General features: G+C 43.1%; 60 protein-coding genes (2 of these 60 cut by a window edge). 7 read left to right on the top strand and 53 right to left on the bottom strand.

Features of this window, described 5'->3' with window-relative positions; translation table 11 throughout:
- The 34 genes from fliM to flgB all read right to left on the bottom strand — a co-directional run.
- On the bottom strand, positions 1 to 838 hold the 5' portion of the coding sequence (fliM, locus tag AEQ18_RS14195) for a flagellar motor switch protein FliM (RefSeq protein ID WP_054117004.1). The gene continues 170 nt to the left of window position 1, outside the view; only the first 838 of its 1008 coding nucleotides appear in the window; it begins with the start codon at positions 836 to 838; its stop codon lies off the left edge, out of view.
- Between the two features lie 15 nt (positions 839 to 853).
- Complete coding sequence (locus AEQ18_RS14190; protein WP_054117003.1) at positions 854 to 1243, bottom strand: chemotaxis protein CheW; 390 nt, start codon at positions 1241 to 1243, stop codon at positions 854 to 856.
- Positions 1244 to 1259: 16 nt separating this feature from the next.
- Complete coding sequence (locus AEQ18_RS14185) at positions 1260 to 1622, bottom strand: response regulator (protein ID WP_054117002.1); 363 nt, start codon at positions 1620 to 1622, stop codon at positions 1260 to 1262.
- A gap of 14 nt (positions 1623 to 1636) precedes the next feature.
- Entirely contained in the window at positions 1637 to 2221 is a 585-nt protein-coding gene (locus tag AEQ18_RS14180) for a chemotaxis protein CheC (RefSeq protein WP_054117001.1), read from the bottom strand.
- The gene (locus AEQ18_RS14175; protein ID WP_054117000.1) at positions 2218 to 4239 is read right to left on the bottom strand and encodes a chemotaxis protein CheA; all 2022 of its coding nucleotides are present in this window, start codon (positions 4237 to 4239) and stop codon (positions 2218 to 2220) included. The genes AEQ18_RS14180 and AEQ18_RS14175 overlap by 4 nt, the downstream gene beginning before the upstream one ends.
- A gap of 21 nt (positions 4240 to 4260) precedes the next feature.
- Positions 4261 to 5034, bottom strand: coding sequence for a CheR family methyltransferase (locus tag AEQ18_RS14170; protein ID WP_054117050.1), 774 nt, complete (start codon positions 5032 to 5034; stop codon positions 4261 to 4263).
- Positions 5035 to 5038: 4 nt separating this feature from the next.
- On the bottom strand, positions 5039 to 6043 hold the full coding sequence (cheB, locus tag AEQ18_RS14165) for a chemotaxis-specific protein-glutamate methyltransferase CheB (protein WP_054116999.1): 1005 nt from the start codon (positions 6041 to 6043) through the stop codon (positions 5039 to 5041).
- Positions 6044 to 6058: 15 nt separating this feature from the next.
- Positions 6059 to 6571, bottom strand: a complete 513-nt coding sequence (locus AEQ18_RS14160) for a chemotaxis protein CheD (RefSeq protein ID WP_200908930.1) — start codon at positions 6569 to 6571, stop codon at positions 6059 to 6061.
- Positions 6540 to 7037 (bottom strand): chemotaxis protein CheW, encoded by a 498-nt coding sequence (locus AEQ18_RS14155; RefSeq protein WP_235505554.1) that lies wholly within the window; start codon positions 7035 to 7037, stop codon positions 6540 to 6542. The genes AEQ18_RS14160 and AEQ18_RS14155 overlap by 32 nt, the downstream gene beginning before the upstream one ends.
- An 11-nt stretch (positions 7038 to 7048) precedes the next feature.
- The gene (locus AEQ18_RS14150) at positions 7049 to 8344 is read right to left on the bottom strand and encodes a methyl-accepting chemotaxis protein (protein ID WP_054116997.1); all 1296 of its coding nucleotides are present in this window, start codon (positions 8342 to 8344) and stop codon (positions 7049 to 7051) included.
- A gap of 159 nt (positions 8345 to 8503) precedes the next feature.
- Complete coding sequence (locus tag AEQ18_RS14145) at positions 8504 to 9214, bottom strand: cell division ATP-binding protein FtsE (RefSeq protein ID WP_054116996.1); 711 nt, start codon at positions 9212 to 9214, stop codon at positions 8504 to 8506.
- Between the two features lie 12 nt (positions 9215 to 9226).
- Positions 9227 to 10006: a flagellar hook-basal body protein gene (locus tag AEQ18_RS14140; RefSeq protein WP_054116995.1), complete on the bottom strand. Its 780-nt coding sequence runs from the start codon at positions 10004 to 10006 to the stop codon at positions 9227 to 9229.
- A 10-nt stretch (positions 10007 to 10016) separates the two neighbouring features.
- Positions 10017 to 10718: a flagellar hook-basal body protein gene (locus AEQ18_RS14135; protein ID WP_054116994.1), complete on the bottom strand. Its 702-nt coding sequence runs from the start codon at positions 10716 to 10718 to the stop codon at positions 10017 to 10019.
- Positions 10715 to 11425, bottom strand: a complete 711-nt coding sequence (locus AEQ18_RS14130) for a sigma-70 family RNA polymerase sigma factor (protein ID WP_054116993.1) — start codon at positions 11423 to 11425, stop codon at positions 10715 to 10717. Before AEQ18_RS14130 ends, AEQ18_RS14135 begins: the two co-directional genes overlap by 4 nt.
- A 29-nt stretch (positions 11426 to 11454) precedes the next feature.
- The gene (flhA, locus tag AEQ18_RS14125; RefSeq protein ID WP_054116992.1) at positions 11455 to 13527 is read right to left on the bottom strand and encodes a flagellar biosynthesis protein FlhA; all 2073 of its coding nucleotides are present in this window, start codon (positions 13525 to 13527) and stop codon (positions 11455 to 11457) included.
- 20 nt (positions 13528 to 13547) lie between these two features.
- The gene (locus tag AEQ18_RS14120; RefSeq protein WP_054116991.1) at positions 13548 to 14615 is read right to left on the bottom strand and encodes an EscU/YscU/HrcU family type III secretion system export apparatus switch protein; all 1068 of its coding nucleotides are present in this window, start codon (positions 14613 to 14615) and stop codon (positions 13548 to 13550) included.
- Between the two features lie 41 nt (positions 14616 to 14656).
- On the bottom strand, positions 14657 to 15406 hold the full coding sequence (gene fliR, locus AEQ18_RS14115) for a flagellar biosynthetic protein FliR (RefSeq protein WP_054116990.1): 750 nt from the start codon (positions 15404 to 15406) through the stop codon (positions 14657 to 14659).
- A gap of 14 nt (positions 15407 to 15420) precedes the next feature.
- Positions 15421 to 15684: a flagellar biosynthesis protein FliQ gene (gene fliQ / locus AEQ18_RS14110; RefSeq protein WP_054116989.1), complete on the bottom strand. Its 264-nt coding sequence runs from the start codon at positions 15682 to 15684 to the stop codon at positions 15421 to 15423.
- Between the two features lie 24 nt (positions 15685 to 15708).
- Positions 15709 to 16473, bottom strand: a complete 765-nt coding sequence (gene fliP, locus AEQ18_RS14105; RefSeq protein ID WP_054116988.1) for a flagellar type III secretion system pore protein FliP — start codon at positions 16471 to 16473, stop codon at positions 15709 to 15711.
- Positions 16470 to 16835, bottom strand: coding sequence for a flagellar biosynthetic protein FliO (locus AEQ18_RS14100; RefSeq protein WP_200908929.1), 366 nt, complete (start codon positions 16833 to 16835; stop codon positions 16470 to 16472). Before AEQ18_RS14100 ends, fliP begins: the two co-directional genes overlap by 4 nt.
- A 14-nt stretch (positions 16836 to 16849) precedes the next feature.
- On the bottom strand, positions 16850 to 17344 hold the full coding sequence (locus tag AEQ18_RS14095) for a flagellar basal body-associated FliL family protein (protein WP_054116986.1): 495 nt from the start codon (positions 17342 to 17344) through the stop codon (positions 16850 to 16852).
- Between the two features lie 20 nt (positions 17345 to 17364).
- Entirely contained in the window at positions 17365 to 17550 is a 186-nt protein-coding gene (locus tag AEQ18_RS14090) for a flagellar FlbD family protein (protein WP_054116985.1), read from the bottom strand.
- Between the two features lie 33 nt (positions 17551 to 17583).
- Complete coding sequence (locus AEQ18_RS14085) at positions 17584 to 18480, bottom strand: flagellar hook-basal body complex protein (RefSeq protein WP_054116984.1); 897 nt, start codon at positions 18478 to 18480, stop codon at positions 17584 to 17586.
- A 77-nt stretch (positions 18481 to 18557) separates the two neighbouring features.
- On the bottom strand, positions 18558 to 18929 hold the full coding sequence (locus tag AEQ18_RS14080; protein WP_235505553.1) for a flagellar protein: 372 nt from the start codon (positions 18927 to 18929) through the stop codon (positions 18558 to 18560).
- Positions 18926 to 19354, bottom strand: a complete 429-nt coding sequence (locus tag AEQ18_RS14075; protein ID WP_054116983.1) for a flagellar hook capping FlgD N-terminal domain-containing protein — start codon at positions 19352 to 19354, stop codon at positions 18926 to 18928. Before AEQ18_RS14075 ends, AEQ18_RS14080 begins: the two co-directional genes overlap by 4 nt.
- 14 nt (positions 19355 to 19368) lie before the next feature.
- A complete protein-coding gene (locus tag AEQ18_RS14070; protein WP_054116982.1) occupies positions 19369 to 20934 on the bottom strand; it encodes a flagellar hook-length control protein FliK in 1566 nt (521 codons plus the stop codon).
- A gap of 33 nt (positions 20935 to 20967) precedes the next feature.
- Positions 20968 to 21387: a flagellar export protein FliJ gene (gene fliJ, locus AEQ18_RS14065; protein WP_054116981.1), complete on the bottom strand. Its 420-nt coding sequence runs from the start codon at positions 21385 to 21387 to the stop codon at positions 20968 to 20970.
- A gap of 17 nt (positions 21388 to 21404) precedes the next feature.
- Positions 21405 to 22754, bottom strand: coding sequence for a flagellar protein export ATPase FliI (gene fliI, locus AEQ18_RS14060; protein ID WP_054116980.1), 1350 nt, complete (start codon positions 22752 to 22754; stop codon positions 21405 to 21407).
- Positions 22747 to 23508: a FliH/SctL family protein gene (locus tag AEQ18_RS14055; RefSeq protein ID WP_054116979.1), complete on the bottom strand. Its 762-nt coding sequence runs from the start codon at positions 23506 to 23508 to the stop codon at positions 22747 to 22749. The genes fliI and AEQ18_RS14055 overlap by 8 nt, the downstream gene beginning before the upstream one ends.
- Positions 23492 to 24496: a flagellar motor switch protein FliG gene (fliG, locus tag AEQ18_RS14050; protein ID WP_054116978.1), complete on the bottom strand. Its 1005-nt coding sequence runs from the start codon at positions 24494 to 24496 to the stop codon at positions 23492 to 23494. Before fliG ends, AEQ18_RS14055 begins: the two co-directional genes overlap by 17 nt.
- 12 nt (positions 24497 to 24508) lie before the next feature.
- Positions 24509 to 26137 carry a flagellar basal-body MS-ring/collar protein FliF gene (gene fliF, locus AEQ18_RS14045; protein WP_200908928.1) on the bottom strand — a complete coding sequence of 543 codons (1629 nt, stop codon included), beginning with the start codon at positions 26135 to 26137 and terminating at the stop codon, positions 24509 to 24511.
- Between the two features lie 27 nt (positions 26138 to 26164).
- Complete coding sequence (gene fliE / locus AEQ18_RS14040; protein WP_054116976.1) at positions 26165 to 26491, bottom strand: flagellar hook-basal body complex protein FliE; 327 nt, start codon at positions 26489 to 26491, stop codon at positions 26165 to 26167.
- 6 nt (positions 26492 to 26497) lie between these two features.
- Positions 26498 to 26917 carry a flagellar basal body rod protein FlgC gene (gene flgC / locus AEQ18_RS14035; protein ID WP_054116975.1) on the bottom strand — a complete coding sequence of 140 codons (420 nt, stop codon included), beginning with the start codon at positions 26915 to 26917 and terminating at the stop codon, positions 26498 to 26500.
- A gap of 14 nt (positions 26918 to 26931) precedes the next feature.
- Complete coding sequence (gene flgB, locus AEQ18_RS14030) at positions 26932 to 27276, bottom strand: flagellar basal body rod protein FlgB (protein WP_054116974.1); 345 nt, start codon at positions 27274 to 27276, stop codon at positions 26932 to 26934.
- Positions 27277 to 27902: 626 nt separating this feature from the next.
- On the opposite strand from flgB, the gene motA reads away from it, so the two are divergent.
- Together motA and AEQ18_RS14020 are read left to right on the top strand one after the other, a co-directional pair.
- Positions 27903 to 28664 carry a flagellar motor stator protein MotA gene (motA, locus tag AEQ18_RS14025; RefSeq protein ID WP_054116973.1) on the top strand — a complete coding sequence of 254 codons (762 nt, stop codon included), beginning with the start codon at positions 27903 to 27905 and terminating at the stop codon, positions 28662 to 28664.
- Positions 28665 to 28678: 14 nt separating this feature from the next.
- The gene (locus AEQ18_RS14020) at positions 28679 to 29443 is read left to right on the top strand and encodes an OmpA/MotB family protein (RefSeq protein WP_054116972.1); all 765 of its coding nucleotides are present in this window, start codon (positions 28679 to 28681) and stop codon (positions 29441 to 29443) included.
- A gap of 125 nt (positions 29444 to 29568) precedes the next feature.
- Here AEQ18_RS14020 and AEQ18_RS14015 read toward each other — a convergent pair whose 3' ends face one another.
- Both AEQ18_RS14015 and AEQ18_RS14010 read right to left on the bottom strand, forming a co-directional pair.
- Positions 29569 to 31578 (bottom strand): methyl-accepting chemotaxis protein, encoded by a 2010-nt coding sequence (locus tag AEQ18_RS14015; protein WP_235505552.1) that lies wholly within the window; start codon positions 31576 to 31578, stop codon positions 29569 to 29571.
- Positions 31579 to 31789: 211 nt separating this feature from the next.
- The gene (locus AEQ18_RS14010) at positions 31790 to 32599 is read right to left on the bottom strand and encodes an aldo/keto reductase family protein (RefSeq protein ID WP_054116970.1); all 810 of its coding nucleotides are present in this window, start codon (positions 32597 to 32599) and stop codon (positions 31790 to 31792) included.
- Between the two features lie 184 nt (positions 32600 to 32783).
- Here AEQ18_RS14010 and AEQ18_RS14005 point away from each other — a divergent pair, with 184 nt between their 5' ends.
- Genes AEQ18_RS14005 through AEQ18_RS13995 form a run of 3 tightly spaced genes read left to right on the top strand, consistent with a single transcriptional unit; the run spans position 32784 to position 36117 of the window.
- A complete protein-coding gene (locus AEQ18_RS14005; protein WP_054116969.1) occupies positions 32784 to 33419 on the top strand; it encodes a helix-turn-helix transcriptional regulator in 636 nt (211 codons plus the stop codon).
- Between the two features lie 15 nt (positions 33420 to 33434).
- Positions 33435 to 34250 (top strand): pyruvate, water dikinase regulatory protein, encoded by an 816-nt coding sequence (locus AEQ18_RS14000; RefSeq protein WP_054116968.1) that lies wholly within the window; start codon positions 33435 to 33437, stop codon positions 34248 to 34250.
- Positions 34243 to 36117, top strand: coding sequence for a fructose-1,6-bisphosphatase (locus AEQ18_RS13995; RefSeq protein ID WP_054116967.1), 1875 nt, complete (start codon positions 34243 to 34245; stop codon positions 36115 to 36117). The genes AEQ18_RS14000 and AEQ18_RS13995 overlap by 8 nt, the downstream gene beginning before the upstream one ends.
- Positions 36118 to 36159: 42 nt before the next feature.
- On the opposite strand, the gene AEQ18_RS13990 is transcribed toward AEQ18_RS13995, so the two are convergent.
- The 13 genes from AEQ18_RS13990 to AEQ18_RS13930 all read right to left on the bottom strand — a co-directional run bounded on the left by AEQ18_RS13990 (position 36160) and on the right by AEQ18_RS13930 (position 50972).
- On the bottom strand, positions 36160 to 36573 hold the full coding sequence (locus AEQ18_RS13990) for a phosphate-starvation-inducible PsiE family protein (protein ID WP_054116966.1): 414 nt from the start codon (positions 36571 to 36573) through the stop codon (positions 36160 to 36162).
- A gap of 163 nt (positions 36574 to 36736) precedes the next feature.
- Positions 36737 to 37357, bottom strand: a complete 621-nt coding sequence (locus tag AEQ18_RS13985; protein WP_235505551.1) for a hypothetical protein — start codon at positions 37355 to 37357, stop codon at positions 36737 to 36739.
- A 240-nt stretch (positions 37358 to 37597) separates the two neighbouring features.
- On the bottom strand, positions 37598 to 38092 hold the full coding sequence (locus AEQ18_RS13980; RefSeq protein WP_054116965.1) for a general stress protein: 495 nt from the start codon (positions 38090 to 38092) through the stop codon (positions 37598 to 37600).
- Positions 38093 to 38238: 146 nt separating this feature from the next.
- The gene (locus AEQ18_RS13975) at positions 38239 to 39402 is read right to left on the bottom strand and encodes a glycoside hydrolase family 88/105 protein (RefSeq protein WP_054116964.1); all 1164 of its coding nucleotides are present in this window, start codon (positions 39400 to 39402) and stop codon (positions 38239 to 38241) included.
- Positions 39403 to 39415: 13 nt separating this feature from the next.
- Positions 39416 to 39808, bottom strand: coding sequence for an RDD family protein (locus AEQ18_RS13970; RefSeq protein WP_054116963.1), 393 nt, complete (start codon positions 39806 to 39808; stop codon positions 39416 to 39418).
- Positions 39809 to 39820: 12 nt separating this feature from the next.
- Positions 39821 to 40678, bottom strand: coding sequence for a carbohydrate ABC transporter permease (locus AEQ18_RS13965; protein ID WP_152911927.1), 858 nt, complete (start codon positions 40676 to 40678; stop codon positions 39821 to 39823).
- 11 nt (positions 40679 to 40689) lie between these two features.
- The gene (locus tag AEQ18_RS13960; protein WP_200908927.1) at positions 40690 to 41580 is read right to left on the bottom strand and encodes a carbohydrate ABC transporter permease; all 891 of its coding nucleotides are present in this window, start codon (positions 41578 to 41580) and stop codon (positions 40690 to 40692) included.
- A 113-nt stretch (positions 41581 to 41693) separates the two neighbouring features.
- Complete coding sequence (locus AEQ18_RS13955; RefSeq protein WP_054116962.1) at positions 41694 to 43043, bottom strand: ABC transporter substrate-binding protein; 1350 nt, start codon at positions 43041 to 43043, stop codon at positions 41694 to 41696.
- A gap of 196 nt (positions 43044 to 43239) precedes the next feature.
- Positions 43240 to 44121: a helix-turn-helix transcriptional regulator gene (locus tag AEQ18_RS13950; RefSeq protein WP_054116961.1), complete on the bottom strand. Its 882-nt coding sequence runs from the start codon at positions 44119 to 44121 to the stop codon at positions 43240 to 43242.
- Between the two features lie 142 nt (positions 44122 to 44263).
- Positions 44264 to 46375, bottom strand: coding sequence for an SH3 domain-containing protein (locus AEQ18_RS13945; protein WP_054116960.1), 2112 nt, complete (start codon positions 46373 to 46375; stop codon positions 44264 to 44266).
- Between the two features lie 220 nt (positions 46376 to 46595).
- On the bottom strand, positions 46596 to 47822 hold the full coding sequence (locus tag AEQ18_RS13940; RefSeq protein ID WP_054116959.1) for an L-lactate MFS transporter: 1227 nt from the start codon (positions 47820 to 47822) through the stop codon (positions 46596 to 46598).
- 103 nt (positions 47823 to 47925) lie between these two features.
- Positions 47926 to 50349: a flavocytochrome c gene (locus AEQ18_RS13935; RefSeq protein ID WP_054116958.1), complete on the bottom strand. Its 2424-nt coding sequence runs from the start codon at positions 50347 to 50349 to the stop codon at positions 47926 to 47928.
- A 17-nt stretch (positions 50350 to 50366) separates the two neighbouring features.
- Positions 50367 to 50972: an NADPH-dependent FMN reductase gene (locus AEQ18_RS13930; RefSeq protein WP_054116957.1), complete on the bottom strand. Its 606-nt coding sequence runs from the start codon at positions 50970 to 50972 to the stop codon at positions 50367 to 50369.
- A 260-nt stretch (positions 50973 to 51232) separates the two neighbouring features.
- Between AEQ18_RS13930 and AEQ18_RS13925 the strand changes: the two genes are divergently transcribed.
- The gene (locus tag AEQ18_RS13925; RefSeq protein ID WP_054116956.1) at positions 51233 to 52147 is read left to right on the top strand and encodes a LysR family transcriptional regulator; all 915 of its coding nucleotides are present in this window, start codon (positions 51233 to 51235) and stop codon (positions 52145 to 52147) included.
- Positions 52148 to 52225: 78 nt separating this feature from the next.
- Here AEQ18_RS13925 and AEQ18_RS13920 read toward each other — a convergent pair whose 3' ends face one another.
- From AEQ18_RS13920 to AEQ18_RS13910, 3 genes are all read right to left on the bottom strand, one after another.
- Complete coding sequence (locus tag AEQ18_RS13920; RefSeq protein WP_054116955.1) at positions 52226 to 53164, bottom strand: FAD:protein FMN transferase; 939 nt, start codon at positions 53162 to 53164, stop codon at positions 52226 to 52228.
- Between the two features lie 177 nt (positions 53165 to 53341).
- Positions 53342 to 54550 (bottom strand): NAD(P)/FAD-dependent oxidoreductase, encoded by a 1209-nt coding sequence (locus AEQ18_RS13915; RefSeq protein WP_054116954.1) that lies wholly within the window; start codon positions 54548 to 54550, stop codon positions 53342 to 53344.
- A 31-nt stretch (positions 54551 to 54581) separates the two neighbouring features.
- Positions 54582 to 55484 (bottom strand): prenyltransferase, encoded by a 903-nt coding sequence (locus tag AEQ18_RS13910; RefSeq protein ID WP_054116953.1) that lies wholly within the window; start codon positions 55482 to 55484, stop codon positions 54582 to 54584.
- 93 nt (positions 55485 to 55577) lie between these two features.
- On the opposite strand from AEQ18_RS13910, the gene AEQ18_RS13905 reads away from it, so the two are divergent.
- A complete protein-coding gene (locus AEQ18_RS13905) occupies positions 55578 to 56558 on the top strand; it encodes a polyprenyl synthetase family protein (protein WP_054116952.1) in 981 nt (326 codons plus the stop codon).
- 44 nt (positions 56559 to 56602) lie between these two features.
- Here the strand turns inward: AEQ18_RS13905 and cydC are convergent, their stop codons facing one another.
- Positions 56603 to 57671: the 3' portion of a thiol reductant ABC exporter subunit CydC gene (gene cydC, locus AEQ18_RS13900; protein WP_054116951.1), read on the bottom strand. It continues 683 nt past the right edge of the window; 1069 of the gene's 1752 nt are visible here — the last part of the coding sequence; its start codon lies beyond the right edge, outside the window; its stop codon occupies positions 56603 to 56605.

Below are 57671 nucleotides of genomic sequence, written 5' to 3'. Positions count from 1 at the left end.
ATAAGCGCATCTGGGCATGTCCCAATAACACTTCCACATTCAAGCCTACCCCATTCAAACTCCGCTGCAATTCGAGGCTGTCTTCTTGGCTGACGGGCTGATTGCTGTCAAACCAATTGCGGAAACTCAGCTTGTCGATAATGCCTTCAAAGAACACGTAGGGCACACAAAGATTGATAAAATGTTTGACATCAAAAATTTTCATGGTAAAAGTCACCAGCACAACCGGTTCATTGGGTGACATGTTTTGCAGCAATTGCGGGTTGGTGTCTAATCCGTCCAAAACGGAATCCAACGCGACGATATCATGCCAAACATTTTGATAAACTTGCACAAATTGGGCAACGACTTCTTCTAAAATAGCCGTTTCGATATCGGTAAAACTTTTTTTGTCGCCTAGATCCATCTCAATCGGCTTGTTTTGATAAACATCTAAACCGCCGCAAAGCAATTCTACTAAAAGCATACACAGTTGCGGATTGAGTTCGATCAACTGCAAGCCGCTTAAAGGTTGTGAATGAAACAGCCCTAACAAAGTAAACTTCGGGATCGAATGGATAAATTCGTCATAACTGACTTGTTCGATCGCCGCAAGTTGTAAAGATACGTTCGTCCGTAACTGGGTAGACAACATGCTGCTGCTGAGTTTCGAAAAATCTTCGAAGATCATGTGCAGGGTATTGACGTATTCTTTCGATAATTTCGTTGGCCGCCGAAAATCATAGGCTTTCACTTTTGGCTGTCTATCTTCTATTTCAATGATCTCCTGATCGATCTCGCCGGTGCTCATCGCATTCAACAATAAATCAATCTCTTGCTGCGTCAATACCTGATCCACATTAATCCCCCATTTTTAAAAAATCATCTGATCGATGCTGATGACACTTGCTACAGATTCACCCAATGACACGATGCCAGCTGAATAAGCAGCCTCTTGTTTGCTCAATTGGATGGCTTCTGGTAAGACGTCGATCACTTCGATCACTTCTTCAACTAAAACACCTTTACGTTCATCTGCTTTTTTCATGATCAACACATTTCTTTCATATCTTGGCTTTGTGATTGGTATCAACTCTGCCAAACGGATGACCGTTACAACGGATCCCCGCAGATTGATCAAGCCTTTCACCCATTTTGGTGCCAGCGGCACAGGGGTAAATGTCGGCGCATCGATCACTTCCTCGACAGTATCGGCAGAGATCAAATAATGCTGCTGGTCCATTTTGAACAGGATCATTTGCATGATATACCCTCCTTGGCTACGCGAATGCTTTATCGATGGCTGTGATCACGCGGTCTGTATCAAAAGGTTTAACGATAAAATCGACAGCCCCTGCGCGAATGGCATCCATAACCATGCCTTGTTGCCCCATCGCACTGCACATCACAACTTTCGCGCTGGCATCAAAGGTACGGATCAATTTCAATGCTTCTAAACCATCTACTTCCGGCATCGTGATATCCATCGTCACCAAATCTGGTGCAGTCGCTTGATATTTTTCAAATGCTTCTTGGCCATTTTGGGCTTCTCCCACCACTTCATAGCCGTTCTTTTCTAAGATATCCTTTAATTTCATCCGCATAAAAACTGCGTCATCAACGATCAATACTTTTTTTGACATTGTATGTGCTCCTCTCAAATTCCTAAAGATTGAAAAATTTGTTCTAATACGCCGGTTTCCGGAATGAGAAACAGTGATGCTTCTAATGTTTCTTCGGCATAGATAAATTCATTTCTGATAACCATCACTTGATCATCATATTGATTCATGGCCAGATATAATGAACTGATCACTGAACCAAAGAAGTCATAATGCGCTTGTGGAAGAGACGCTGTCAGTTCCACTTCCAACAATTGACTGACTGCCATCAAGAAAGAATTGGTGATAATGTTGGTCACTTCGTTGATCATGGATTGCTTGACTTCTGGCGTCACGGGACCTTGGATCATCAACTGCTGCAGTTTTGCCACCGCGGCTTCGGACAGAACGAACAATAAGATCCCTTCAAATGCGCCTTCGATTTGGCTGATCCCAACATGGACCTCTTGGTCTTCAGCAATGATCTGCTGATAAAGCGCCTCATAGGACAACACCGTTACTTCCGGCACCCGCATATCGATGGGCTGTTCCACCATTTTAGATAGACTAGTCGCGGCATGTCCGCCGCCAATGTTGATCATTTCTCGCAGCGCATCAACTTGCAGTGCATCGTATCTCATCGTGTGTCCACCACTTTTTCTTGACAAATTGCATGAATATCCAAAATCAATGCAATAGAGCCATCCCCGAGTATCGTTGCCCCTTGGTAACGATTGAGTTTTTGCAGCAGAGGATCGATTTTTTTGATGACAATCTCTTGTTGCCCAATGAGTTCATCCGCTAAAATGCCATGGAATTGCTGCTCATTGTTGACAATGATCGCAAATTTCTTTTCCACTTGATCTCCTTTGATGCCTAACAAACTATCTGTGCGCACGATTGGAATCAGTTCTTCCTGATAACGATAGACTTCATCTGATACAGTATGGATCAGGTCGCTTTCTTGGATCATAACCACTCGCTCGACTAAGTTCAACGGGATCGCAAAGACCTCTTGTCCGACACGAACCATCAATGCTTGAATGATTGACAAGGTCAATGGCAATTTGATCAAAAACTGGGTACCTTGATTCGGTTGGCTCTTCATATCGATCGTGCCGCCTAGTTGTGTGATCTTTGATTGAACGGCATCCATGCCAACACCCCGGCCAGAGATATTCGTGACCGCTTGGGCTGTAGAAAATCCGGGATGAAAAATCAATTGTTGTAGTTCTTCATCTGAAAGACCTGCAGTAGCCAAGCCTTTTTTCTCTGCACTGGCTTTGATCACTTGTGGATCCAAACCTTTCCCGTCATCTTCTAACGTGATCATCACGCGATTGCCTTCCTGAGAAGCTGCCAAGCGGATCGTTCCTTTCCGCGGTTTCCCTAATGCTTCTCGTTCAGCTGGCGATTCGATGCCGTGATCGACGGAATTTCGAAGTAAATGCACCAGTGGTTCGCTTAGTTCAGAAACAACCGTTTTGTCTAGTTCCGTTTCCTCCCCTTCGATCACCAAATCCATTTCTTTTTGCAATTCATTGGACAGATCTCGTACCATGCGCGGGAATCGGCTAAAGACCACATTGACCTGCTGCATGCGGATGCGCAATACCAAATCTTGCAGCTCGGAGGTCAAACGAGATACATGTTCTAGTGGTTCTTTCACAGCTTCCAACTGTTCTCGCTCACTGACATCTTCCAATTGATTCCGATAGACCACCAACTCAGACACCAAATCTAAAAATGAATCTAGTCGATGCAAATCGACCCGAATCGATTGATTGCTGGCTGTTGAATGAGCTGCCGCTGTTGTTCTGCTGGCTTGTGGCGCCACTGCATTCGGCTCAGTCGCTGCGATAGAAACGGCTGTATCTTGCACCTTCTTGGCAGCATAGGGTTCTACCAAGAAAGACGCAATCTCACTGTTGCTGGCGATATTCTTTTCAATCTCAGCTTCAGACAGCTGGGTCAAAAAGATGAGGGAAAAGTCAGAAGCAAAGGCTCCTTCTTCGATTGTTTGCGCATCGGGATTCGTGTAAAGGATATCCCCAGCCTGACCTAATTTTTCCATGATCAAAAAGGCTCTTGGTCCTTTCAACAACGACTGTTCATCTAAGCGTACAGCGATTTGCAATGCGTGGTAGCCATCTGCGGCGGCTTGTTCGATGACATAGCGGTCTGAATCATCGATTCTGTCTAGCTGCGGCTGCAGCATTTGCTGCGATGCTGGTTTAAGATCCTTAGCGCCCGTTACAGCAGTCATTCCGGTTGATCCCTGCTCCACTTGATCCAGCTCTTGCAGCAAATCAGTAATTTGCGCAGGCTGCAGTGTGCGTTCTTCCCGCAAATCTTCTACCAATTCAGATAAGCGATCTAGACACTTGAATATCAGCGATATCCCTTGATTTGTGACAGGCAGCGCACCTGTCTTGAATAAATCGAAAATGTTTTCCATTTTATGCGTCAGCTGTGTCATGACATCATAGCCCATTGTAGCTGCCATCCCTTTTAACGTATGGGCTGAACGAAAAATATCATTTAATAGATCCATATCTTGCGGGTTGCTTTCTAGCAATAGCACATGGTCATTCAACTGAGTCAAATGATCATCGGTTTCTTCAAAAAACAGCGTTCGGTAAACACTATTGTCGTCCAATCAGATCCCTCCTTTTCGAAATTATATTTTCTGGTAAATGAATGAATCGATTTTCTTCAAGCCAAAATTTTCAGCAAAATTGATCGTTTCGGTTGCACCTGTAAACAAGATCCCTCCTGGTACCAATGCATCGCTGAACTTCTGATAGACAGTATCGCGGGCATCACTTTTGAAGTAGATCGTGACATTCCGGCAGACAATGACATCAACATTGCGTTCATAACGGTCTTTCAACAAGTCATGCTGCTTGAAAAGAATCTGCCGCTTTAACGCCGGATTGATTTGAAATTGATTTTTTTCCATGGGGGTAAAATAGCGTGCCAATTCTTCCGCCGGAACATTCCGCAATTCATGCGCCCGATAGATGCCTTGTTTGGCTTTGTTCAAAATCACTGTATCGATATCTGTTGCCAATACATTGGCAGTTGTTACTTGTTTTTTCGCTAAGATCATCGCGATCGTGTAAGGTTCCGCACCGATCGAGCAAGCCGCACTCCAAATTTTTGGACTGCTGTTGGCAGGCAGGATCTGCGTAGTCAAAATCCGCTCGAAAGCATCAAATAAGACTTTATTGCGGTAAAATTCTGTCACGTTGATCGTGATATGGGATAAAAAGGCCGCTTTAACTGTTGGATCTGCGACGATCAACTGCTGATACTCTTGTAAATTGTTGGCGCCGCTATGGGCCATGATCGTCAAGATACGACGCTGCATTTGATTTTCTTTGTAATCCGCCAATCGAATCCCTAATGTCTGTTCGACCCATATATTGAATAAGGCAAATTCAGTATCCATCATTTCACCTAACCATCTGTGCAATTTTTGTTTCAATGCTTGATAAAGGCAAGACCTCATCAACCACCCCTTGTTCTATGGCATACCGGGGCATGCCGAAGACTGTACAGCTCTCTTTGTCTTGAACGATCGTATAGCCGCCTACTTCTTGAATACTGCGCAAGCCTGCTGTGCCGTCTTTTCCCATGCCAGTCAAAACCACTGCCGCCAATTGCTGGGGGTACGCGCGGGCTGCTGAGTGAAACAGATAGTCCACTGCCGGACGCGTACCGTGTAGTTTTGGCTCTTGATTTAGGTATAAACGCCCTTGTTGGATCGTCATGTGATAATCCCCAGGACATAGATAAATGTGATTGGTGATCGGCATGCCATCTACTACCTCATGGACGGGGGTCTGGGTTTCAGTATCTAACCGTTTGGCAAATGATGCAGTGAACCCAGCCGGCATATGCTGAACGATAAAAATCGGACAGCGCAGCCGAGCAGGCAATTGCCGAATGATCCCTAGCAGCGCCCGCGGCCCTCCGGTAGAAGCACCAATCACCAACGCCTGCAAAGCCGTAGGCAGTTGATGCGGTGTCAATTTGGTCATAGCTGTGGTAGATCTGGCTGGTGCCGCAATCAGCGGTTGATCGATCGACGCGATCTTTTGATGAAATTCCTCGATCCATTCCGCTTGGATGGTCGATAAATTGACGGGCTTTTCCACAAAGTCACGGGCACCTAGCGCCAATGCTTCAATCGTCGTTTCTTGATTGCTTGAGGCACTCAGCATGATCACTGGCGTACTTGAACTGGATTTGATCGCCTTCAAGGTATCCAATCCATTCATGACTGGCATTTCTACATCCATGACCACCAAATCGAAGGATTCTTTGGCCAGGAAATCAAGGGCTTGTTTGCCATTTCGGGCAGCCGCCGCTACTTCAACATCTGGCATTTGATGCAATAAATCCGTCACCACTTTGCGCATAAATGCCGAATCATCGACGATCATCACTTTTTTCATTTTGACGTACTCCTTTTATAAATAAACGATTTCCTTGTTTGCTTGACGAACCACCGTCTGGAAATCTTGTAAATCAACGATCATTGTTCTGCCAGCTGAACCACCGACATGTTTTCCGACGATTGGGATACCCAGTTGGGCCAGAATCTCTTCGACAGCGGCAATATTTCTTTCGCCGATCGTTTCTGTTTCTTGGATATGTTTAAAAGCAAACATATTGGCGCCGCCAACAATCTTTGCTTTCAGTTTGGCGTCTGGCAGCAGCCGTTTGAGTTCCGCTACCATCGCCGGCAAGGCTAAATCAGCGAATTTCTCGATTTTGACCGTCTGTCGATGTGCGAAGGGTTGACTATCTGGCAACATGATATGACTTAAGCCGCCAATCTGATTTTGACGGTCATAAATGATCGTGCCGATACAAGAACCTAGACCGACAGTCATGAGCTTTGCTGGTGCGGCGGCAATTTTATACTCAGAGATGCCCACATGGACTTCTTCACTCGTCGTCAGCATTTGCGTCATCGTCATCATCCCGGTAAGCATTGATGCCTGTCAGCAATGCTGCTTCTTCTTCATAGCTGAAGAGAAAATCTAAATCCAAAGCCAGCACTAAGGCCTCTTCTTTTTTTAGAAAAGCTGCGACATAGTCTTGTTTTAACCCAGTCACAGCGAGATCTTGCTGATTCTCTGTTTCTGGCAAAGGCTGGATGCCCACGATTTCCTCGACATAAAGACCAATTGATTTGTCTTTCCACTGACATAAAAGAATGACATTTTGTCCGGAGTCTGCGGTGAAGGAATGGAATAACTTCTTGCGGGCATCAATGATCGGTACCATCGCAGATTCAATTGATTGCACACCCAAGACAAAATCAGCAACTTCTGGCAACGGGGTAAATGTACTTGCTTCAACTACCCGCACCACATGTTGGATCTCAATGGCAAAAAGCTGTTGATGACTTTTAAATATCACATATTGCTCCATCTTAGCCATTACTCCCTTCGTCAAAATGTAAAACTATCTACTTGGAATTTTAGAATTGTCGCAATCGTTTCGATTTCTTGGACGTTTTGTTCAAATTCTTCTACCACCAAATAGAAATCTTCTAAGTTGGCAGTCACTTCTTGCGTACCAGCAGATGTTTCAGAAACAGCTGCCGAGATATTGCTGACGGATACTTGTACCATATCCTTTTTCTCAACGATTCCCGTGATGTGGGCTTCTACTGCTTGAATACTTGACACTAATTTTTCCACAACATCCGATATTTCATTGGCAGATTCGATGGCTTTGTTGATATTATTGGTTTGCTTTTCGCCGCCTTCAAAGGATTCTGTTACAGCAGAAACGACTTTTTCTGATTTCTTGCGAATCGCTTCGATGATACTGCGAATACTCTTTGTCGATTGACTGCTTTGTTCTGCCAAACTCCGTACTTCTTCAGCGACAATGGCAAACCCGCGGCCAGCTTCTCCCGCCCGAGCGGCTTCGATGGACGCATTCAAAGCCAACAAATTGGTTTGATCTGAAATATCGTTGATCAATTGGACGATTTTTCCGATACTTTGGATATCTTCATTCATGTCATTCATGCCTTCAACCAATTCTGCTTGGTTTTGGCGCTCGATTTCCCAGCTTTCAAAGACATGGAACATCATTTCTGAGTTATGGATATTGCTATTTTGTGATTGTCCAACGTAGCCGTTCATCAATTCGATCTCTTTGTGGATCTCTTCGATGCTCAACGCCAAATCATCCATATCGAAAGACGTTTGTTCTGCTTCCGACGCTTGTGAACTGGTGGCATCCGCAATGGCATTCATTGTCTGACGCACATTTTCAATGGAGTTTTTGGCATTTTTTGATGTACTTGTCAAATCCCCCACCATTTTTCCCATTCGGCTGCTTTCTTCATGCATCCCAACGATAACTGCTTTGAACGTATTCAAAACACCTTGAAATCGATTTTGCACTTGGCCAAAGGTCGATGTTTGATCGTCAGTGCCAATATCTTCGATATGCGAAAGATCCCCTGAACTCACAGTTTCTAGTTCGGATAAAAGGGTGTCCATTCCGCTAGTTGCTTGTTTTTTGATGAGATAAGCCATCGCTACCAGCAAGATGATTTCTAATAACAGGACGATAACTGAAAATAGGATGAAACTTCTGGCGATTTGTGCATCTCCATGTCCATGGATGACAAAAAAGTAACAGCCCAGCAACACCAGCAACGTGAATCCGATAGGAATCAGTGCAGCGAGGCGGATTTTTTTGATGGCAGTTTGTATCTTTTTCTTCATGACAGTATCCTTTCCTTTGCAAACTACGCAGTTGTGGTATTGGTTTTATCAAGATTCGCTCTTCACTTGATACCCCATGTTTCACTCCCTCTTGATCCGATTATGAAAACAATCTTCTAGTTCCTTAATCGGATCATTTGCCAGAAAAGTTAAGCTGTCTTACCAGACATATGTATCTTTTGGGTCTGCATATTTTGTATAGCCACCTTGCTGCTCGTCACGGACCAAGCGGCCATTGTTGAATTCCAAGACACGGTTGCGGACTGAATTGACCATTGTACTGTCATGGGTAGCCAATAAAACAGTTGTTCCCAGTTGATTGATGCGTAAAAACAGCTTCATGATCTCGACAGCGGATTTAACATCTAAGTTGCCAGTAGGCTCATCCGCGATCAAAACAGCAGGGTCAGTCACAATCGCACGGGCAATGGCAATTTTTTTGCGCTGTCCGGCAGATAATTCTTCCGGCAGACGGTCTTTATACGGGAGCATGCCCACCAACGCTAGTGCTTTGGTGGTTTTTTCCTGTCTGATTTTTCTTGAAAGGCCCAGAACACGCAACGCGTAGTCGACATTTTGGGCACTCGTCAGATATGGCAGGAGCAAATCTTCCTGTCCAATCACGCCAACTTGACGCCGAATCATATAGAGCTGGCGTTCTTTGACTTGTGATAACAGAACATTGCCAATCTGGATCGCCCCTGTTGATGACTCCTCTTCTTTCAGCAGCAGTTTGAACAATGTCGATTTACCGGCACCGCTCGGGCCAACAACATAGATAAATTCACCTTGTGGGATCGACATTGAAATATCCATCAATCCCCAAGTCCCATTCTTGAATTGTTTGCTGACTTTAGTTAAGCGAATCATCCTTCTTCTCCTTTAATCGGTAAAGCGGTTCACGACCGCCCACATATCATCTGTTGTCTGCATGGCTTTTGTGTTCAAGGCGTAGGCCCGTTGTGTCGTCAATAATTCTGTCATGGAACCAGCCAGATCCACATTGGCGTCCTCCAACTGAAATTGGTTGATCGTACCGAAAATATCTGGTGTCGTCTGAGAGGTCATGAGGGTCTGGCCTGTTGCTTGATACAGTTGATCTCCCATCGGCTGTAACGCATCTGTGTTTTGCGGTTGATATAGCGTCAATTGGCCCAAAACCACCGTTTGGCCATTTTGTTCCGTCGTAAGCTGCCCATTGGTGCTGATTTGGATTTGATCCGCCGATGGCCATTGCCCATTAGCGACCGTCGTTGTCATGGCCACTGGATAACCTTGGCTATTCACCAATTGTTTGGTGTCGCTAAGGTGGAAACTGCCGGCCCGCGTCAACAACAGTTGGCCATTGGCTTGGACACCGAAGAAACCCGACCCTTGAATGGCTACATCTAAGGGTTGTGCACTGCTTGTCAAATTGCCTTGCGCAAAACTGGTCGTAGTGGTGGCTGCTGACCCTATAGAGGTCTGATAGTCGTCAATATTCCCGGTAAACAGTGTTTCTTCAGTGCCCAGTGCATTATCCATCAACCCTTGAAAATGGGTGGTTTGTGCTTGATAACCCGTCGTATTGACATTGGCGATATTGTTGGCCGTATTATCCAAATTGGTTTGTAAGCTTTTAAGTCCTGAACGACTGATTTGTAATGTCCCATTGATCGTCATCGTATCATCCTCAAATCTTTCCTAATTCATTGACTGCTTTTTGCAGCGTTTGATTGGTGGAACTCAATACTTTCTGGTTGGCTTCAAATTCACGAGAGGTCTGGATCATGGCGACCATCTCGTCAGATACTGAGATATTGGCTTGCTCCAAATAGCCTTGTTGGAGGCTTGGTTCAGCCACCAGCGTACCGGCTGTGGTACTCGTCAGATAGTTCTGTCCATCACTGGTCAATGTATCTTGATCAAAGGCCCTGATTTGAAAATTGGCAGCACCCGCTGCATCAATAGCTTGCCCATTGGTGTCTAAGACTGTATAGCCTTCTTGGGTCACCAACTGATTTTGCTGATTGACGGTAAAGTCGCCATTTCTAGTGTACAATTGTTCTCCTGCTTGAGTGCGAACCACAAAATACCCTTCTGATTGAAGCGCAAAATCCGTTTGGTTGCCTGTTTCTTTCAAAGGCCCTTGGCTTTGATCGATGGCGGATCCTGACAATTGGTTGCCTAACGCTAAACCGCCAATATCTTGCCGGGTATCAGCCCCGCTGCCGCCTTGATAATTATGTAAACCGACTTCTGCCAATGTGGATTGAAAAAGTTGTTTGGCTTGGTAGCCGGTTGTGTTGACATTGGCGATATTGCCGCTCGTTGTTTCCTGTCTTTTTTGTAAAATGGCCATATTACGAGAAATAATATCTAGTCCACGGATCATGCCAGTTCCTCCTCGATCAATCCCCTTAATTTGGCGATCGTTTTCCCATGGATCTGTGAGACCCGCGGAACCGATACTTCCAATATTTCGGCGATTTCTTTTAATGTCAGCTCTTCTGTATAATACAGACTGAGAACTAGCTGTTCTCTTTCTCCTAACCGCTTGATGCAAACGACCAATGCTGCCTTTTGTTCGGCTTTTACCAACGTATCTTCAACATGCTCCGCATCTTGATCACTGATCATGTCTTTTAAGGTTAGCCCTTCTTCTTGATACGCAAACAAAGTATCTTCCAAAGATACACTTGCTAAAAAGTGTAGACTCTCATAAATATCCGCCAGTTGGCTGCGATTGATGCCTAATTTTTTGCTGATTTCAGCATCCGTAGCTTCTCGTTTATACTGTTGTTCTAGTTCTTGCCTTGCTTGATAAAACTGATTGACCGCTGCCATTTTATAGCGAGAGATTTTGGCATGTTTGCGGACTTCATCAATGATTGCGCCTTTGATGCGGATCGCAGCATAACTTTCAAAGGGCACTTTTTTGCTGGCATCGAATTTATGCAGTGCATCCATCAAGCCAATCACACCAATATTGTAAAGATCACCTTGCTCGTAATCAGCGGTCTTGATCGACAGTCTTTGAACGACGCGCTCAACTAAGGGCAAGTATTTGATGATCTCTGCTTCACGATCTACTTCGTACACTGGCTACACTCCTTTCTTCGACTAGCGGTCTATATTTCGATACTTCCGACGGTTTCAATTGCCACTTCGTTGGGAATTTCGTTCAACGATAGGACCGCCACATCAGGAAAATTGAAGGCAATCATTTTTTTGAAAGATAATCTGATTTTTGGCGAAGCCAAAATCACAAAACTGATATTTTGCGCAATAGCCGCATGTTGGATCGTATTGATCGAGTCCAAAATCTTAGTCACAGTGTCTGGTTTCAATACCGGGTAGGAACCTGTCGCTGTTTTTTGAATGCTTTGGGCAATCGTTTCTTCCAGTTTTGGTTGAATGACTGCAACTTGAACGACTTGATCTTGGGCATATTTTGCCGCAATCGTCCGCTTCAACGCTTGCCGCACATATTCAGTCAAGATTTCAATATCTTTCGAAACCATCCCATAATCCGCCAAGGTTTCTAAAATGGTTGCTAGATCATTGATTGGGATCTGTTCTTCTAAAAGATTTTGCAACACTTTTTGCACTTCTCCTAAGCGCAAAATATCCGGGATCAATTCATCGATCACCACATTGTATTGCTCTTTGATCCCTTCCAGCAGCTTCTTGACTTCTTGTCTTCCCAATAGTTCTGGTGCGTGGGCATAAATAATTTCTTTCAAATGCGTCGCAATGACCGTTAATGGTTCAATAATCGTAAATCCTTGCAAATCCGCCATTTCCCGATCACGCTCATCGATCCACATAGCATCCAAATGAAAGGCTGGCTCTTTGGTGGCGATCCCTTGGAAAGGAAAAGGCTCTTCGTTGGGGCTGATCACCATGATTTTGTTTGGATAAATATCACCGCGCCCGACTTCATTGCCCCGAATTTTGATGACATAGTCATTGGCATCTAGATACAAATTATCCCTGATCCGAACGGGGCTGACCAAAATACCCAACTCCCGGGCACTTTGTTTGCGGATGGATACGATTCGATTCATCAGACTATTGTCGATGGAACTATCGACGATTGGAATCAACCCATAGCCAATCTCAATCGAAATCGGCTCCACTTGGAAGGAAGCGACAGAATCGTCCTCTTCTTGGGCTTCTTTTTTGCGCTCCAATGCCAGTTTTTGCGCCCATTGCTTTTGTTCGACCCGTTGTTTCTCTTCCTTTTGCGTCACAAAGAAACTTGCGGCAAACAGCAAGACACCAACCAAGGCAAAATAAAAGAATGGGAACCCGGGCACTAGCGCTAAGACGAATAAGATTCCACCAACGATTCTAAACAGTTGCGGATTGCGCATGACGTCTGCTGCAATATCCAAACCGAAAGAACTGTCATTGTCAGAGCGGGTCACAATGACCCCTGATGCAATCGAAATCAATAAGGAAGGAATCGAACTGACCAAACCATCGCCAATCGCCAATTTGCCGAATTGAGCAAAAGCTTCCATAATCGTCAGCTGACCAGCCATTGAAAAGATGATTGCACCGCCAAGCAAATTGATCACTGTGATCAAAATACCTGCAATCGCATCCCCTTTGACAAATTTGCTGGCTCCATCCATTGAACCAAAAAAGTCTGCTTCTCTTTGCAGATCTTTCCGGCGTTTGCGGGCATCTGCTTCCGTGATCAATCCCGCATTCAAATCAGAATCGATGGCCATTTGTTTACCAGGCATCGCATCCAGTGTAAATCGAGCCGTGACTTCAGAGACGCGGCCAGCACCATTGGTCACTACCACCAATTGAACGACCATAATAATGACAAACAAAATGATCCCGACGATATAATTGCTGCCAGCTACTACATTGGCAAAGGCATCAATCACATGTCCGCCATTGCCTTGCGTCAATATCAAACGGGTAGAAGACAAATTCAACCCTAAGCGAAACATGGTTGTGATCAAGAGCAAGGTCGGAAATGTTGCAAACTCCAAGACTGAACGTGTGAATAATGTGATCAGCAAAATATTGATCGCGATCGTTATATTGATAATGATCAATAGATCCAGCAAGGCTGCTGGCAAAGGAATAATGATCAAGCCGATGATGCCCAGTACAATGACTGAAATCAAAATATCGGCGACCCCTAAGCCTTTTTTCGGTTTTTCGGCAACCTCGTTCATCTTACTTCCTCCTGTATACTTTATATCTTCCCTTGTTGTTCTTCTTCTAATTGATAAACTAGCGCAATAATCTCAGCGATCGCTTCATACAATGCCACTGGAATCAAATCTCCTGGTGATACTTGTTTATACAATGCGCGCGCCACAGTCCGATTTTCAATCTGAGGAATATTGGCTTTCCGCGCTTCTTCTTTCATCCGCTGTGCCAATTCATCTGTGCCTTTGGCCAACACCCGCGGCACGGCTTCATTTTCCGCATCGTAGCGAATAGCGATCGCAAAATGGGTCGGATTGGTGATCAGGACAGTCGCTTCCTTGACACTGGCGATACTATTTTGGGTCATTGAGCGATACTTGGCTTTCCGTTGCGCTTTGACTTGCGGATCGCCTTCCATTTGTTTGAATTCTTCTTTGACTTCTTGTTTGGTCATCTTCAACCCTTTGCGATGACTGTACCTTTGATAGGCATAATCTGCTAAAGCCAATACAACTAAAAACAAGGAAATTTGGAAAAACAACGCTTTCGTGCGTAAAATCATAAAATAAATAGTTTTTTGAAGACCGATATCACTCAGCCCCAATAAGACTGGGACCGCTGCAACGAATTGCCGCCAGCAAAGATAAACCACAATACCAAATTTCGCCAATGTTTTTGCCAAATTCGCGAGGGAACGGGTACTAAATTGCTGTTTGATGCCATTCAATGGATTGAGTTTTTTGACATCTGGCTTCAAGGGCTTACCTGAAAACAGCAAACCAACTTGCGCATAATTGGTCACAAGTGCGATACCATACCCCACTAGAAAGACGGGTGCGCATAAAAGCAGCAATAGCAAGATACTCTGAATCCCAATTTTAGACAACTCAGTAAAACTGATTTGATAATTCGCTAATTGTGAGAAACTACGGGAAAAGTAGGGTAAAAAAGTTTCGGCAAAAAATTGCCACAATGACAGCAGCAAAAAAGAAAAAACCAACAAGGACACCGCCGCCGTCAACTCCTGGGTTTTCGGTACCTCACCTCTTTTACGGGCATCCCTCAATCGTTTGGCACTGGGTAGCTCTGTTTTCCCATCCTTGTCTGCCATTTCCTCACCTCAGTTTCATTGAATCCTACATCAATCCACCCTTATTCGAAAGAATGGATAAACTCCTGTACGTAACCCACCGCGTCCGGCAATTGCTTGCCCATAAAAGATACGACATTCGGCAACAGCATCAAGAAAATCACAAAGCTGATGGCTGTCTTCATTGATAAACTCATCAACAAAACGTTGATTTGGGGAATCGATCGAGAGATGACACCTAAGACCAAATCAACCAAAAGCAATGCGACAATCATCGGTGCTGCTAAATTTAAAGCCATCACCATCATCTGACCAAATAATTTTACGACCCCTTCCACAGTTGTTCCTTCGATCACGATCGTCCCTAAAGGAACGACTTGAAAGGACAACAACAAGGCTGAAAGTAATCGATGGTGCAGATTCAAGGCAAAGAAGACAGCGATCGTCAACCAGTAATAGGTTTTGCCATATTGAGAGGAACTCATCTGCATCGTTGGATCATATGCTTGTGCCATTGAAAAACCGACTTGAAAGTCGATCAATTGTCCCGCGATCTCAACCCCTGTAAAGACGAGTTGACTCAAATACCCCATCGCCATCCCGAACAAGACTTCTTTCAGCACAACAATAGCAAAAAGCAAGGACGACAGTTCAGTAATTGCGGCTGTACTTGGCAAGCAAAGGATCGTGAGTGCTGTACCAATCACGATTTTTGCCAATGACGGGAAATTTTGCTGCGAAAAAATCGGACAAAGGACTACAAAAGCCATGATCCGACAAAAGATCAAGATCATTGCTTGGATCGTTGCCATATGTTCTGCCTCCTCTATAACGCAGCAATCATTTTAAAAATCATTTCGGTAAAATTTAACAGTCCATTCAGCATAAAGCTGCCAGCCAAAATCAATGTGATGAAAATCGCCACCAGCTTCGGGACAAAACTCAATGTCTGCTCTTGGATCTGAGTGGTTGCCTGGAAGATACTAATGACCAGACCCACGATCATCCCCACTAGCAAGGCTGGACCCGAAATCGCCAAAATGCGGATAAAGGCTTCCCGTAAGACATCAAGTACCATTTCTACTGTCATGTTGCGCCGCTCCTTTTTACTGAACTATTGAAAACTCTTGATCAGTGATTCTACGATCAAATACCAGCCATCCACCAACACGAACAGCAAAATTTTGAAAGGCAATGAAATCATGATCGGCGACAACATCATCATCCCCATCGACATCAAGATGCTGGATACCACCAGATCGATGATCAGAAAGGGAATAAAAATCAGAAAACCAATACTAAATGCCGTACGCAATTCACTAATAATAAACGCCGGTACCATCACCGTCAGTGGGACATCATCAGATGACGCATACTTTTCTTCCCGACCGTCAGCTTCTGCAAAAAGCGCAATATCTTTCTCCCGCGTCTGGACCATCATAAAAGCTTTGATCCGTTTTTCCGAACGATCAAAAACCTCTGCTTGACTGATTTCCTGCCGATCATACGGCTCGATTGCCTGCTGATAAATATCTGTGTAAACAGGCTTCATAATGAAAAAGGTCAGAAACAGTGCTAGCCCGATCAAGACTTGATTTGGCGGGTTTTGTTGCGTACCTAAAGAACTCCGAACGAAGGAAAGCACCATAATGATCCGGGTAAACGAGGTCATCATGATCAATAAAACCGGCACTAAGGACAACAATGTCAGCAACACAAAGGTATTGATGGTATCATTTGAGCCGGTACCATTCGACAGTAAATTATTCAGTGTGGTACTGACTTCACTGGTATCTAAAGCATAGGCCTCTCGCGGAAACATCAAACCTAGACACACCAGACCACTAACTACTTTGATGTCACGCCCTTTGATACTCATTTCTGTTTGCCCCGTTTCTTTTCCAGTTGACTTTTGGCTTTGCCAACCCATTCTGAGAAGTCAAGGGCTGCTTGCGGTGTGGCTGGATCTGACAGCTGTGCCAATAATTGTGCAGCTTCTTCCGTCGTCAATTCTTTCAGAATTTGATTTTGCTGTTCAGAAAAACTCATCACATAGCAGCGATCCAAGATTTGCACGATACCAATAGAAGACGATTTGCTGACGGCCACTTTTTGCAAAATACGCAATTGGGCATTTTGCTGACTGGTATAACGATTCAAATATTTTAGACTGAGATTGATCAAATACAAAATCAGGATCAAAAACCCAATCAGTTTGACCAGTGAAAAAAATGTGTCCATCAACATGCCTCTTCCTATTGGATCACTAAATCGGTCACATATACTTCTTTGGCGATCGAAGATCCATACTCTTTATTGATTGCTTCTTTTAACGCTTTTTTTAAATTCGGTACACTATCTGCTGCACTTAAAATATCGCTTGCTTTTTGTTGTCGCAGTAAATTCACCACACTGTCGCGGATCACCGCAACATTCTTGGTGGCTTCTGCGCTTTGATCTTCGTCCGCAACGAGAATCGACAAGTTGACCTTCATATATTGCTGTTCTTGGCCATTTTCTTTCACCAGATTGACCAGAAACTCATCTAACGCCACGATCGCTTCTTCAGAAGAAATTTTGCTGCTTTCTTTTTCGGTTTCTGCAGATGCTGTTTTTTCACCTGTCAGAAAATGATTGGTCAAGATCGTTCCGCCGATACTGCCACCCACGGCGATCAATAATAATACCGGGATCAAGATCACCAGATTCAACCCTTTTTTCTCTTTGTCCTTTTGTGCTTCTTTTGCCATCTATCCCACCCTTTGCTGATTTAATGCCGATGAAGCCCTTGATGATAGTCGATCACTTTCTGGGCAACTTCTTCAGCAGATTCAGTGACGACCAACGTTTTGCCATCGGTCAATGTGATCAAGGTATCTGGCATTTCTTCGATCCGATAAATCAATACCGGATTCAAATAAAATGCCCGCCCATTCAACGCCGTTACTAAGATCATCTGCATGCGCCTCTTTCTAAAAAAATATCGCTTTTATCGTTTCAAGTTCAATAATTCTTGCAGCATTTCATCCGAGGTCGTAATACTTCTAGAGTTCGCTTGATACGCTCGACTGGCAATGATCATCTCAGTAAATTCAGTCGATAGATCCACGTTTGACATCTCTAACGATCCTGATTGCAAGGTACCCGCACCATTGTTGCCTGCACCGGCAACGATCGCGGTACCTGAATTGCTGGTTTCGATATAGTTATTGCCGCCAACTTTTTCTAGCCCTTCAGGATTGTTGAAGGTAGCTAAAGCAACTTTTCCCATGACAAAGGTTTGGTTGCCATATTTGGCAGTCACCAACCCATTGGCATCGACAGCCATAGAATTGTAACTCAATGTTTCACCATTCACTGTTAATGTACTTGGAATCGTTAATGGAGAAACATCTCCTTCAGCACTCAGCGTTGTATTTTCATTGTAATTGTCATCGTAGACCACCGGTGCTGTGCCATTTACACTGCGGCCCAACACTTGCATGCCATCGCTATTGGTCAAAGTGCCATTGCTGTCACGAACAAAAGCGCCATCACGGGTATAATATGTTTCACCATTGGCACCGGGACCTTGAACCATGAAATAGCCTTGTCCGCTGATATAGAAATCCATGCTGCGGCCAGTTGATTGCGGTGCGCCGACCGTATTGATGGTATCGATCGATCCGGTTTGTACCCCTAAACCTATCTGCGTCGCATTGATACCGCCTAACCCGTTTCCTGGCGCCGTTGCATTGCTGGTTGTTTGGCTCATCATATCTTGGAACAGTACCCGACTCGATTTAAAGCCGACTGTATTGACATTGGCAATATTATTGGACACCACATCCATTTTTGTTTGTAAGTTTTTCATTCCACTAACACCTGAGTATAATGATCGTAACATTTTATTTTTCCTCCTTTTGTTTGGTGTATTTTCATCAGTCAGTCAGAAAATACGACAGCCCCTTTTCAGTCCAGCTGTTATTTGATAAATGTCGCACTGTCGATATTGGTCACTGTGTGCAATTCATTCATGCCCATCGCTGTGATAATCGTGCGAGAGTGCACGTCTGCGATCAGACCCATATCTTTATAAACCAATAATGATTCTTTGCTTCCTTTTTCTTCCAATTCAGTCAAAGCCGTAGCAATCGACTGATAGTCATCTTCTTGCAGTGATAATTCCCGGTCTGTCAAACGCTTCTGTGCATGATTCGATACATTGATCGCAGTTTGCTTTTGTTGGATCAGCGCTGCGAAATGTTGCTGGTTTTTTGTTGATCCGGTTTGTTTTGACTCTGCTTGAATGTGACTTGTGGTCTGAATCGCAGCAAAATCCGGGGACGTACTCATTGTGTTTCCCCACCAATCTCTTGAATCGCACTCATGCTGTATTCATTGCCTGCGACAACGATCGTGGCATACCCATTGGAAAAGCGCACTTTATCGATCGTTCCGGTGATTGTTTGTGTGCCATCATTGAGGGTCACTTCTTTATTGATCAACCCAAATGCTTGCTGTTGTTGTTGCAGCATCACTGAAGTCGTCAAAGTTTCACTCAATTCATTGAGTTGTTCTAGGGTTGTGAACTGAACAAGTTGTGAAATATAATCGGTACCGCTACTGCTGGATGAATCCCCACCACTGATTGACGGGTTACTCATAGAAGCAGCCAAAATCTTCAAAAAATCGTCCATCGAGATATCCGATGATTTGGTGGTCGTCAATGCCGTTGTATCCGCAATTCCTGCTGCAGCACTGGTGATTTCGTTTGCCATAGTTTGCTCCTTGCTTACGCCAAAATACTGACTGCATGCATTGTTTGTTCTAGCGGTGTTTCTTCTTCTGCAATCATATACTGGTCCATTTTTTTTGTTGCTTGCTGTTGCTGCATAAATCGTTGTTGACTGTCACTGCTGTGGCCATTTGAAGCAAATGACAATTGTGGTTGCGATGAAAGATCAATCACAGGTGCGGCTTCTTTTACCACAAAACTTTCTTGTCCTTGTTTCAGCAACACTTGTGTCAATTCATGTTTGATCGACAACACGACTTCTTTGGCTTGCGGTTGTTCAAATGCAAATTCCAAACGGCTGCCTTCTGCATACTGCGCAAAGGTTAATTTCATAGTACCCAGTTTCTCGGGCATCAATTGCAGCGTGATCTTTTGCTCTTGCGGTGAAGATTGATTGGCGCGTTGCTGCATGATTTTTTCGAAAGGTGCAACGACGGCTGTCGGTTGCATACGATCTATCGGCGGTCCTGAACCGTCTGCTTTGGCTTGATCCATACTTGGAATCATCAGTTGATTACCGAGAGGTAACAGCGTTTCTGCATTGGAATCGGGTGCTGCTTCTGGTAAAGACAATGATTTCATTGCATCTTTTGCCGGTGCTGAAGGTGCATTTGCCTGCGTTGATTCACCAAGTGCTGTGACAGAAGCTGCATCTTGTTGCAGTCTAGATCCTGGTGAAGTATGGATGTTGTCCTCAGGTACACTATCCTCTGCTGGCTGATTCGCGCGTGGCAACGTAGCAACAGCAAAATCATTACTTAAAGCGCCATTGTCCTGTACGTGAGTAGCTGTGTCGAATCGCGATGCAGGAGTCTGAGACTCTGCCATTTGGGTAGGATCTGTTTGTTGTATTGGCATCTGCTGACTATTCGTTGATAAAACTGATTGTTCCGCTATTGGCTGCTGCAGTCCTGCGGCCACTGGCTGGCTCAAAAGGTCCCTTGCAACTATTGGTTGTATCAGTAAATCACTACGTGCTGTGCCTTGATTGACAACAGATTGATCGGTCGTGTTGTCCCCCAGCGCATTGTCTATTCCCCCTTCAATCTCGGATATATGCAATGCAGTCAGAATAGGCACTGTCGTATCCTGTATCTTTAGCCTGTTCTCATACTCTCTTGATTGAAGGGTATGGTCTTTTTGCTGATCAGCAGACTCGGCTGGCACTGCGTCTACTTCTTCTTCAGTTCCTGGGGTAATAGTTGATATGCTACTATCAGGTATCGCTTCAAAGGACGTTTTGTCTTCCTTCAGCAAAGGCGCACTATCGCTTGTTGCTTCTGTTGGTACATTAGCGCAGGTAACGTTCGATAGATTTGCTGCTTCACTCATCAGCGATGAACTACTTGCTTGCATACTTATCAGTATCGCTTCTTCTTCCTCCAACAAGGGCGCATTGTCACTTGCCGCTTGTGTTGGTACAACCGCAATCGTTCCCTTTTCTTTTGTCTGACCAGCAAGCTGTATAAGCATTTGCTGGAATACATCAGCGCCGACACTAGAGGCTTCAGCCATAAGGTTCGATAGACTTGCCGTTGTAAAGGTTTTTCCGATCTGGTTCATTTTTCACCCCCTTTCAATGGTTTCTTTGGTCCATTATGAAAATAATGGACGATTCGCAAACTCATCGAGTTGTTTTTGTTCCTCTTGCTGACGCGTGTAGCTATATTCAGCAAACTTTTTTTCTCGTAATTTTTCTACGACTTTGCGCGCTTGTTGTGCTTCAATTACTTGGTCCAAAGATGCTGCCAACTCTTGCTTCACGTGAAACAATTTGGTTTCAGCTTCGTCTATCGCATTGCTTAACGCCATGACATAACGCTGTTGGACTTGCATGCGGCCAATCGTGTGTTCACTGATTTCCAACAACTGGGCTTTTTCTTGCTGGAGTGCCGTGCAGGCCGTTTCTTGCGCATGGACGGTTTGTTGTAATTGACCATATGCCCGCATCGCTTCTTCTTCGCTCATTTTGCGATGGTCTAACACTTTTTCTAATGAAAAACGAAATGCTTGCATAGATGATTCTCCTTTGATTACCTCAGTGATCGTTGACGCTCGATCAACGCTTCCTCACTAAACAAGTGTAGCAACGCTGAGACCGTATCTGGATAAGCGACACGCTCAGCTACTTTCTGTTGTAGAAAATGCATGATGGGATGATGCAAAGTGATGGCTTGATCCGTTAATGCGTTGCTCCCTGACTGATATGCGCCTATATCGATCAAGTCTTTGGCATCGGCATAAACGGACATATTTTCTTTCAGTTCACCTGCACGGGCATAGTGTTCCTCAGTGACCAACGATTTCATCAATCGACTCAAACTGTTTTGGACATCGATCGCTGGATAATGGTTTTGGCTTGCGATTTTGCGGGATAACAAAATATGGCCATCCAAAATCCCCCGCACCGCATCTGCAATAGGCTCATTCATATCATCCCCTTCGACCAAAACAGTATAGAATGCAGTGATCGATCCTTTATCAGACATCCCGCTGCGTTCAAGCAATTTCGGCAGAGCAGTAAAGACTGACGGGGTGTACCCTCTGGTAGTTGGCGGTTCTCCAGTGGACAAACCGATCTCCCGCTGTGCCATCGCAAACCGCGTGACTGAATCCATCATCAACACAACTTTCTTGCCTTGATCCCGATAGTACTCAGCGATTGCTGTTGCCACATGGGCCCCTTTCAGCCGAACAAGTGGTGGCATGTCAGAGGTGGCACAAACCACCACTGACTTTTGATATCCCTCGGGGCCTAAGTCATTTTCGATAAACTCTTTGACTTCCCGTCCCCGCTCACCAATCAATCCAATCACGATCACATCTGCATCGCAATATCTTGCCAACATACCTAGCAAAGTGCTTTTCCCCACACCACTTCCTGCAAAAATACCGATGCGTTGTCCCTGACCAACCGTGAGCAACCCATCGATCGCTCTGACACCAGTTGGCATAATATCCTTGATGCGCCGCCGTTGAAAAGGATTTGGGGAGTCTTGACTGACCGGATATTCTTTGGCATTGTCCAAATCTAATGGCATGTCCAATGGCCTACCTAAGCCATCAAGCGTGTGTCCTAACAGATTGTCATTGATTTTGACGGTCAATGACTTGCCTGTTGGCCGAACCAAGCATCCTGGACCAATACCTTCAAGTTGATCTAATGGCATCAATAAAACTGTTTTTTTGACAAACCCTACCACTTCAGCTAATGCCGATTTGGTGCTATGGGGAATTTCCACCACACAAATCTCGCCGATAAACACAGACAATCCTTCTACCTTGATCAATAAGCCGACGACTTCACTCACTTTGCCAAAGACAGAAAAAAAAGCGTGGCTCTGGGCTATTTTTTCTGTGGACTGGACTGGAAGCTCAATCATTGTACGTTCCTTCTCTTTCCATGACTTTTTGGCGGAACCGTGAAATTTCTTTATCCAATTCGAATACAGCTAATGCATGGTCGGATTCGATATGGAAATCAAACGGGGCCATTTGTTCATCTGGCAGTAAAACATAGCGAAAATGGGCAATGGTTTCTTTTTTGTTGTCTAGCAATTCTCTTAATGCCTCCACATGTGTTATGCCGCAACGGACAGTGATAAAGATATCCGGCTGTTCAAATTGCCTTAACACCGACTCAGCAAAACCCAGATAGGCTTCCTGATTTTCTGTAAAACGCTGTTCAATCAGGGCTTCAGCAATACTGACTCCATATTGCACCATATCTTGCTGTTTCTCCTGACGAAACAAATTGACTTCTGCCGTTGCTGCTTTGACCGCCTCTTCTGCTTGACTCAATAAAGCAGCAGCATCAGCTTGAGCAGCTGCGATCCCCTCTTGATAGCCTTGCTGATACCCCGCTTCTTGCCCGACAGAATAGCCGGCTTGCTGTGCTTCTTCTCTGATTTGTGTTGCCTGCGCTTTGGCATCATTGATGAGTTGCTCTTTTAAAGCTTCCAACTGCTCTAAATGCCGCATTTGTTCTAATTCCCGCGTACGACGCAGGACCTCAGTTTGATGGTCCGTCATGTCCGGATATTTGACAGCTGGTGTTGTATCCGTCATGATATTGCGCGCCGAATCCGCTTCTTTGACGCTTTGTTGCTTTAGCAAGGGACTATTTGACCACTGCATCTTGATCGCCCCTTCCGATGTAGATCTCACCGGTTTCATCTAAACGACGAATGACGGCGACCACACTTTGCTGCGCTTCTTCCACTGCAGACAAGCGTGTAGGCCCCATAAACTGAATCTCTTCTTGCAAGTTTTCCACGGCACGAGAGGATAGATTTGAGAAAATGAATTGCTTGATATCTTCCGTTGTTCCTTTCAACGCCAAAACCAAGACATCATTTTGGACATCCCGCAAGACTTTTTGGACATCCAAACGATCTAAGGTCACGATATCTTCAAAGGTGAACAGACTTGATTTCACCTCATTCGATAACTCTGGTTGGCGTTTTTCTAAATCACTTAAGATATTTTTTTCTGTACTACGGCTCACTGAGTTCAGTATTTCAACTAAGGTGTGGACGCCGCCAACATTTTCCGTATCATTCTCAATATAATTTGAAAATTTATTCTCGATCACTTTCTCGATTCGCTCGATCACCAAGGGCGACGTACTAGAGATCGTACCGATACGTTCAGCAATCTCCACTTGCAGATGACCCGGAAATTGCGAGAGGACACTAGCTGCTTTATCTGGCTGCATATAGCATAAAATCAAAGCCACAGTTTGCGGATGCTCACCAATCAATAGATTAGTCAATTGTTGGACATCTGCTTTACGGGCAATATTGAAGGGCCGTTCTCTCAATTGGATTTGCGTCAACACGTCGATGACTTCTTTGGCTTTTTGCGGACCTAAGGCTTGATTCAGTAAATTTTTGGCGTAATCGATCCCACCATCTAACACATATTTCCGCGCTGTCGTTGTATGAGAAAACTCCTCCAGCACTTGATCTCGCTCTTCTGGACGAACAAAATCTATATTGGCAATCTCATAACTGACCTTTTGAATGAAAGTTTCAGGTAAAAGTTTCATGATTTTCGCCGACGTGTCTGATCCTAATGAAATCAAAAGGATCGCAGCTTTCTTTACACCATCCATTGTATCCATGATCTTCCCCCTTTATTTCTCTTTCATCCATGCTTTGATCAGTTCAGCAGCGACTTCAGGATTGCTTTCCGCATAATGTTTGGCAGATTGATCAAGTGTAGGGTGTTCTGAAAAGTCTTCTGACCCTTTCTCATCTGCTGGTTGCAAAGGGGTATCTTTTCCTGCTGACTGCTTCGCTTCATTGACGCCTAATCCGCCAAATACGACCTCTTGCGCTGGCGTGCGCGGATAGTTGCTGTTAGCAGCTGAAGGCTGACTGAATGCTGCATCATCCGTGACATCCACATCGAATGAATCCTCTCCCCGTCTTCTGCGCAAAAGCCCTGTAATCAAGACGATGACCAACAGCAACGTTAAGGAAATCCCGCCATATATCGCGTATTTGATATAATTTTTCGCCGCTGATAACTGTTCTGTCACTGCTGGTTCGTCTGTTGCCGCTACTTCTGTTTGGGCAAAATCGAAACCTTGGATCGCAATTTGATCGCCCCGCGCAGCGTCGTAACCAACCGCACTAGCAATCAATTGTTGTAGTTCTTCTTGATCCGCTTGCGAGAGATCCGCATTGACGACGACCGAACTCGTCATTCGTTCGATCATCCCTGGCGCGCTGATCGTCGTGGTTGTTTCAGTATCTAATTCATTTTCAACTGAACGACTATACGAATTACTTCCCTCAGCATCATCCCCCGTGACATTCGACACATTGTCATCGACGGTGCCAGTTTGGGCTTCTTCAACAGCGCCTGCAGAACCAGACGCTTGCACTGTTTCACTTTTGATTTCCGGATCATCATAGGTCACTTTTGTTCGTTCGATTGAATCAAAATTCAGATCCAAATTGATTGATATTTGGAATTTATCTGCCCCATAGATAGGTGCCAGCAATTTGGCGACCTTCTCTTCTAAGGTCTTTTCATATGTATCTTTGATTTGGATATATTTGCTGTTCAGCCCACTTAGCTGTCCAGTTTCATCTTCTGTCGTTGTCAAGGTATTCCCTGCACTATCAACGACTTTCACATTTTCAGGCTTTAAATTTTCAACAGCACCTGCGGTCAATGTGACGATGCCTTGAACGGACTCCGCTGAGATTTGTTGGCTTTTTAAAGTTAAAACGATCGACGCGGTGGGGGTACTTTCTTCAGAAGCAAAGACACTTTCTTCCGGCATCACCAAAATCACTTTTGCTGTTTGAACTGCGTCGATGGTTTCGATTGCGCGTTGCAACTCACCGGTCAATGCGCGTTGATACATGATCTTTCGATCTTCATCCGTTGTCATGATGCTGGTATCATCAAACAACTCAAAACCTGTACTGGTATTTGGCAGTTTATTGTCAACCGCCAAGTTGATACGATAAGTATCGATTTGTGTTTGATCGATCATGATCGTCGTTCCATTGTCTGTTAATTTGTAGGCAATTTGCTGTTCATCTAAATCTTTGGTGATCGTTCCAGCATCCGCGTCGCTTAAATCACTGAACAATACCCCGTATTCGATCCGTGTATTTAAATAATATGTAGTCGCAGCGATACCGAGAATACTGATAACAGTAAGGACTACGATTAATTTCTTTAAGGTACTTTGTGTTTGCCAACGGTCCTTGATCTGCCCTGCCCAGTCGTTCACTTTTTCCATCATTTATCCTTATTCCCTCACCAACTGCTAAAACTGCATATTTTTGACATCATTGTACGCTTCCAAACATTTATTTCTGACTTGGACCGCCGTCTGCAAAGCCAACTGTGCTTCCGTCATCCGAATCATGACATTGCCTAAATCACTTTCATCCCCTGTGATCAAATTGACCGTATCTTGATTCATCGTTGCTGTTTTCTGATTCAATTGATCAACCGCATCAGTCAAATAGCTGCTGAAACTGTTGCCGCTTGCCACCGAATTTGTTTCTTGATCGGTTGTACTGCTGGTACCCAATGTGCGCAAAGCGCTTTGATAATCAGTTAATCCTTGTGTCGTCAAAAGTCCATCCATCTATGTCTACCCCTTTGAGATTTCTAATGCTTTTTTGAGAATCGTTTTATTCATTTCAGAAGCTGAAACATTGGCTTCATACGTGCGCACCGTTTGGATCATTTGCACCATTTCATCTGCGATATCGACATTGGATTGTGCGACATAGCCATTTTCATCTGCCGCTTCATTTGTCGGATCATAAGCGAGTTTGACAGAATCATCTATATCGATTCCAGTGACTTTGACACCTGCACTCTCACTGGATAAACCGTTTTGGCTATTTTTCAAATTTTCAGAAAACTGAACACTCTTTTTTTGATATGCTTCTGTATCCGTTGTCTGGTTTGTATTCACATTTGCGATATTTGCAGATATCGTATCTAATTTCAATCTTTCTAATGCCAACCCACTGGCATTGATCGTTAACCCATTAAAGATCCCCACTCGTCATTCCTCCATCAGTTGCTTAAGACCATATTCATCATTTGCAAACGGCCATTGACTTGTGCAGTCAAGGCACTGTAATATAAGCCATTAGCAGCTTGGTCCAGCATTTCGACTTCCAAATCTACATTGTTGCCGTTGTCTTTGATACTGGTACTTGCATTTTTTGTGATTTGCGGTTTTACTTGAGAAGCTGCTGTCGATCCATTCGACTCGAGGGCTTGCTTCAGTTCACTTTCAAACACGATTCGTTTGGCTTTGTAGCCATCTGTATTGACATTTGCAATATTTGAAGAGATCAATTCTGCTCTTTGTGAAGAAACGTTAAGGGCAGTTTTTAGTAATTCATATGTATCCATCAGCGCAAGAACTCCTTTTCACTTCCTGTACCAATACAGTTTTTCATTTGATAGGACAGAAACTCATGATTTTCATTATTTTTTTGCTAATTATTAAAAAAACAAGAAGACGTGATGTCATTATAGTAGAATTAAATTTATTTTACAATTTGATTTTTTAATGTTTACGGTGATGACATTTGCATTACAAGTTTGTTCTGTTATTTGTTAAACGCTGTTTCATAGGGATTTGAGGAGAAGTTATTAAAATTACCAAATAAATATAAAGCGGTTTATAGATTGGATGAGGATGATTATTTACCAAGGATTCATTAATAAAAAAACATCCTTTATCCAAAATAACCATTATTATTTTTTTATTTGATGATAATTCCATTAGTATCTAAGGAGGAAGCCATTTTTAAAAAAACGTTATCACATGCTAGAACACTTTAGGAAAACAAACTAGACCATTTTCAAATTTTATGTAATTCACAAGAATAAACAACAAAATATTATTAAAATAAAAATATAATTTAGTTATTTTTCACAAAAAAATTTTTTTTACACTTAACATCGGTCATTTCCTGCCGATAGAAATAAATAGGTAAAAAATCATGTGGAATGACGCTAGGAGGATACAAAGGATGGATTTTTTCTTACTGATCGGTATTGTTTTAGGACTAGTATCAGTTATTGTTGGAATGATCGTTAAAGGCGCCAATGTGGCGGTACTGATCAATCCAGCCGCCGCGATCATTATTTTTGTCGGCGTAGCTGCAGCAGTCGTAAACTCATTTCCTAGCAGTGATATCAAACGGATTCCCAAAATTTTTGGGGTACTCTTGCGCAATAAAGAATATGACTTAAAAACCACGATCACTGATATCGTGGATTTAGCAAATAAAGCTCGTCGCGACGGGCTGCTCTCTCTCGAAGGTGCCATTCAAAACTTGGAAGATCCGTTTTTGAAGAAAGGGTTAGAGATGGTTGTAGATGGCATTGCCGCTGAACAGATTCAAGAAATCATGGAAAATGAGATTTACGGTATCGAAGATCGACACCGCATTGGCGCCTCGATCTTTAAAACGGCCGGCACAAGTTCCCCGACACTTGGGGTATTAGGTGCCGTGATCGGGTTGATTGGTGCTTTAGGAAATTTAGAAGATGTTGAGGCCCTCGGTCATATGATATCAGCCGCGTTTGTGGCAACCTTGTACGGGATTTTCTTCGGCTACGTCCTTTTTATTCCTTTCAGCGCACGATTGACCTTGAAATCTGAGCAAGAAGTGCAGGTCATGTCAATCATCGTAGAGGGTGTATTGGCCATCCAGGCTGGGCAGTCACCAAAAAGTATCGAGAAAAAATTGTACAGTTTGATCGAACCAAATAAGCGGGCAGAATCTTAGGGAGTGCACATGCTATGAAACGAAAAAAGAAACATGAAGAGCACGTAGACGAGGCTTGGCTCTTGCCATACTCAGATATGTTGACCCTTTTACTGGCCTTATTCATCGTGATGTTCGCCATGGCAAAAGTGGATGATAAAAAGTTTCAAGAAATCAAAAGCGAGTTTGGCACCATTCTTTCTAGCCATCACAGTACGTCTTCAGTGATTGGTTCAGTCATCGATATGGGCGCTACAACCAATAAAAAAGCGACAACATCAGCCGAAGCACAAGCGCAAGAAGCCGCTACCCAGGCCCAACTGGAAAATCAGCAACTCCAGACCATCAGTACGCAATTGACCCAAGAATTGGCAGATTCCGGCTTAAAAGACCAAACCGAAGTCAAATTGGAATCAGACGGTTTGCATATCACCCTTGCCAGCAGCATTCTTTTCGCTTCAGGCAGTGCCGATATGACAGCAACTACGAAACAATCATTGGATCTCTTGGCTACTTCGTTGAAAAAATTAAAAGAAAATAAAATCATTATTGCAGGTCATACCGACAATGTTCCCGAAAAAGGGACTGGCCGTTATCAGTCCAATTGGGAGCTAAGTTCTGCCCGTGCGATCACGGTGATGAATTACTTTATATCCAAGGGCGTGATTCTTGAAAAGAATGCAGCGATCCAAGCTTTCGCCGATACCGAGCCTAAAGCAGACAATCAAACTGCGCAAGGCCGTTCTGAAAATCGGCGTGTAGAAATGATCATCCAACGAACGAACACAGAAAATGAATAAGTACTTTTTCCACATTCATCCTTTAGCCATGCGCACCTGCAGCGTGGCTAGAGGTTTTTTTACGACAAAAGAGCCATTGCTGCGGGATAGATGCCGCGGCAATGGCTCTTTTTGATTTAGTTGGATCAATCTAGTACATCAAACTTGTTCGTTAATTCCTTCAGAGACTCGGCAATATCTCTTAGATCAGCTACATGATTTGTAAACTCATCCATCGTGGCCATCACTTCTTCAGCATTGGCTGATACTTCTTGTGTACCTGCCGCGTTTTCTTCTGTTGAAGCAGAAATATTTTCCAAATTCTCTAGCACGCTGTTTTGGATCGTCTCGATCCGGACGCTCGCTTCTTCGATATGATGGATCCCGTCGATCATAAAGCTGCTGCGTTGAAAGACTTCTTTTGATGAAGAGATTGCTTCTTTGATCAGGTTGGTCTGACGTTCGCCGCCTTTTAGAGATGCGGTCGTTTGTTTGACCATTTGGCTTGATTGATCTCGGATCTGTTCAATAATTGCTTCGATTTCTTTTGTGGAGGCTTTACTTTGCTCAGCTAACTTACGAATCTCTGCCGCAACCACTGCAAATCCTTTGCCAGATTCCCCTGCACTAGCCGCTTCAATGGAGGCATTCAATGCGAGTAAATTGGTTTGATAGGCGATATCATTGATCACACCAATGATCGAATTGATATTTTGAATATTATCATTCATACCATTCATGTTGTGCATCAATTGTTCCATATGTGCCAATTCTTGCCGCCAACTGTCATCGACCTGATCCATGATGGTCAAGTTTTCTTGATTGATTTTGGTTGATTCTTGAGACTTGCTGCTCATTCCACCGACATTTTCTCGCAATTCTTTCACGACATGAGAGAGATTTTGCATTTGCGAGACACTATACTCGGTTTCTTGCGCTTGGGCGCCTGTCACTTCAGCAATACCGGTGATCGTCTGTGATACTTCTTCAGTGGCAATATTGGTTTGCTTAGATAGATCCAATAGCGAATCCGACATAGTGGCCACACTGCTGCTTTCTTTTTGGACTTTTTGGATCAGCGAACCTGTACCCTCGATCATATAATTGTAATTGTCTGCCATTTGCTGGATCTCATTGCCTTCTTGATCTGGGTAGACCATCTGTCTTGCCAATACATGGAAGGATATTTTTTCATCCTGTGCATTTTTCTTGCGGTGCATTTTTTCTAATTGTCCGTCGCCCACTTTTTTGAAATAGTGATTAAAGTGGTCGATGATCGCCCCGACGATTTTTGTTGCTGCATAGGCCACCAGCACAACGAATACCAGCATAATGATGGTAACAATGATCGTCGACCATACAAGCGAACCTAATTCTTTTTCTAAATCATTGGCTTGGACTTCTGAATACGCCCATACATTTGAATCGGATGATTTATCATAAAGAATATCATTGACTTTGTTCGAATCTGATAATTGGATCATACCGGTTGGACTCGTTGCGGCTTTGATTTTTTTGAACACTTCTTCGTCTTTGATATTTTTGCCGATTTGCTTGGTATTTTTCGAGATGACGACAACACCAGTTTCTGAGACCAGAGACACATTTCCTGTTCGTCCAACAGTAAAGGCAGATAAAATATTTTGGATCCCTTCGTAAGAAACATCTACGCTTAATACGCCTACTTGGTTGCGGGAATTCTTGACCATGATCGATGCCGATGTAACGAACTGATTGGACACTGTATCTAAGTATGGCGCTGTCCAGTACACTTTCCCTTCAGCTTTGATCGCCCCTTTATACCACGGACGAATCGTGGGATTGTAATCGTCTGGCAGTGGGTTGAAAGAAATATATTCCGCATCTTCAGTTCCGAAAGTCGTAGTCAAAAAACTGTTTGTCCCAGCAATCGCAGAGGCTAAATCTGTACGAATCCTTCCCATGCTGAACTCATTTTTCAAAGCAGGCAATTCAACAAGGGATTTCAATTTATCCTCTGTAGACTTCCGCAGATTTTTCTCCTCTGCCAAAATAAGATTCACTGCACTTTCTTTGTTCAAATCATTTCTTTCAATCAATAAGTTCTTAGTAGTCAAATAGGAACTTGTCAGCATAACAATGATTGGGATCACTGCCACCAATACTAATGTGAGCATGACATAGAGTCCTATACTCTTCTTTCTTTTTTTCACGTCTGTGCCACTCCTTTATGTCTAAATTTCATTTATCAACAGAGTATCTTGTTCTGCAGACACTGCCTAATACTCCTAATCGGTTGTTCTATGTAAAAATTAAGTCCTCAGTTCTTGATCTTGGACAGAAAAAAACACTTAGAACGCTAGGTCCTAAGTGTTTGAAAGAAATGATTTACAAACCTTTGATGATTTCTTTTTCTTCATCTGTCAAAGAAAAATCAAAGATGGCTAAGTTCGCGGCTTGATGTTCGGCTGAATGAGATTTAGGAATCACCACCACACCTCGTTCGATTTGGTAGCGCAAGACCACTTGGCTCCATGATTTTTGATATTTTTCCCCAATCACAGTGAGTTGTTCTTTGGCTGAATCAGAGATCCTCGAAAGTGGTCCCCAAGCTTCAGGCACGACTTGATTTGATAGAGAATAGCCAATGATACCATCACTCCATTTCCCTGGATGAGATTCTATTTGATTGATGGCAGGTTTGATCCGACTATGTTCTAGTAGGTAACCTAGTTCTTTTTCTTGAAAATTAGATACACCGATAGCTTTGAGGATCCCGCGGTCGACATAGGCCTCCAAAACAGCCCAGACTGCAGCGATTTCTTCTAAATTGTCCCACGGATGATGGATCAAATACAAATCGATGGTTTCCGTTTGCAAGGCAGACAAACTCGCTTCCACACCGGATTTAACTGCGGCTGCATCTTTCGTATATTCTGGTGTGCCGGGAATTTTAGATGTGATGAAAAACGCGCTTCGGTCGATTCCGCTTTCTTTGATAGCTTTCCCCACGACTGCTTCATTTCGATAAGCGATGGCCGTATCGAAATGTCGATACCCTGCAGCGATTGCTGCTGCTAATTCGGTGGTATCATTGTTGATCGTTCCTTGATAGTCTTTATTCTCTTTACCAAAAGTATTCGTACCGCTGCCGATCACAGGAATCTGGATACCCGTATTTAGTTCGATTGTTTCCATGATACTTCCCCCTTATCGTTGATGATTTAAGTCTATCAAAAAAATGGCCAAATGATAACCGAGAACACTTTTTGCAACAACAATTGTCTCTTAATCATGGTCGCATATGTTTTCTGTAGTTGCATTTTTATGCAAAACTTACTATACTAAATAGTATATCACATTAGAGAAAGGGAGTGACACATTGGAATTAACATCAAGACAATTGAAAATGATCGAGATTGTCAAACAACATCAACCCATAAGTGGAGAAGCCATCGCCAAGCACTTTGGGTTGAGTCGCGCCACCCTGCGAAATGATTTATCCATCTTGACCATGACTGGTTTATTGGACGCTCGACCGAAAGTCGGCTATTTCTATACCGGCCAAACAGTCGAACCCTTACTGTTTGAAAAACTATACCACGTCAAAGTTTCAGAGATCATGATTCCCCCATTGATGATTCTGCAGACTGTATCTGTGTATGAAGCAGTCACTACTTTATTTATGTACGATGTTGGCTCGCTGTACGTCAAAAATGAAGCCGAGGAATTGATTGGTGTTCTTTCACGAAAGGATTTGCTGCGCTTTTCGATCAGTGCTCAAGCACCAGAGAAAACGCCTGTCGCTATGATCATGACTAGAATGCCCAATATTGTCACTATCACGCCCGAAGAAACGATTTTGACAGCAGGCACGCTACTGAGCAGACACGAGATCGATACACTGCCAGTCATCGATCCAGCAGCACCAAAAACAGTCATCGGAAAAATCACCAAAACAAAAATCATGCACTTCTTTATTCAAGCTGGACTTGAAAGTGAAAATCAATCATTTTAAAAAAGGGGTAAACATATGAAAAACATTCGGTTGTATTTGATTTCAGATTCAGTTGGCGAAACGGCCCAAAAACTGATTGCAGCAGTTTCCGCACAATTTCCAACAATTGATTTATCCGACATTCAGTTGTTTCCATTTATCAAAGATGAAGACAGTTTGACAGAGATTTTGAAAGACGCATTACTTGAAAAAGCCATCGTAGTGACTACATTAGTGAACAAACACTTAGTCGCTTACGTAGAAACATTTGCTCATCGTACGGGGTTGAAGTATGTGGATCTGATGTCACCTTTGACCCATTTGATCGAAGCCAGCTTCGGGGTTCCTGCGGTCCAAGAGCCAGGTGCGATCCATCGTTTGAATCAAGCATACTTTAGCCGCGTCGCTGCTATGGAGTTTGCAGTCAAATATGATGATGGCAAAGACCCCCGTGGTTTTCTTGATGCCGATCTGGTTTTATTGGGGGTTTCCCGGACATCGAAAACACCATTGAGCTTGTACTTAGCGAACCGCGGGTATAAAACAGCCAATCTGCCTCTGATTCCAGAAGTGGCGCTGCCGCAAGAAATCGCTGCACTAGATCCTAAAAAAATGGTTGGTTTGACAACGAGTGCTGAGGCATTGGCTGCCATTCGACGTTCTCGGATGCTCTCGCTGGGGTTAAAGGAAGATACCAACTATACAAGTTTGGAGCGGATCAAAACAGAACTTGCTTATGCGGAAGACTGGTTCCAAAAATTAGCCATTCCGATGATCGATGTAAGTCAACGGTCAATTGAAGAAAGCGCCTTATGGATCGAAGAAGACCTCAAAGGCAACCGCTATGACTGACACAGAGAAACTCGCCTATTTGACAGAGATCATCAACTTGGCCGCCATCCAACAACTGCCTAAAGCAACTGAGCATTTCGTCAGTGATCTGCATGGCGAGTATGATGCCTTCGACCATATTTTACGCAATGGCTCCGGTCGTATCCGTGAAAAAATCGCTGACTTGTTCGGTGATGCATTGTCTGCAAAAGAGCAAACTGAACTGTGCTTTCTGATTTACTATCCCGAAGAGCTTTTGCAAGAAAAACAATTAGATGATCATGCTTGGCAAACGCTGATGGAACAATTGGTGACAGTTGCCCGCTATACATCCAGCAAGTATACTCGCTCAAAAGTCCGAAAAGCTTTGCCGCCTGCCTTCGCCTACATCTTGGAAGAGCTGCTGTACCAATACGATGCGGACTTCAATAAAGAAGCCTACTACAATGCCATCTTTGAACAAATCATTGCTTTAGATACCGCGCCGCTTTTTTGTCAAGAATTGGCCTTTTTGATTCAACGTTTTGTCGTTGATCATTTACATGTCTTAGGTGATATCTATGACCGCGGTCCCGCACCTGATAAAATCATGGATCGTCTAATGACATTGCCTTCTCTTGATATCCAACTGGGCAATCACGATATCCTGTGGATCGGCAGTTATTGCGGTTCGCTTCCTTGTTTAGCCAACGTGCTGCGTATAGCAGCGCGTTATGGCAATTTAACATTATTGCAAGAGGGATATGGCATCGATTTGTCTGCTGCCATTGCATTTAGTCGCAAGCATTATAGCGAAAATCCCGCTTTTTATCCGCGAGATGCAGTCGATGCATTATCTAGGGAACAAAAACAAGATGCCATGCTGCTGCAACAAGCCTTTACGATCATTCAATTTAAACTAGAAGCTGCAGTCATTCAAAGGCATCCAGAATTTAATATGCACGATCGCTTGTTGCTGCACTTGATCGATGCCAATCGGCGGACTATCCACATGGATGAAGATTATCCTCTGATCAACGCATGCTTTCAAACAGTAGATAGCAAAGAGCCCTATCGTTTGACCACTGACGAAGAAGCGGTCATCAATGATTTGATGATGCAGTTCCATGCCTCTCTAAGATTAAAACAACATCTCCATTTCTTAGCGGAAAAAGGAACACTGTTTCACCTATCCAATGGCAACCTGCTCTTTCATGGCTGCATTCCTTGTCAAGAAAATGGTGCATTCCTCCCCTTTACCTTTGGTGAAAAAAGCTATCAAGGCAAAGAATTGCTGCTCTTCTTTCAAAAGTGTATGACCCAAAGCTTAGCCGCACCTCACATTCAAGATGACTTGGCAACCGATATGATTTGGTATTTGTGGTGCGGTGAAGGCTCATCCTTGTTTGGCAAAAAAGCGATGAAGACATTTGAACGCTACTTTATTGCCGATCCTGCAACCCATCAAGAACAAAAAAATGCCTACTATACTTTGCGAGAAGAGGAGAATTTCTGTTGTCAGCTATTAGAAGCTTTCGGTTTGGCCGCAACGGGGCATATTATCAATGGCCATACACCTGTCAAAGTGCGTAAAGGGGAAACACCGATCAAAGCCAACGGTCGGTTGTTGGTGATCGATGGCGGATTGTCCCGTTCCTATCAATCCGTCACTGGCATCGCCGGGTATACATTGTTGGCAAATTCTTTCGGCATGACCTTGGCTGCCCATCAATCGTTCACAAATCGCCAAAAAGCGATCGAAGAACGCATCGATATCGTGAGTCAAAAAAGATTGGTTGTCCGTCAAAGCGAACGAATATTGGTCGCGCAAACGGATATCGGTGCGCAATTGCAAAAAGAAAGCACCGACTTGCTGACTAAACTAAAACAGCAGCACCACCAAACATAACTCGTTGGTGATGCTGCTGTTTTGTTGTAGACAAAGATGCGTTTACAGCTCCTTAGAACTGTGAAAAGCTTTTAGTTTTTCCAATGCTTGTAAAACAAAAATCAATACCAGAATAGCCAGTGCCAAGAATAGTGTTTCTAATCCTTTTCCTTGTGCCAATAGCAGTTCTCTTAAAATCGCTGTGATACTGATCAAGATCAAATATCTGACCGGTATATGATGCCCTTCTTTTACGTATCGCAATAACATCAAAATGATTTCTAATAAAATAAACAATGTCGCAATTTCTTCGATCAATAAGGACAAATCGCTCACTTCGCTTAATGGAATGACATGGAGCACGATTTTATAAATGGCTTCAGCCATTACGACCAAAACAAGCAAGACCAATAATCCCAGCATAATATCAACGATCACACTGATCATTTTTTCAAAATGTTTAAAATACCTTCCCATACGACGCCTCCTTTGAGATTATTATAGCGAAAACTACGCAATTTCCTTCTAGATATGCTTACAAATCAATCGATTTTTTCCCGTCAAAAAACACCTTACCGGATCACTTCTTACCCATTGACTAGATGCAACGACAGAAAGGATCACCAAACAAGGTGTTTTCTTATTTATTTACATTTACGACTGCTTCATGCTGATTCTTTGTATTTGATGATCCTTGCTCAATTGGATTTTCGATTGCCAAATCAGAATTGCCCGTATTTTCTTCCTCTGCTTCTTCACTACTTGAAGTGCTTGTCGAAGATTCTGAACTAGTGCTGCTGGAAGAACTAGATTCAGAAGAGGTTGTATGTGTTTCTGATGTACTTGAAGAACTGCTGGATGTACTGGATGTTGATGATGTACCAGATGATTCTGAATCAGATAGACTACTAGAAGAGGAGGCGCTGCTCTGTACTTCTTGCGAAGATGATGTGCCCTCTTCGACCGTCGACTGACTGATTGACTCTGAAGACACATTAGATGATGCCTCTTCACTTTGCGGATTTGTACGGATTTCACTATATGTACTAACACTTGCTTCATAGTAGATGCTGCTGGTGCTTGTTGTTTCAGCAGTCGAACTGCTTGCCGTTTGGACAGGGGCTTCAGAAGAACTGCTGGTCGCATTCCGCACGAAAGGTGCTGCTACGAATGCATTCGCATCTTGATTGATGGCCATACTTAAGAAAACAGCAACGCCACAACTGACAAGCGCTGATTGTAAATTAAATTTGAATTTCATCGTCTGCCCTGCCTCTCTCCATTTTTGATGGCTAGATTTCATACAACAAACTATCTTCTATCTATATTATACAAAAAAAGACCAACGTCAACAAATTAAGTTTTGTTGTCAAAGATGTCAAAGTTTTATTGAAGGTTTTTTTTCAAAAAAAATCAAGTATCTGAAAACCATCTGACGGCTTGCAGATACTTGATTGCTAGACATAGTCGCTTCAATCAACTACTGGCGCTCAGTAATTGATCATAAATTACGCAAATGATTCGGGTCATGGATCGGCGCTTCGATATCACTATCTCCAAAACGTGGTGCAGGTTCAACCGATTCATCAGGGAACGCTGTTTCTCCCGGAAGTGGCGTATCGATTGTCGTTGATGCATCAGAATCGCCTACTTTATCCATTGGTCGGTAATCATAGACCCCTACAATTAGTTTGTTTTGTTCAATATCACTCCGATAACCAAATAAAGGATCGTCTTCGTTCTCAAAGTCATGATTCCCAAAGGAAAAAGCATCTTTGATTTTGTCCCAGAGTGAACGGTCATGTTCATTCGCTGCTGCTTCTTCTACATCTACATCCGTTATCGTATCTAAATCAAATTGATCAATCACAGCCTGGTTGGCATATAGCACGATGTCATCTTTGCCATACCCTTCATTTGTCAATTGTTCAATCACCGGCAATGCTTCTGTGCGCGTATCGTAACTACCAATAATCGTTAGGTTTCTCTTTGTCATTTGAAATCCTCCTTATTATATTTACGTTTCGCTCGCTAAGATGTATGCGTGATCCGTTGTGTCATCAACTGAATCTACCTCTTTATTGTAACGTAGGATAATAAGATGTCACAAATGATTTGATTGCGCTTACTCAATTTGTCAGTCTATATGAGATGCTGCTGATTCAATAAACACCATTCTGTATAGGCAAAGACAAGAGGGCCAATTCCTTTGGCATCATTCTCAACAATGGGTTCTGAAATATAATAAGCAAAAGAACCATCTCTTTCTTTATACGTTCCCTTCCCCTGCATACCGCCTAATCCCGCAACCAAACAGATATCTTTCAATACATAGCCTTCTTGACGGTCATCCAATTTCAAATCAGTTAAACTAGCCAATATCCGTTCCCCTATCAAGGCATATTCTTTTGTCAACAATCCCGTGCGATACCCCTTCAACATCACATATGAAAATGCTGCTGAACCACTTGTTTCTAGGTAGTTCCCTGGTCTGTTGATTTCATCGGTCACTTGAAAGAATAGATGAGAAGTCGAATCTTGAAAAGGAAGCAGCGCGTCCAATAGCGACAGCAAATACATTTGTAGCTGTTCTTGTTCCTTTTTGAAGCGATCACTTTGTTTAAGAAACGCTGCTGTATCCACCAACGCCATCGCAAACCAGCCTAAAGATCTTGTCCAAAAGTGGTTGCTACATCCTGTTTTATCATCCGCCCAAAATGCCAGCTTACTGCAGTCATATCCATGGTAAAACAAACCAGTGGCCGCATCCCTCATTTTTGTTGCCACTATTTCAAATTGCAGCATGATCTCATCGATTGCTGGCTGTTTCTGATAAAGAAGCTCGTACATTACTGAAAAAGGTTGGACCATATATAAACCATCTAGCCACACTTGCTGCGGATAAATCAATTTATGCCACAAGCTACCTTCTGATGTACGTGGTTGTAAACGAACTTGCCGATAGAGTTTTTCGATTGCTTTGCGGTACTTGTCTTTTTGTGTGATTTCATATAGCTGAAACAAGACCTTGCCTTCGTTGATGGCATCACTATTATACGTACTTTCTTCAAATCCTAGTGGATTGCCTTCTTCATCAATATAGAAATCAATAAAGGTTTCCATAAAGGTTAGGTATTTCACATCTTTTGTCACATTATACATTTTTTGCACAGCTAAAATCATACAACCATCAATATAGCTCCATGACAGTTCTTTGTCTTCCATCAACGCCTCTTGATTCCAAATGGGTGATCGTGGCGATGACTTGTCTAACAATTGATCAAAAAATACTGCTATTTTTTCCAAGGGTTCCTCCTTTTTAGGAAAGCTGAACAATTTTTGTATGCGTTGATTCTTCATGTCCGCCTGCTTTCCCAAAAAGTAACGGCGCACATATAAAGAAACAACTCATCATTTTACATAGAATTTCTCTTTGGATGATCACTGCCACGGGCACATCTTTGCGGTAAGGATCCGTCGATATGATCACCAAATGAAAGAACGCTTTGCCCAGTGTCTGATGATTTTGCATAAATGGATATTGCAAACCAAAATAGAAGAGCCCCATCAAAAAAATTGCGATGAACACAGTTAAAAAATCATTTGGCAAAAAACCAGCGTACAATGGTATCACAACCACAAACACCAGATATATCATTAAAATCCCCAACACAAAATCAATCAATTGTGCACAAATCCGTTTGAATATCATCCTATTTCCCTCCTATTCTTTACTACCTGTTGATGCAACGCCATCAACAAAGTAGCGAGATCCCATAAAGAAAATAGCGATCATTGGCAATAGACCCAAACAAGAAGCAGCAAATACACGCCCGTATGACACCATCGCTTCACCATCCAGTAATTGTTTGAGCGCTACGGAGAGAACTGTTTTATCTGAACTATTCAGGTAGATCAGCGGGCCTTGAAAATCATTCATTCCCCACATGAAACTAAGCAACGCGACCGTAATCAATATCGGCTTGATCACTGGTATGATAATCTTAAAAAGAATCTGTAGTTCATTGCAACCATCCATGACGGCGGCTTCATCTAATTCTTTTGGAATCGTCCGCATGAATTGAATGATCATAAAGACAAAAAAGGAGGAACTAGCAAACATATCCGCAACATATAAACTGGCAAATGTATCAAGCAACCCTACTTCACGATACAACAGATACAATGGGATCCTAAAAGCCAATTCTGGCATCAGTAATGTCACGATGACTGCGCCAAAGACAAATTTTTTCCCCTTAAACGATTTGCGGGCAATGACATACGCTGTGATCACACAGGAAAGAACGGTAAAAATTGTTTTCGGAATCAGAAATTTCAAGGTATTGCCAAAAAAGAACCAAATCGAACGATCACGTGTCAGTTGCCATGCATCTGCAAAGTTGGAAGTGACCACACGGTCTTTTGGCGGAAAAATACTTAGGCTGCCAAAAATATCTCGATTTTCTTTAAAAGCTGAACCAATCATCCATAATAATGGATAAATCAATATGATCCCCACCAAAACCAATAAGCTGTAACGAATGATTTCGTTGATATGTCTGCGGGATTTACTCATTTCCATTCTTATTCCCCCTAATCATTGTAAAATACCCATTTGTTGGATGACTTGAAAATAATCACTGTGAAAATACCGATAATCACCAGCAATATCCATGTCAATGCACTGGCATAACCATAATTTCCATTTTGAAATGCTTGATCATAAATGTATAAGTTTAAAAAATAAGTGGTCTTATTGGGTCCGCCTTTGGTAATCAAATAGGCGGAGTTAAACTCTTGAAAGGCTTTGACCAGCACATTCACTGCATTAAATAAAATCACCGGCGTAATGATAGGCACTGTAATGCTAAACAATTGGCGAAGTTTAGAAGCCCCGTCCATTTCAGCTGCTTCATACACCGTTTTTGAGACACCTTGTAGCGCCGACAAAAAAATCAACATCGTTGAGCCAAATTGCCATGTCTTCAAAATAATCAATGTAAAAACAGCGAATTTCGGGTCTTTGGTCCAATTGATCGCCACATCTCCACCGAAGGTAAAAACACTTAAAATGGTATTTACCGGACCATTTACATCAAACAGCATTGACCACAAAATAGACACAGCTACATTTCCACCCAAAATCGATGGAATATAATACGCCGTACGAAAAAAATTAACGCCTTTTAATTTGAAGTTCAAAATCGCTGCCACTGCAAAGGAAACGAGTACGACAGCGGGTGTGCCAATCAATACATACTTGATGGTTGCAAAAAAACTGGCAGTGAAGGTATCGTCTTTGGTAAATATTTCAATATAGTTCTGTAAGCCAATGAAAGTCGGATCGCCTAAAATAGGATACTCCAACAAACTATAATAAAAGGATACAACAATAGGGTAGACTTTAAATACTACAAAGCCAATGATCCAGGGCAATAGCATTAAATAGATCGTCCAGTTTGTTTTCTTTGATGACTTCAACATTTTCCTTGCCTCTTTTCATTTTTGTTCATTCAGGAAACCTTTCTAAAAAGTTCCGACGAATAGAATAAAAAAGGAACGACTGCACGAAAACGACTTCGTTCCTTTTCAAGGATCTATTCTTGGTAGTATTTATCAAGTGCAGCTTGTTGTTTGTCAATAAATTGTTGGGCTGCTTCTTCTGCATCAAACTTCCCTGTACGATATGCTTCATAGACTGTATAGCGTTCGCCACGGACATTTTCGTCTTCAAAGTAAGGGTCTAATACGGTCTGCTCATACTGATCCAATTTCTCATAACCTTGTGCGACTGCACCTTCAACCAATTCATTTGCCACTTGATAGTCATACGTTACACTATTACTAGAAATGCCCAATGCATCTCCTGAAGCCTTTACTGCAGCTTCATTGGTGAAGAGGAATTCAATAAATGTGGCTGCAGCTTCTGGATGTTTGGTATTCCGAGAGATGGCATAGCCAAAATTAGGCTTCACATAGATATTCGGTTGCGTATCTGCATCTACTTGCAGAAAATCGCCAACGACCATTTCATCCATTGCCTCGCCGCCTTTGTAAGAGGCCGTCCATTTAGCAAGTGAATTCGCCCATTCATAGACGGAACCGGCATTGCCTTCAACCCATTGTGGATTGGATTCTGTATCAATTGGGCTTGTTTGAACGAAATTTGGCAGCGCCCCTGCATCTTCCAATGCTTTATATTTTTCAAGCACATCTTTGACTTCGTTAATGGTATAGTTGACAGTCCCATCAGTTTGCATGATTTTTCCAGTATAATTGTATAGCATTTGAGCAATGAATAAGTCTAATGAAAACTCACCCACGTTCATATACGCATATTGGTTGTCCTCTCCAGTAGCCGTATTATCTTTTGCGATCACAGTAGCTGCCGCCAACAGATCATCATAGGTCAATGGCAAATCTAGTCCATTTGATTGATAAAGTTCTTGGTTCATTAGTGGAACGCGACCTGTCATACCGTGGGGTACTGCTGCTTGTTCTCCGTCCACTTGCATGGCTTCCAAGAATGAACTTTCCCAATTATCTAAAGTAAGATAGTCCTTCACTTCATTCAGATCTAAAAAGATATTTTTCCCTTTGCCAAAAGAAAATAGCCAATTATAGTTGACTTGCATCACATCAGCTTCAGTTTTCCCAGACAATTGCGTTAAGGTTTTTTCTTGCCAGCCATCCCAAGCGCCATACTCAACTTGAACTGTGATATTAGGGTATTCTTCTTGGAACAGATCGACCACATCTTGCATGGCATCATGCCGATTATCGGCACCCCACCATGAAAACTTGATCGTTACTTCCTCTTCTAATGGATCACTTACCGTATCATTATCTTTTGTTCCGTTACCCGTGTCATTACCAGACCCGCAACCAGCGAGTAGCAATGCACTGAAAAGACTTACAACGATCAATTTAAGTTGCTTTTTCTTCATTTTTGTTTCCTCCTTCACTTTATGCACACGTTATCATTTTTAGCTAAAATGTATTCGCTTACTTATTCTAACCAATAAGATTTCTGTGGACAACAGGAGGTAAATACTTGCACAAATGTGTGATAAAATCTAGCCATTTTTATACTATTTTGAACTCGTTATAGAAACGATTGTGCTGATTTTCACAATTGTTATACTATAGATTATTCTTTTCTCGCAAACTTTCCTTATAACTGATTTTCTTTTTTCGATACTGTAATGGAGAAGTTTCTGTGTATTTATTAAACACACGATTAAAATAGGTAATATGGTTGAATCCCGTTAAACCAGCAATATGAGCCAAACTTAAATCAGTGTCTTCTAGCAAACGCTGGGCCTCTTTCACCCGATAAATATTACTATATTCTGTAATTGTATAGCCGGTTGCTTTTTTAAAAATCCGACAAAGATACGATTTATCCACATAGAACATTTCGGCTATTTGATGGACCGAAGGTTTTGCCGCTAAATGATCGCGAATATATTGTTTGATCTGATCGATGCGCACATCGGATGTTGTACCAGAAGTTTTGATATGCGTATGTGTTTGATGTCGGTCTTGTATCCGTTGCATCAGCAAACATAGCTCGATCAGCTTTACACTGATCAACTGTTGATAACCTTGCTTTTTTTCAATAACCTCATCCGCGATATTTTTGAGTAATAGATGCACGGCTGCCTGCTGCTCAGATGGTATCTGGGTCATGCCATGGTATTGCTCAAAAAAAGTGTTTAGATCTTGACCTAAAAAAAGCGACGCCTCTTTAAATTTATCTGCTTCTATAAGGAGAAGGATTCGATCATGGTAACGTTCTTTACTTGAATATGTATGGTGAACGCTGTGCGGTTTGATCATGATCAATGAACCGCCTTGTGCATGAAACGTGTCTTCATCAGCAAAAAAGGAGCGATGCCCCTCCACATAATATTGTACCTCACATTCAGGGTGCCAATGCTTGATCATATCATATTTTTGTTCTCGCACAGAACGATCGATTGCTAGACCATCCATCATTCCTTTATAAATAATTTTTTTCATATGCTCACACCACCTTTATTCTTTTGTCTATTTTGACGAAAAAAGAGCGCTTAGTCAACGACTAATACGCTCCTTTTTATGCCCTGTTTTTTTGTCTTCACATCTTAGATGTGATTCTTTACATTCAGTGTAGAAAAACACCTTACTTCGCTACAATCAATTTCTGCCCGACATAAATCACGTTGCCGCTTAGTTTGTTCCAAGAAGTGATGTTGCTGATACTGGTATTATATTTTTGTGCTAAAGCCCATAAACTGTCACCCGATTTAACAGTATAATAGGTCGTTGTTGAACTGGTTGAAGCATTTGATGTACTAGTTGAGGCAGAAACCGTTGTTAAATACGCACCGCTGACCCAACCTTTGCCAGATACATAATACCATTTATTTGTCCCGTTCACGGTTGTCCCCGTCTTGGTTGCTGTTACAGTAATCGTCGTCCCCTTCGTTAGAGAACCGGCAATTGAACTGCTGGTGGAGGCATCTGAACGAATATTCAATGTATCCGTGGTTTTCATTTTTTGATTGATCGATGAGGACGAATTAGATGAACCCGATGAATCATTTACGCTTGTCACGTAGGCCCCACTGATCCAACCTTTGCCTGACACATAATACCATGTTTTGTTGCCATTGACGGACGTACCTGTTTTCGTATTCGTCACGGTCACAGTTGCACCTTGTGTCAAGGTTGCTACAACACTACTGCTGGTTGAAGCAGAAGATCGAACATTTAATGCTGCCGTCGTCTTCATTTGTTGATTGGTTGTTGTACTGCTGTTATCGGAACTGTTTGATCCACTGCCTGATCCGCTATTAGAGGTATTCGAAGATACTTCTGTAAGATAAGCACCACTGACCCAACCTTTACTCGACACGTAGTACCAATTTTTGTTGCCGTTGACAGATGTCCCTGTTTTTGTCGCTGTGGCAGTCACTGTCGCGCCATTTGCAAGAGAGCCTACCACCGTGCTAGTAGTGGAGGCATCTGAACGAATATTCATTGCCGCGGTCGTCTTCATCTGCTTATTGATTGCTGTGTTGCTACCTGTATTATTACTTGATTCGCTGTTGTTGCTGGATGAATCACTGCTGACTTTGGTTAAATACGCACCGCTGACCCAGCCTTTGCCTGCAATTTTGTACCAAATCGTGGTACCATTTACCGCTGTCCCAGATTTTGAGGCAGTGACTGTGATGGTTGTATTTGCAGCCACAGAGCCAGTGATGGTTGCGCTAGTGGTGGCATCTTGGCGTATATTCATCGCTGCGGTTGTCTTCATTTGTTGATTGATAGCTGTTTCATCTGAAGCCGCACTATCGTTGCTGCCACTATTACCACTGCTGCTTCCCGTATCATATTGCGTCAGATTATACGTACTGATCAAATTATTTAGTTTGCTTGCATAAGAAGTATCGGTGGCATATCGCCCTTGAAGCCAAGCAGTTGCTTGTGTGTAAGAAGTGGTATTGCTTTTCCAAGCGCCACTATAATAGTAATTGCCACTTGAAAAACTTGTGTTTCTCAAGACATAAGCATTGTCTTGAAATGATTCCTTCAGTGAAGGATATTTGCGGAATTTGGCACTGATCAAATAATAATTGCCTGATCCATCGTCTTCATATGTATTCATCGTTACTGACTCACCATTGTAACTGCCCTTGATACCAAACATATTATTGGCAGTAGTTGTCAATGTCGATGTACCCCAACCAGATTCTAAAATGGCTTGTGCCATCATCACAGAAGCATACAAACCATTGGCATCTGCTACCTCGGTTGCATAACCGCAAATCTGCGCAATAAACCCAGTGGTATCGATGGCTGTCCTTGCTAAAAGCGCTCGGCTGATCGCTGGTACGGTCGTTGTTTCAGTCGTATCAACTGTATCACTACTTGTTTCTTCCTCAATTGTTGCGGTTTCACTTGATTCAGTTGTTTCAATCACCTCAGAGCTGGTTGTTTCATTCTCGTTGTCGCTTGTTCCTGTCACTTCGGACTGATCGGTAGTCTCAGAAACGACTGTTGATTCTGTTGTATCGACAGCTGACGTGTCCGTCGTTTCTACGCCTTGTGCAGCAATTTCTGCTTGGGTATCTTTCGATCCAGTTGTGGCACTTTCTGCCGCATGTCCTAGTGTCGGGATAAAGGTTGACCCCGCAACGAGAGTGGTAGCAACTGTGATACTTTTTTGGGTATATTGTGTACGTTTAAGACGTTGTTCCAATCGACGTCGTTCTTTGCGTAATGTCATTTGATCCCTCCGAAAATTTCATTTTACTCATCCTTTCCATTGTAACATGATTTATTAAAAAAAGGTGGTTTAATATGAATAAATGATGAAGGCTATTTGCCATCTTCTCATACTGAAACAGTGCTTATTTTTTGAAGAAGGACTGTTTTTTTACTGTCGATCCGGACACTTTAACAATCAAAAACAGCGGCACCCGCTAGGATGACCGCTGTTAAATATGCTATTCAATTCTGACTGCAGGTTTTTTGGCTTTCTTGATAATAGCATAAAAAATCGTTATGGCAAGCCCTGCCACGGCTAAAAAGATTGCCGTATAGAAAGCTTTTGTAAAGTCACCCTGGTTGTTGGCTGCGATGCTGGCTGCTGCGCGAGGACCAAAGAAAGCGGCTGTAGAATATCCAATAAACACAATACCATAATTGACACCTTGATTGGCGGGTCCATAGTTTTCCATCACGATTGCCGGAAAGACGCCCATCACACCACCAAAGCATAGACCTAAACCGATGATCCCGACGGTGAAAATCGGGGTGGATCGTCCAATCGTTAAGATGAATAATGACAGCGCAACAACACCATAAATGATCATCAATGTTTGTGTTCGACCGATTTTATCAGAGACAGTGCCCCATATGACCCGACCAAGACAATTGCTTAATGAATATAAACTGACATAAATAGCTGCTGCGGCAGGCGTCAAGCCATACATACTTTGACCGATCACAGAAGCATTTGACGCAATCATCAAGCCAGAGAATGCCCCCGCACACATCATGACGAGGACGAAATAAAAAATAGGGGTTTTCAACATTTCTTGCCAAGTATAATTGATTTGCTGCGGTTTGGCCGCAACCGTAACTTGCCAACCAGCAGGCTGAAAATCAGCGGGTGCTTTTTTGATAAATATCGTAGCTGCCAAAACAACCACAATATAAGCAATCCCTAATAAACGAAAGGCAAAAAGTACATCATGGCTTTCAATCAAACGATTGGCAATCGGCGCTGCAATAATCGCTGCTCCACCCATTCCAGCTGTGATCAACCCTGAAGCCAATCCACGTTTATCTGGGAACAAACGAATCGTGTTACTAAGACAAGCCGAGTAAGCAAACCCTTGTCCCAGACCTGCCATGATTCCATAGGTGACATAAAGCATCGTTGGTGACGTAGCAAAGCCCGTCAAGAAGAAGCCCAATCCAAACAACACACCGCCAGATGCTATCACCCATTTAGCCCAACCACGGTCTGTCAATAGACCGCCTAAAATCATCGTGATCGGTCCAACTGCGGCATTGATCGTAAAAGCCAACATAATTTCTGGCATTGTCCACCCTTTTAACTGACTAAGAGGTGCTGCAAATACACTAAAGGCATAAACTGCCCCTGTACATAGCAGCACCGCTGTTGATGCCGCCAAAATTCTCCAACGATGAATCGTGTTTTCCATATTTTATCCTCCATTCTTTGTGTTCCATTCCATTGTTCGTTTCTTCACAAATACACATTGAAAGAACGTACGCAGATGTCAAACTGCGTACGTATTTTCCTATCTACACATGTTCTGCTACGGCTGTGTTCCCTGCAATGCGGCCGAAAGTAAAGATATCTGTCAATGAATTTCCGCCTAATCGATTGCCTGCATGGATACCGCCAGCTACTTCTCCTGCCGCATATAGTCCTTTGATGATCTGTCCATCTTCCGTCAAGACATGGGTTTGCGGATCGATTTTCAAGCCTCCCATGGTATGGTGGACGGCCGGTTTGCGTGGTGTGGCATAAAATGGCGCTTGAACAACTTTCAAATCAAAGACATCTTTGCCAAAATCAGGATCTTTTCCTGCGTCGACATAATGGTTATAGGCTTCGATCGTCTTGACTAAAGTATCCGGTTCAACCTTGATTTGGCGCGCCAAATCTGCCAATGTATCTGCTCGGAACAAGGTACCTGCCGCAACTTGCTTGTCGATTTTTTCTTGGTTTGTATTATAAGCGGTTTTTTTGATTGCTTCATCTGCAATCAAATAAAATAGCCCGCCATTGTCAATCGCTGCTTGCGTCAAGACATCTCGGCTTTCATATTCATTCACGAAACGTTCACCTACTTGATTGACCATCACAAAGTTTGCTGGCGGCACTTGCAAACCGCTAAATAAAGCACCCGTATTCGGATCGGACACAGGCATCATTTGTGAAAAGCCCATGCCTACTAAAGCTGCACCAGCCCGCTCGCCTAACTTGATCCCATCGCCTGTGATTGCCGGTGAATTGGATGTCTTGATGTCATCTTCAATGTTTGTCCAGTAGGTATTATACTGCTTCAACATTTGCGTATTGGCACCAAAACCACCTGATGCGAGTACAACAGCCTTCCCATGGATCGTCACCTTTTGGCCATTTCGCCCTTCTCCAACGATGCCTATGACTTGACCCTCTTCAATGATCAAATCTTTTACAGGTGTATCTGTCAAAATTTGACCACCATGGGCATCTACAAAATCATGTAGCGCGGAAACAAAGGCGTACCCTTCATTTTTGACAGGTTTATGTCCTCGGCGCCATTTGGCGCCTACCGGCATATCCACATGTTTGGTATCAAATTCAACACCGATTTCTTCCAACCATTTCACAGAAGCCAATGCTTCATCCGTTAGAATTTTGACTAGGTTGTAGTCACCATAAATAGGTCGGCCAGACAAATCTTTGCGTTTGCCACCCAAGTATGTTTGGATTCGATGCCATAAAGCAGAATCAAATAAGTATTCTTCTTCTGGCGTTGTTTCAGATAAATAATGTTCGATCTGCGCTTTCAACAATTGAACATCAGCCAGATATTCTGCATCGATTTCTGATTCATCCAGCGTTAAGATTTCTTCTAAGGCACTTCGTTCCCCTGGCAACGCAGCAAAACCGTTTTGCCAGGTTGGATCTGCAGCATTCATCGGTCCACCCGTGCGTACAGTATTCCCACCAATAGCTGGGAATTTTTCGACTATGATGACGTTCTTTCCAGCTTGCAGCACACTGGCCGCCGCACTTAGTCCAGCACCACCACCGCCTACAACGATGACATCTGTGGTATAGGTCTCGTCTGCTGTTTGCAATGCACTAGCCGCTTTTGGCCGTTTGCGCAATACATCAGGATTGGCTCCCGCCATTTTCACAGCTTTGGCCACACCATCAACCACACCATTGCTTGTCACAGAAGCGCCTGAGATCGCATCGACATTTAAGGTCTGACCTTCGATGATTTCTTGCGGGATTCTGACAAACACAACATCAGCGATCCCTTCTGATTCACCAGAAGTATCAATATCGATTGCTTCGATCCGTTCTTCACTCACAGTAACCACCATTGGCAAGTCACCGTTATGTCCCGGTGCCGTCACTGTATATGCCCCTGGTTGATAAGACACTTCTTCCGGTACATTTAAAATGTTCGCCACTTCAGTAAAACGAATAAATTTGCGGAAACAACTTTCAAGAAAATCGATCGTGCGCTGCTCCTTCAGATTCCCGTCTTCATCAAAAGCTTGATGGGCACGGCCTAATAAGAACTCGTTTCCTGGCATAACTGTCGCATTGACACCCGGTGCATCTAAAATTTGTCGCAGATGTAATTGTGCCCGTGACGATCCTTGGATATCATAAGAAGCACCTACGATCATCACAGGTTTCCCATCAAAAGGATGAATATTGAAAGAAAGCCATTCTAACACACTTTTTAAAGCCGAAGGAATGGAGTGATTGTGTTCTGGGGTAGCAATAATCACACCATCTGCCTCCATAATTTTGCTGTTCAGCGTTTGGATCACAGGATGATTTGTTTGGTCTTGTGTTTCATTGAACATAGGTACATCTTTGATTTCTAAAATCTCAATTTCGGCAAGGGAAGAAAACGCCCGCTGCATAAACGCGACTAATTGCCGATTGGTGGATCGTTTGGCATTGGTTCCGATCAAACCTACAAATTTCATGGATGATTCCTCTCTTTCTATGCTTGTTCCCAAGAAAATGTCGTGGCACGTTCTTTGGCGGTTGAGTAAGCATCAACCAGCTGATTGGTAATCTTAACGAACAGAAGAAATTCATTGAAACAATCGTCAAGCTCTGCAACTTTGTCTTGATCTATCAACTGTCCCTGATCATCAAAAGCTTGCATCGAGTGACCCAATAAGAATTCAGCACTCGGCATAATCCGTGCTTTCACTTCTGGTGCATCCAAAATTTGGCGCAAATGGGCTTGTGCTCGTGATGACCCTAAAGCACCCAATGACGCACCAGTGATCATGACAGGCTTATCGATCAAAGGACGCGTGGTATACGATAGCCACTCGATTGCACTTTTTAAGACCGCCGGAATCGAATGGTCATATTCAGGCGTACTGATGATTACTCCATCTGCAGCAACGATTTTGTCTGATAAAGCTTGTACTTCAGCAGGTGCTGTTTTATCATCAGGTTCATTGAATGCCGGTAAATCAGCAATTTCACATATGTCGATTTCCGCTTGTTCTTTAAAATGCGCCTGAATGAACTGCAGCAACCTGCGATTGGTCGAACGCGTTGAGTTGGTGCCAACAATAGCGATTAATTTCATTATCATCTCTCCAATTTGTGAATGTATTAACAATATTAACTAAAAAAAAGCAATCAACAGTCTAGCCTCTCACTGCCGCTTCCCCAAGACTCTTTGTAACAATGAAAATTTGACTGTTGATATCAAGGATTACATGTTGTTGCTCTGAAACTGCCCTTGCACATGTTAGTGTATGCCCAAAATATTATTTTGTGAAATATTTATTTAACTATTCAACTATAACAATTTTGTTATAATGGAAGAACAAAGGAGGGATTTAGATGGCACTAAAAGATTCACATCTGATGCTGCAATATTTGGACAGCCTTTTAAAACATAGCAATTATACGAAAGCAGCCAAAGATCTGTATATTTCTCAACCTTATTTGACCCAGACCATTCAGCGATTAGAACAAGAGTTAGGGGCTTCGATCATCAATCGGCAAACAGGGCATTTTCAATTGACAGAAGCTGGAAAACTCTATTACCAGTACCTTGAAACGTTAGAATCCGAATCAGCAAAGTTGAAAAACCGTTTATCTTGGTATACGAATGCAGAAAAACATACTTTAAGACTAGGGATATTGCCAAGTTTGGGGGCTTATTTGCTGCCTCACTTTTTACCTGCTTACCAACAACTGTTTCCAGAAGTCAATTTCTTTTTGCGCGAAGATTTACCGAAACAAAACGAACAAAAACTGTTGAACGGACAACTGGATTTCTTTATTGGTCAAAATCCAGAAACGATCGCGCCTAACCTAACAGTCTATAGTACAAATAAAGAACGCTATTTAGCGATCATCCCTGCCACATCCCCCCTCTATCAACCAAATATCCGGTATTTAGCTGAAGAAACGCTCACGGTGAAAAAGGTATTACAGCAGCCTTTGATTTTAACAGGGAGTGGTTCCGCCATTCGCCGGCAAATCGATCAATTACTGCAGAAATATAAAGTGGAGCCAACGATCATGCTAGAAAGCAGCAATGTCTATACCGTCGCTGCTTTAGCGGAAAGCGGCTTAGGTGTCGCTATCGTTCCTGAAAGTGTCTTACAGGCAGCGATCCCTACTGACTTTAACTTGTACCCTTTGCCAGAAGAGCAATTGTCTTTAACCTATTTTATTGCCCATCAAGCAGCGCGTGCTTTATCTAAAAGCGAACAATCCTTGATCGATACCTTCATAAGGAACATATAAAATAACAAAAATTTCAAACCGGCCTTTCAATTAAATAACACCCCCTAGCGGATTTTCGCATCTGCTAGGGGGTGTTCTCTATCCTACTGTTTCTATCAAGTTTGCCATTTCTCTCGGATAGAGCAGCTCTCCTTGCTTGGTGATGAGCAACCCCGTGATTCCTCTCAAAGAAGACAACGTTGACAAAATCTGCTGGGGTGATTGTCCAAATAGGCGGGTTGTCCAAATTTCCCCATCCACAGACTTGTCTGAAACGATGGTCAAACTCGCTAATTCCGTCGTCAATGGAAAGCCGGTTTGACGGTCAAAAATGTGATGATACGTTTGGCCATCCAACTGAAAAGTGCGTTCGTATACGCCTGAAGTAACAACAGACTTATTCTGCACCTTCAATGCTGCGGCAAAATTTCCCCGTGGCAAAAACGGATTTTGGATACCCACGCGCCACGAATGATCAGCATGCCGCGGTGCATCGCCATAGACTAGGACATTGCCACCCAAATCAATCAACGCAGCTTTCACATCTGCTTGTTGGAAATAAGCCATCAATTGATCGGCAAAGAAGCCCTTCGCTACGGCGCCTAAATCAATTTGCATACCAGCCTGTTTCAATGCCACTGTTTGCTGTCTATGATCTAGGAGGATATTTTCAGGATCAGTTAACGGCAGCAGCGTCTTGATTTTGTCCGTTGCAGGTAAATGTGCATCGGCAAAACCGATTCGCCACTCCTGCACCAATGGCCCGATAGCAATATTCAAATAACTGTCAGGTGCCAGACTATGTTGTCGTGACAAATCGATCAATGCAAATAAATCAGCTGGCACCGGAACGGCCAGTTTCCCAGCTTGTTGGTTGATGCGACTAAGGGTCGCTTGAGGATCATTGGCACTAAATCGTGTTTCAAACAATTGGGCTTGTTTCTGTGCTTCATCTAAGATTGTTTCAGGTGTCTCGTGCACCACTTCGACCGTGATCACAGTTCCCATTCCGCGAAAGACTCTTTTCTGATGTTCCATCTCACTTCGCCCCGCTTTCTTCCTTGCTATGATAGCAGTTTTCTTGAAAAAAAAGTAGCCTGATCTTGCCGCTTTCTCCTTACGATTTTTTCGTAAGATCGCGGTGAGATTTCAAAGCGCACAAAAAAGGCTGTCCAGTATGGGCACAGCCTTTCGTTATTAGTGTCTGCTAGCGACTCAATGATAAAAGTCAAAGCGTCCTTTCGCTAACACTTCTTTCACACCACCTGTTTGATACAAGGAACGGTCCATAATGGCTTTTTTGACAAAAGAAGCTGGATAGCCCTTCACAGCCATTTTCCCTACCAAACCAAATGCATGGGTATTGCCAATCGATGCCACAGAGCCTAACGATTCAAAATGGAAATCAGTAGGCTGTTCACCATTCATTTGACGTAGAATATTCTTCGCTGCATGATGACCCATTTTTAATGCAATTTGAGCGGTGGTAGGATACGGACGATTGGTTGCTGGATCTAATACAGCGGACACGTCTCCAACAACATAGACTTCTCCATGATCAGGATCAGTCAAAGTTTGATCAACCATCACACGGCCACGGCGGGCAGAAAAATCGGAAGCAGCCATGACATGACTCCCGCTGACACCAGTTGTCCAAATAATCGTTTTGGCACTAAGCGCTTCTGTGGCACCAGTTTCTGCATCCGTTTGATAGATCACAACACCTGGTTTGATTTCTTTGATTGGCTTGCCTGTCAAGAAATTGACGCCCCATTTCACCAAGTTGTTGATACCATAATCAGACAGCTTTTCTTCAAACATAGGCAACAACCGCGTAACCGCCTCTACGCAATACAATTTGATTTCTTCTGGTTTGACACCCGCTGCTTTCGCAAACGTTTTGCGGTTTTCTACGAGAGAGCCTAACAACTCAACGCCTGTGAATCCTGCACCACAAACCACGATTTTCAATAAGTCTGGATCTTTTGTTTGTTGATAGTCTTGCATTTGTTTTAGTAAATGATGATAAATGGCTTCTGCCGAATCGACATCGACCATTTCTAACGCATGTTCTTCCACACCTGGTATCCCAAATGATTCTGATTCAAAACCTAAAGCCACGATCAGATAATCATAAGTGCGGGTCGTTTGGTCTTTGAAGATGATCACTTGTTGGTCACGGTCAATCGTTGCGACTTCTTTTTGGACAAATGTCGTTTTATTTGTCTTCACAACATCCATAATAGGATAACTGATACGATCGCGGGGTTGCGTGCCCGCAGCAACTTCATGGAGATCCGTTGCTTCATAATGATAATCGTTTTTGTCGATCAGGGTGATATGAAAATCCCCTTTCGCTCCTTGTAATACGTGTAAGGCACGCAAACCAGCGTATCCTGCGCCTAAAATGACAACTTCCTTCATGTTTCTTTACTTCCTTTCTTTCTTGTAAAAATTATAAAATCAAACCAAGCGCGAACGTGATCACTTGTACAAAAGCACCGACAGCTAAGATCCGTACTGCACAAATGAAAGTTTCCCTTTTGACTTGTTTTTCCATTAATCGTTTTGTCTGTTGCCAGACAAAAGGTGCCGCTAAGAAGGTCAGAACCACTGACCAAGGGGCAATATCCAAGACTACAGCAGCAAGGATCGCCACGAAAGCAAGGATATTCATCACCGCAAAAAGCCGTAGTGCTTGAGGCTTCCCTAGATAATGCACCAGTGTATAGCGATTGTTCTTTTCATCTTCGTCCAAATCGCAGATATTGTTGGCCAACATTAAGTTGGCGATCCACAATGTATTGGGTAAAGAGACTAAGAAAATACTGCCAATGGTGGCAACATTCCATTCAAATACCTGATAGGCATTTAGATACACACAGATCAGTGAGATCATGAATCCCATCGTAAACCCTGAAAAAAACTCACCTAAAGGTAAACTTGATAAGGGACGAGGGCCCGAGGAATAAAAAATCCCCACCAAGTAACAATACAACCCCATCCAAAATAATGGCCAGCCAACCACGATCGCTAGCCCAATACCCATCAAGGCTGAGAGGGTGATCATCGATACCATCAACCAAAAAACTAACTTGACGGATAACTGTTCCCGACCGATAATATTGGTTTTTTCCTTGTAATCATGGACTTCTGTCGCGTGATGGTAGTCATTATAATTGTCTAAAATATCAACAGCCATATTGAAAATCAGCATCGCCGCAAAATAAAGCAATACATAGCCCAAATGAATCGATTGATAATTGTACCAGCTGTAGCAAATTCCGATAAAAAAAGGCAAAATACTGGCAGTTTTTGCTTTAAATTCTACAAGTTCTAAAAATACTGAGAGTGTCACAAATTCACCTCCTTTAAAGAGTGCATTAAACTAGTCAATCCCTCGTCTTTAAGCTAGAATAAGGGCTGAATGACTGTTAGAAAGGGTTATACTATGTTTGACTTTTGGAACGATTATCCGACGATCGATGAACGATTAAAAAAGGTTTGTGCGATCATCGAAGAACGCGTAACTGTACGGAACAAAGAGATACAAGATGTTTTGATCGACTTTACTTATTCAGGTGGAAAAATGCTGCGGCCAGCGCTCTTTTTATTGTTTGCTGACTTAGGCGATCCCCATTATAAAAAAACCGACCAATTAACAAAGATTGCTGCTTCCTTGGAAATTTTGCATATGGCGACCTTGATCCATGACGACATTATTGATGATTCACCGTTGCGGCGAGGCCGGACCACGGTTCAAGCAAAATATGGCAAAGACATTGCAGTGTACACGGGTGATCTTTTGTTCACCCAATTTTTTGAGTTAGTGATTGAAAGTATGAACGGATCCGAGTTTCTGATGACCAATGCCCAAGCGATGAAGCAACTGCTTTTAGGTGAATTAGACCAAATGCACACACGGTATAACGTCAATGAAACCATTGATGAATACTTGCAAAGTATCAACGGTAAGACGGCTGAGCTATTTTGGCTTGCTTGCTTGGAAGGCGCGCACTTCGGTGGTCTATCTGAAACAGACCAGCAACGCGCAGGCGAGATTGGCCGTAATATCGGCATTGCCTTTCAAGTCTTTGATGATATCTTGGACTACACTTCAGATACAAGCACCTTGAAAAAGCCAGTTCTTGAAGATCTCGCACAAGGGGTCTATACATTGCCTTTGTTGTTTGCCAAAGAACAAGCACCCGCAGCTTTTGCTCCTTATCTGAATAAAAAAGAAACTCTTTCAGTGGATGAAGCACAAGCAGTCGCTGACCTTGTCAACACCTATGATGGTGTGGCAAAAGCTACTGATTTTGCGGTAGCCTACACACAAGCAGCGCTTGATGCCATTGATCAACTTCCCGATAAACCAAGCAGAAAGAAAATTCGATCATTGGCTGAATTGCTCCTACAGCGCGCCTACTAATCAAGGAAGCGTCCATCATAAATGGACGCTTTTTTTATACGTCCTTACATACGTCCTTGATCGATTGCCAACAATTGTTGGAAGTGTGCATTTTCAGCAGCCAGTTGCGCTGGTGTGCCACTCATCGCCAACTGACCGTCTTCAATAAAAATGACACGATCCATCATTGAGATTCCTTGTAAATGATGCGTGATCCAGATAATCGTTTTATTATTCAACACGTTAAAGAAGGTTTCTAATACACCTTGTTCAGTAATCGGATCTAGGCCAACCGTTGGTTCATCCAATAAAATGATTGGTGTATCTTTCAACAAAATACGCGCAAGCGCTAACCGATGTCGTTCTCCTCCAGAAAAACGCAGCCCCGCTTCATCGACCATCGTAGCCAATCCTTCTGGCAGCGCAGACACCATTTCCTTCAGACCCACTTGTGCCAACACTTGCCAAACCTCTGCTTCAGAAGCAGCTTCATTCCCGATCCGCAAATTATTCAAAATCGTCGTATGAAACAAGTAGGGGCTTTGGTTGATGACCCCAATGACGTCACTGATACTGTCACCAAAATCAGCAACAGACTGCCCATTGATCAAAATCGTACCTTTTGTCGGTACTAGATCCCCCCGCAAGAGTGAAGCAAATGTACTTTTCCCTGAACCACTACGACCAAGAATCGCTAATTTTTGATGTGCACCAATGGTCAAGTCAAAGCCATGCAAAACTTCTTTTCCAGACGGATAATGGAAATGTAAATCACTGACCGTCAGTTCAATTGGTCCATCAGGCTTGTCAACGACCGTTCCTGATTCACCCATTTGCTCATCTGGCAATGCATTGAAACGATCGATCGAATCTTTATAGACATTCGTTTCTTGGGCAGCAGCGGGTAAAGGTGCAAAGGCATCGATCAATGGGAACACACACAGTACAAAGGCGGCGATCCAATTGGCCAGCCCACCATAAACACCTGGGAACCGTCCACTGGCCCAAACCAGCAGCGCTACTGCGATCACGCCAAAAATCCCTTGCAATAAGAAATCCCGTCGGCGGTCGAATGCCTTGATTTTCTCGTCTACTTGACGTAGTTCAGTTTCTAGTACTTTGTGTGCCTCCACG

The sequence above is a fragment of the Enterococcus sp. RIT-PI-f genome (assembly GCF_001297065.1).
GTDB lineage: Bacteria > Bacillota > Bacilli > Lactobacillales > Enterococcaceae > Enterococcus_D.
The sequence above is the reverse complement of the archived record's forward strand: the minus strand, read 5'-3'. Positions and strand labels throughout refer to the sequence as shown.

Excerpts from the sequence above, each read along its gene's own strand:
- AEQ18_RS13960 (WP_200908927.1), bottom strand. The coding sequence starts at position 41,580 with ATGTTGAAGTCATCAAAGAAAACAAACTGGACGATCTATTTAATGCTA.
- AEQ18_RS14075 (WP_054116983.1), bottom strand. The coding sequence starts at position 19,354 with ATGGCAAACGAAATCACCAGTGCTGCAGCAGGAATTGCGGATACAACG.
- AEQ18_RS14155 (WP_235505554.1), bottom strand. The coding sequence starts at position 7,037 with ATGGCTAAGATGGAGCAATATGTGATATTTAAAAGTCATCAACAGCTT.
- AEQ18_RS13955 (WP_054116962.1), bottom strand. The coding sequence starts at position 43,043 with ATGAAGAAAAAGCAACTTAAATTGATCGTTGTAAGTCTTTTCAGTGCA.
- fliR (WP_054116990.1), bottom strand. The coding sequence starts at position 15,406 with ATGGCAACGATCCAAGCAATGATCTTGATCTTTTGTCGGATCATGGCT.
- AEQ18_RS13965 (WP_152911927.1), bottom strand. The coding sequence starts at position 40,678 with ATGGAAATGAGTAAATCCCGCAGACATATCAACGAAATCATTCGTTAC.
- AEQ18_RS14140 (WP_054116995.1), bottom strand. The coding sequence starts at position 10,006 with ATGACGATCAATGGGACATTACAAATCAGTCGTTCAGGACTTAAAAGC.
- AEQ18_RS13935 (WP_054116958.1), bottom strand. The coding sequence starts at position 50,349 with ATGAAATTTGTAGGTTTGATCGGAACCAATGCCAAACGATCCACCAAT.
- AEQ18_RS13990 (WP_054116966.1), bottom strand. The coding sequence starts at position 36,573 with ATGGGAAGGTATTTTAAACATTTTGAAAAAATGATCAGTGTGATCGTT.
- AEQ18_RS13905 (WP_054116952.1), top strand. The coding sequence starts at position 55,578 with ATGTTTGACTTTTGGAACGATTATCCGACGATCGATGAACGATTAAAA.
- AEQ18_RS13985 (WP_235505551.1), bottom strand. The coding sequence starts at position 37,357 with ATGAAATTCAAATTTAATTTACAATCAGCGCTTGTCAGTTGTGGCGTT.
- fliJ (WP_054116981.1), bottom strand. The coding sequence starts at position 21,387 with ATGCAAGCATTTCGTTTTTCATTAGAAAAAGTGTTAGACCATCGCAAA.
- fliP (WP_054116988.1), bottom strand. The coding sequence starts at position 16,473 with ATGAGTATCAAAGGGCGTGACATCAAAGTAGTTAGTGGTCTGGTGTGT.
- fliG (WP_054116978.1), bottom strand. The coding sequence starts at position 24,496 with ATGGATACAATGGATGGTGTAAAGAAAGCTGCGATCCTTTTGATTTCA.
- AEQ18_RS14080 (WP_235505553.1), bottom strand. The coding sequence starts at position 18,929 with ATGAGTACGTCCCCGGATTTTGCTGCGATTCAGACCACAAGTCACATT.
- fliI (WP_054116980.1), bottom strand. The coding sequence starts at position 22,754 with ATGATTGAGCTTCCAGTCCAGTCCACAGAAAAAATAGCCCAGAGCCAC.
- AEQ18_RS13950 (WP_054116961.1), bottom strand. The coding sequence starts at position 44,121 with ATGAAAAAAATTATTTATAAAGGAATGATGGATGGTCTAGCAATCGAT.
- cheB (WP_054116999.1), bottom strand. The coding sequence starts at position 6,043 with ATGAAAAAAGTGATGATCGTCGATGATTCGGCATTTATGCGCAAAGTG.
- AEQ18_RS13940 (WP_054116959.1), bottom strand. The coding sequence starts at position 47,822 with ATGGAAAACACGATTCATCGTTGGAGAATTTTGGCGGCATCAACAGCG.
- AEQ18_RS13980 (WP_054116965.1), bottom strand. The coding sequence starts at position 38,092 with ATGACAAAGAGAAACCTAACGATTATTGGTAGTTACGATACGCGCACA.
- AEQ18_RS14085 (WP_054116984.1), bottom strand. The coding sequence starts at position 18,480 with ATGTTACGATCATTATACTCAGGTGTTAGTGGAATGAAAAACTTACAA.
- AEQ18_RS14010 (WP_054116970.1), bottom strand. The coding sequence starts at position 32,599 with ATGGAAACAATCGAACTAAATACGGGTATCCAGATTCCTGTGATCGGC.
- AEQ18_RS14070 (WP_054116982.1), bottom strand. The coding sequence starts at position 20,934 with ATGAACCAGATCGGAAAAACCTTTACAACGGCAAGTCTATCGAACCTT.
- AEQ18_RS14095 (WP_054116986.1), bottom strand. The coding sequence starts at position 17,344 with ATGGCAAAAGAAGCACAAAAGGACAAAGAGAAAAAAGGGTTGAATCTG.
- AEQ18_RS14135 (WP_054116994.1), bottom strand. The coding sequence starts at position 10,718 with ATGATCCGTGGACTAGATATTATTTCTCGTAATATGGCCATTTTACAA.
- AEQ18_RS13915 (WP_054116954.1), bottom strand. The coding sequence starts at position 54,550 with ATGAAGGAAGTTGTCATTTTAGGCGCAGGATACGCTGGTTTGCGTGCC.
- motA (WP_054116973.1), top strand. The coding sequence starts at position 27,903 with ATGGATTTTTTCTTACTGATCGGTATTGTTTTAGGACTAGTATCAGTT.
- AEQ18_RS14180 (WP_054117001.1), bottom strand. The coding sequence starts at position 2,221 with ATGAGATACGATGCACTGCAAGTTGATGCGCTGCGAGAAATGATCAAC.
- AEQ18_RS13970 (WP_054116963.1), bottom strand. The coding sequence starts at position 39,808 with ATGATATTCAAACGGATTTGTGCACAATTGATTGATTTTGTGTTGGGG.
- AEQ18_RS13945 (WP_054116960.1), bottom strand. The coding sequence starts at position 46,375 with ATGACATTACGCAAAGAACGACGTCGATTGGAACAACGTCTTAAACGT.
- AEQ18_RS14100 (WP_200908929.1), bottom strand. The coding sequence starts at position 16,835 with ATGGACACATTTTTTTCACTGGTCAAACTGATTGGGTTTTTGATCCTG.
- flgB (WP_054116974.1), bottom strand. The coding sequence starts at position 27,276 with ATGGATACATATGAATTACTAAAAACTGCCCTTAACGTTTCTTCACAA.
- AEQ18_RS14170 (WP_054117050.1), bottom strand. The coding sequence starts at position 5,034 with ATGGATACTGAATTTGCCTTATTCAATATATGGGTCGAACAGACATTA.
- AEQ18_RS13930 (WP_054116957.1), bottom strand. The coding sequence starts at position 50,972 with ATGAAATTAATCGCTATTGTTGGCACCAACTCAACGCGTTCGACCAAT.
- AEQ18_RS13925 (WP_054116956.1), top strand. The coding sequence starts at position 51,233 with ATGGCACTAAAAGATTCACATCTGATGCTGCAATATTTGGACAGCCTT.
- AEQ18_RS14000 (WP_054116968.1), top strand. The coding sequence starts at position 33,435 with ATGAAAAACATTCGGTTGTATTTGATTTCAGATTCAGTTGGCGAAACG.
- fliE (WP_054116976.1), bottom strand. The coding sequence starts at position 26,491 with ATGGATGGACTTTTGACGACACAAGGATTAACTGATTATCAAAGCGCT.
- AEQ18_RS14055 (WP_054116979.1), bottom strand. The coding sequence starts at position 23,508 with ATGCAGTGGTCAAATAGTCCCTTGCTAAAGCAACAAAGCGTCAAAGAA.
- AEQ18_RS14190 (WP_054117003.1), bottom strand. The coding sequence starts at position 1,243 with ATGCAAATGATCCTGTTCAAAATGGACCAGCAGCATTATTTGATCTCT.
- AEQ18_RS14020 (WP_054116972.1), top strand. The coding sequence starts at position 28,679 with ATGAAACGAAAAAAGAAACATGAAGAGCACGTAGACGAGGCTTGGCTC.
- fliQ (WP_054116989.1), bottom strand. The coding sequence starts at position 15,684 with ATGACAGTAGAAATGGTACTTGATGTCTTACGGGAAGCCTTTATCCGC.
- flhA (WP_054116992.1), bottom strand. The coding sequence starts at position 13,527 with ATGAACGAGGTTGCCGAAAAACCGAAAAAAGGCTTAGGGGTCGCCGAT.
- AEQ18_RS14015 (WP_235505552.1), bottom strand. The coding sequence starts at position 31,578 with ATGCTCACATTAGTATTGGTGGCAGTGATCCCAATCATTGTTATGCTG.
- AEQ18_RS14150 (WP_054116997.1), bottom strand. The coding sequence starts at position 8,344 with ATGAAGAAAAAGATACAAACTGCCATCAAAAAAATCCGCCTCGCTGCA.
- AEQ18_RS13995 (WP_054116967.1), top strand. The coding sequence starts at position 34,243 with ATGACTGACACAGAGAAACTCGCCTATTTGACAGAGATCATCAACTTG.
- AEQ18_RS14120 (WP_054116991.1), bottom strand. The coding sequence starts at position 14,615 with ATGGCAGACAAGGATGGGAAAACAGAGCTACCCAGTGCCAAACGATTG.
- fliF (WP_200908928.1), bottom strand. The coding sequence starts at position 26,137 with ATGGAAAAAGTGAACGACTGGGCAGGGCAGATCAAGGACCGTTGGCAA.
- AEQ18_RS14145 (WP_054116996.1), bottom strand. The coding sequence starts at position 9,214 with ATGATTCGCTTAACTAAAGTCAGCAAACAATTCAAGAATGGGACTTGG.
- AEQ18_RS14185 (WP_054117002.1), bottom strand. The coding sequence starts at position 1,622 with ATGTCAAAAAAAGTATTGATCGTTGATGACGCAGTTTTTATGCGGATG.
- AEQ18_RS14090 (WP_054116985.1), bottom strand. The coding sequence starts at position 17,550 with ATGATCTTAGTAACGGCGTTGAATGGGCGGGCATTTTATTTGAATCCG.
- AEQ18_RS13920 (WP_054116955.1), bottom strand. The coding sequence starts at position 53,164 with ATGGAACATCAGAAAAGAGTCTTTCGCGGAATGGGAACTGTGATCACG.
- AEQ18_RS14160 (WP_200908930.1), bottom strand. The coding sequence starts at position 6,571 with ATGACGATGACGCAAATGCTGACGACGAGTGAAGAAGTCCATGTGGGC.